This is a genomic window from Agarivorans albus (genome assembly GCF_019670105.1).
Lineage (GTDB): Bacteria > Pseudomonadota > Gammaproteobacteria > Enterobacterales > Celerinatantimonadaceae > Agarivorans > Agarivorans albus.
Genome location: NZ_AP023032.1, coordinates 2802031 through 2859701, shown reverse-complemented (window position 1 = coordinate 2859701; position 57671 = coordinate 2802031). Strand labels below are relative to the sequence as shown.

Annotated in this window: 51 protein-coding genes (1 of these 51 running past the window's edge); 28 read left to right on the top strand and 23 right to left on the bottom strand. The window is 44.0% G+C overall.

The genetic code is table 11. The features are described 5' to 3' along the window. Positions 1-17: 17 nt before the first annotated feature. Together K5620_RS12820 and K5620_RS12815 are read right to left on the bottom strand one after the other, a co-directional pair. On the bottom strand, positions 18-764 hold the full coding sequence (locus K5620_RS12820) for a DUF3379 domain-containing protein (protein ID WP_084681985.1): 747 nt from the start codon (positions 762-764) through the stop codon (positions 18-20). Further along, entirely contained in the window at positions 733-1299 is a 567-nt protein-coding gene (locus K5620_RS12815; RefSeq protein WP_016403442.1) for a sigma-70 family RNA polymerase sigma factor, read from the bottom strand. The genes K5620_RS12820 and K5620_RS12815 overlap by 32 nt, the downstream gene beginning before the upstream one ends. Positions 1300-1452: 153 nt before the next feature. Between K5620_RS12815 and K5620_RS12810 the strand changes: the two genes are divergently transcribed. Further along, complete coding sequence (locus K5620_RS12810; protein WP_016403441.1) at positions 1453-1737, top strand: YfcZ/YiiS family protein; 285 nt, start codon at positions 1453-1455, stop codon at positions 1735-1737. Positions 1738-1751: 14 nt separating this feature from the next. Here the strand turns inward: K5620_RS12810 and K5620_RS12805 are convergent, their stop codons facing one another. The 6 genes from K5620_RS12805 to K5620_RS12780 are packed head-to-tail and all read right to left on the bottom strand — an operon-like array spanning position 1752 to position 8470. Then, positions 1752-3341: a BatD family protein gene (locus K5620_RS12805; RefSeq protein WP_016403440.1), complete on the bottom strand. Its 1590-nt coding sequence runs from the start codon at positions 3339-3341 to the stop codon at positions 1752-1754. Continuing rightward, positions 3342-5072, bottom strand: a complete 1731-nt coding sequence (locus tag K5620_RS12800) for a VWA domain-containing protein (protein ID WP_016403439.1) — start codon at positions 5070-5072, stop codon at positions 3342-3344. Beyond that, positions 5065-6069 (bottom strand): VWA domain-containing protein, encoded by a 1005-nt coding sequence (locus K5620_RS12795; protein ID WP_016403438.1) that lies wholly within the window; start codon positions 6067-6069, stop codon positions 5065-5067. Before K5620_RS12795 ends, K5620_RS12800 begins: the two co-directional genes overlap by 8 nt. After that, the gene (locus K5620_RS12790; RefSeq protein ID WP_016403437.1) at positions 6062-6607 is read right to left on the bottom strand and encodes a DUF4381 domain-containing protein; all 546 of its coding nucleotides are present in this window, start codon (positions 6605-6607) and stop codon (positions 6062-6064) included. Before K5620_RS12790 ends, K5620_RS12795 begins: the two co-directional genes overlap by 8 nt. Beyond that, positions 6600-7514: a DUF58 domain-containing protein gene (locus K5620_RS12785; RefSeq protein ID WP_016403436.1), complete on the bottom strand. Its 915-nt coding sequence runs from the start codon at positions 7512-7514 to the stop codon at positions 6600-6602. The genes K5620_RS12790 and K5620_RS12785 overlap by 8 nt, the downstream gene beginning before the upstream one ends. Further along, positions 7514-8470 carry an AAA family ATPase gene (locus tag K5620_RS12780; RefSeq protein ID WP_016403435.1) on the bottom strand — a complete coding sequence of 319 codons (957 nt, stop codon included), beginning with the start codon at positions 8468-8470 and terminating at the stop codon, positions 7514-7516. The genes K5620_RS12785 and K5620_RS12780 overlap by 1 nt, the downstream gene beginning before the upstream one ends. Positions 8471-8650: 180 nt before the next feature. Between K5620_RS12780 and fadI the strand changes: the two genes are divergently transcribed. Both fadI and fadJ read left to right on the top strand, forming a co-directional pair. Next, positions 8651-9958 (top strand): acetyl-CoA C-acyltransferase FadI, encoded by a 1308-nt coding sequence (gene fadI / locus K5620_RS12775; RefSeq protein ID WP_016403434.1) that lies wholly within the window; start codon positions 8651-8653, stop codon positions 9956-9958. Then, positions 9958-12081, top strand: coding sequence for a fatty acid oxidation complex subunit alpha FadJ (gene fadJ, locus K5620_RS12770; protein ID WP_016403433.1), 2124 nt, complete (start codon positions 9958-9960; stop codon positions 12079-12081). The genes fadI and fadJ overlap by 1 nt, the downstream gene beginning before the upstream one ends. Before the next feature lie 341 nt (positions 12082-12422). On the opposite strand, the gene K5620_RS12765 is transcribed toward fadJ, so the two are convergent. Continuing rightward, complete coding sequence (locus K5620_RS12765) at positions 12423-15209, bottom strand: insulinase family protein (RefSeq protein WP_016403431.1); 2787 nt, start codon at positions 15207-15209, stop codon at positions 12423-12425. A gap of 159 nt (positions 15210-15368) precedes the next feature. Here K5620_RS12765 and sixA point away from each other — a divergent pair, with 159 nt between their 5' ends. Then, positions 15369-15833 (top strand): phosphohistidine phosphatase SixA, encoded by a 465-nt coding sequence (sixA, locus tag K5620_RS12760; protein ID WP_016403430.1) that lies wholly within the window; start codon positions 15369-15371, stop codon positions 15831-15833. Between the two features lie 185 nt (positions 15834-16018). Then, on the top strand, positions 16019-16228 hold the full coding sequence (locus K5620_RS12755) for a DUF1107 family protein (RefSeq protein ID WP_016403429.1): 210 nt from the start codon (positions 16019-16021) through the stop codon (positions 16226-16228). Between the two features lie 47 nt (positions 16229-16275). Here K5620_RS12755 and smrB read toward each other — a convergent pair whose 3' ends face one another. Continuing rightward, a complete protein-coding gene (smrB, locus tag K5620_RS12750; RefSeq protein ID WP_016403428.1) occupies positions 16276-16800 on the bottom strand; it encodes an endonuclease SmrB in 525 nt (174 codons plus the stop codon). 63 nt (positions 16801-16863) lie between these two features. Between smrB and prmB the strand changes: the two genes are divergently transcribed. The 5 genes from prmB (at position 16864) to K5620_RS12725 (ending at position 20895) form a co-directional block, all read left to right on the top strand. Further along, on the top strand, positions 16864-17787 hold the full coding sequence (prmB, locus tag K5620_RS12745; protein WP_016403427.1) for a 50S ribosomal protein L3 N(5)-glutamine methyltransferase: 924 nt from the start codon (positions 16864-16866) through the stop codon (positions 17785-17787). Positions 17788-17798: 11 nt separating this feature from the next. Continuing rightward, entirely contained in the window at positions 17799-18887 is a 1089-nt protein-coding gene (aroC, locus tag K5620_RS12740; RefSeq protein WP_016403426.1) for a chorismate synthase, read from the top strand. Between the two features lie 80 nt (positions 18888-18967). Continuing rightward, entirely contained in the window at positions 18968-19480 is a 513-nt protein-coding gene (locus tag K5620_RS12735) for an elongation factor P hydroxylase (RefSeq protein ID WP_016403425.1), read from the top strand. Continuing rightward, positions 19473-20648, top strand: coding sequence for an ATP-NAD kinase family protein (locus K5620_RS12730; RefSeq protein WP_016403424.1), 1176 nt, complete (start codon positions 19473-19475; stop codon positions 20646-20648). The genes K5620_RS12735 and K5620_RS12730 overlap by 8 nt, the downstream gene beginning before the upstream one ends. Further along, positions 20593-20895 (top strand): hypothetical protein, encoded by a 303-nt coding sequence (locus K5620_RS12725; protein ID WP_152781096.1) that lies wholly within the window; start codon positions 20593-20595, stop codon positions 20893-20895. The genes K5620_RS12730 and K5620_RS12725 overlap by 56 nt, the downstream gene beginning before the upstream one ends. A 66-nt stretch (positions 20896-20961) precedes the next feature. On the opposite strand, the gene K5620_RS12720 is transcribed toward K5620_RS12725, so the two are convergent. Both K5620_RS12720 and K5620_RS12715 read right to left on the bottom strand, forming a co-directional pair. Next, entirely contained in the window at positions 20962-21933 is a 972-nt protein-coding gene (locus tag K5620_RS12720; RefSeq protein WP_016403422.1) for a GGDEF domain-containing protein, read from the bottom strand. Next, positions 21930-22976 carry a response regulator gene (locus K5620_RS12715; protein WP_040307574.1) on the bottom strand — a complete coding sequence of 349 codons (1047 nt, stop codon included), beginning with the start codon at positions 22974-22976 and terminating at the stop codon, positions 21930-21932. The genes K5620_RS12720 and K5620_RS12715 overlap by 4 nt, the downstream gene beginning before the upstream one ends. Before the next feature lie 289 nt (positions 22977-23265). On the opposite strand from K5620_RS12715, the gene K5620_RS12710 reads away from it, so the two are divergent. Beyond that, positions 23266-23838 (top strand): DUF922 domain-containing protein, encoded by a 573-nt coding sequence (locus K5620_RS12710; protein WP_194164089.1) that lies wholly within the window; start codon positions 23266-23268, stop codon positions 23836-23838. Between the two features lie 66 nt (positions 23839-23904). On the opposite strand, the gene mnmC is transcribed toward K5620_RS12710, so the two are convergent. Further along, entirely contained in the window at positions 23905-25947 is a 2043-nt protein-coding gene (mnmC, locus tag K5620_RS12705) for a bifunctional tRNA (5-methylaminomethyl-2-thiouridine)(34)-methyltransferase MnmC2/FAD-dependent 5-carboxymethylaminomethyl-2-thiouridine(34) oxidoreductase MnmC1 (RefSeq protein WP_084681980.1), read from the bottom strand. Between the two features lie 114 nt (positions 25948-26061). Between mnmC and fabB the strand changes: the two genes are divergently transcribed. From fabB to purF, 10 genes are all read left to right on the top strand, one after another. Continuing rightward, complete coding sequence (gene fabB, locus K5620_RS12700) at positions 26062-27279, top strand: beta-ketoacyl-ACP synthase I (RefSeq protein WP_016403418.1); 1218 nt, start codon at positions 26062-26064, stop codon at positions 27277-27279. A gap of 112 nt (positions 27280-27391) precedes the next feature. Then, positions 27392-28516 carry a 4-phosphoerythronate dehydrogenase gene (locus K5620_RS12695; RefSeq protein WP_016403417.1) on the top strand — a complete coding sequence of 375 codons (1125 nt, stop codon included), beginning with the start codon at positions 27392-27394 and terminating at the stop codon, positions 28514-28516. Then, positions 28516-29541, top strand: a complete 1026-nt coding sequence (locus K5620_RS12690; protein WP_016403416.1) for an Asd/ArgC dimerization domain-containing protein — start codon at positions 28516-28518, stop codon at positions 29539-29541. Before K5620_RS12695 ends, K5620_RS12690 begins: the two co-directional genes overlap by 1 nt. Before the next feature lie 184 nt (positions 29542-29725). Beyond that, complete coding sequence (locus tag K5620_RS12685) at positions 29726-32065, top strand: FimV/HubP family polar landmark protein (protein WP_016403415.1); 2340 nt, start codon at positions 29726-29728, stop codon at positions 32063-32065. Between the two features lie 141 nt (positions 32066-32206). Then, a complete protein-coding gene (truA, locus tag K5620_RS12680) occupies positions 32207-32995 on the top strand; it encodes a tRNA pseudouridine(38-40) synthase TruA (protein ID WP_016403414.1) in 789 nt (262 codons plus the stop codon). Between the two features lie 134 nt (positions 32996-33129). Next, complete coding sequence (gene accD, locus K5620_RS12675; protein WP_016403413.1) at positions 33130-34062, top strand: acetyl-CoA carboxylase, carboxyltransferase subunit beta; 933 nt, start codon at positions 33130-33132, stop codon at positions 34060-34062. Position 34063: 1 nt separating this feature from the next. Beyond that, the gene (gene folC, locus K5620_RS12670; RefSeq protein WP_016403412.1) at positions 34064-35335 is read left to right on the top strand and encodes a bifunctional tetrahydrofolate synthase/dihydrofolate synthase; all 1272 of its coding nucleotides are present in this window, start codon (positions 34064-34066) and stop codon (positions 35333-35335) included. A gap of 2 nt (positions 35336-35337) precedes the next feature. Continuing rightward, on the top strand, positions 35338-35907 hold the full coding sequence (locus K5620_RS12665; RefSeq protein ID WP_016403411.1) for an SPOR domain-containing protein: 570 nt from the start codon (positions 35338-35340) through the stop codon (positions 35905-35907). Positions 35908-35984: 77 nt separating this feature from the next. Beyond that, positions 35985-36476, top strand: coding sequence for a CvpA family protein (locus K5620_RS12660; RefSeq protein ID WP_016403410.1), 492 nt, complete (start codon positions 35985-35987; stop codon positions 36474-36476). 14 nt (positions 36477-36490) lie between these two features. After that, the gene (purF, locus tag K5620_RS12655; RefSeq protein ID WP_016403409.1) at positions 36491-38014 is read left to right on the top strand and encodes an amidophosphoribosyltransferase; all 1524 of its coding nucleotides are present in this window, start codon (positions 36491-36493) and stop codon (positions 38012-38014) included. A 74-nt stretch (positions 38015-38088) separates the two neighbouring features. Here the strand turns inward: purF and K5620_RS12650 are convergent, their stop codons facing one another. From K5620_RS12650 to K5620_RS12630, 5 genes are all read right to left on the bottom strand, one after another. Further along, positions 38089-39045, bottom strand: coding sequence for an alpha-L-glutamate ligase-like protein (locus K5620_RS12650; protein ID WP_016403408.1), 957 nt, complete (start codon positions 39043-39045; stop codon positions 38089-38091). Beyond that, positions 39045-40568 (bottom strand): inactive transglutaminase family protein, encoded by a 1524-nt coding sequence (locus K5620_RS12645; RefSeq protein ID WP_040307570.1) that lies wholly within the window; start codon positions 40566-40568, stop codon positions 39045-39047. The genes K5620_RS12650 and K5620_RS12645 overlap by 1 nt, the downstream gene beginning before the upstream one ends. A gap of 5 nt (positions 40569-40573) precedes the next feature. Beyond that, a complete protein-coding gene (locus K5620_RS12640) occupies positions 40574-41287 on the bottom strand; it encodes an ATP-dependent zinc protease family protein (RefSeq protein WP_016403406.1) in 714 nt (237 codons plus the stop codon). Positions 41288-41359: 72 nt separating this feature from the next. Continuing rightward, positions 41360-42334: a tRNA 5-methoxyuridine(34)/uridine 5-oxyacetic acid(34) synthase CmoB gene (gene cmoB / locus K5620_RS12635; protein ID WP_016403405.1), complete on the bottom strand. Its 975-nt coding sequence runs from the start codon at positions 42332-42334 to the stop codon at positions 41360-41362. Positions 42335-42454: 120 nt separating this feature from the next. Continuing rightward, on the bottom strand, positions 42455-43177 hold the full coding sequence (locus K5620_RS12630) for a hypothetical protein (protein WP_215426479.1): 723 nt from the start codon (positions 43175-43177) through the stop codon (positions 42455-42457). 108 nt (positions 43178-43285) lie between these two features. On the opposite strand from K5620_RS12630, the gene K5620_RS12625 reads away from it, so the two are divergent. Next, positions 43286-45151: a methyl-accepting chemotaxis protein gene (locus tag K5620_RS12625; RefSeq protein ID WP_221077374.1), complete on the top strand. Its 1866-nt coding sequence runs from the start codon at positions 43286-43288 to the stop codon at positions 45149-45151. Positions 45152-45193: 42 nt separating this feature from the next. Here K5620_RS12625 and chrA read toward each other — a convergent pair whose 3' ends face one another. Then, positions 45194-46360: a chromate efflux transporter gene (gene chrA / locus K5620_RS12620; RefSeq protein ID WP_246612288.1), complete on the bottom strand. Its 1167-nt coding sequence runs from the start codon at positions 46358-46360 to the stop codon at positions 45194-45196. A gap of 146 nt (positions 46361-46506) precedes the next feature. On the opposite strand from chrA, the gene K5620_RS12615 reads away from it, so the two are divergent. Next, on the top strand, positions 46507-47946 hold the full coding sequence (locus tag K5620_RS12615; RefSeq protein ID WP_016402634.1) for a hypothetical protein: 1440 nt from the start codon (positions 46507-46509) through the stop codon (positions 47944-47946). Positions 47947-48004: 58 nt separating this feature from the next. Beyond that, the gene (locus K5620_RS12610; protein WP_016402633.1) at positions 48005-48424 is read left to right on the top strand and encodes an HIT family protein; all 420 of its coding nucleotides are present in this window, start codon (positions 48005-48007) and stop codon (positions 48422-48424) included. 59 nt (positions 48425-48483) lie between these two features. On the opposite strand, the gene cmoA is transcribed toward K5620_RS12610, so the two are convergent. Next, positions 48484-49212, bottom strand: coding sequence for a carboxy-S-adenosyl-L-methionine synthase CmoA (gene cmoA / locus K5620_RS12605; RefSeq protein WP_016402632.1), 729 nt, complete (start codon positions 49210-49212; stop codon positions 48484-48486). Positions 49213-49459: 247 nt separating this feature from the next. Here cmoA and aspS point away from each other — a divergent pair, with 247 nt between their 5' ends. After that, positions 49460-51220 (top strand): aspartate--tRNA ligase, encoded by a 1761-nt coding sequence (gene aspS / locus K5620_RS12600; protein WP_016402631.1) that lies wholly within the window; start codon positions 49460-49462, stop codon positions 51218-51220. Positions 51221-51289: 69 nt separating this feature from the next. On the opposite strand, the gene K5620_RS12595 is transcribed toward aspS, so the two are convergent. From K5620_RS12595 to K5620_RS12585, 3 genes are all read right to left on the bottom strand, one after another. After that, positions 51290-53764, bottom strand: coding sequence for a putative bifunctional diguanylate cyclase/phosphodiesterase (locus K5620_RS12595; protein WP_016402630.1), 2475 nt, complete (start codon positions 53762-53764; stop codon positions 51290-51292). Between the two features lie 75 nt (positions 53765-53839). Further along, positions 53840-55033: a hypothetical protein gene (locus tag K5620_RS12590; protein ID WP_016402629.1), complete on the bottom strand. Its 1194-nt coding sequence runs from the start codon at positions 55031-55033 to the stop codon at positions 53840-53842. Then, complete coding sequence (locus K5620_RS12585; RefSeq protein WP_016402628.1) at positions 55002-55466, bottom strand: type 2 periplasmic-binding domain-containing protein; 465 nt, start codon at positions 55464-55466, stop codon at positions 55002-55004. The genes K5620_RS12590 and K5620_RS12585 overlap by 32 nt, the downstream gene beginning before the upstream one ends. Positions 55467-55861: 395 nt before the next feature. On the opposite strand from K5620_RS12585, the gene K5620_RS12580 reads away from it, so the two are divergent. The 3 genes from K5620_RS12580 to lon form a co-directional block, all read left to right on the top strand. Further along, complete coding sequence (locus K5620_RS12580) at positions 55862-56605, top strand: YebC/PmpR family DNA-binding transcriptional regulator (protein WP_016402627.1); 744 nt, start codon at positions 55862-55864, stop codon at positions 56603-56605. 6 nt (positions 56606-56611) lie between these two features. Continuing rightward, the gene (gene ruvC, locus K5620_RS12575; protein ID WP_016402626.1) at positions 56612-57133 is read left to right on the top strand and encodes a crossover junction endodeoxyribonuclease RuvC; all 522 of its coding nucleotides are present in this window, start codon (positions 56612-56614) and stop codon (positions 57131-57133) included. A 125-nt stretch (positions 57134-57258) separates the two neighbouring features. Then, positions 57259-57671: the 5' end (the start) of an endopeptidase La gene (gene lon / locus K5620_RS12570; protein ID WP_016402625.1), read on the top strand. Its footprint extends 1936 nt past the window's final position; only the first 413 of its 2349 coding nucleotides appear in the window; the start codon lies at positions 57259-57261; the stop codon falls past the right edge of the window.

Sequence of the window (57671 nt, the reverse complement as noted above, 5' to 3'; positions counted from 1 at the left end):
ACTTTATTTTAATTAAATCAGATAGATTGATTTAAATCTGCGGTGAGCGTATCAAGTGCTTTTTCTATAGGTTCGTTACGTTCACCCACCACGACAAGGTTGGCATTAGATAGTTTAGAAACCATCCCGTGCATCTTTTTATCGGCAAAGCTTTCAACCGCTTGCAACTCGGTGGATTTAGGCACTACAAATACATTTATGTTTGAGCCCATTTTTCCTTTCATAATCATATGAAAAGCTGGCGCACCTGCATAAGCACAGTGGTTAACATACACAACCTCGCCAGGAAGTTGGTCAAAGCTTGCACCATAACGGGCTAACTTAGCATTAATTGTTTGCAGGCTTGGCTGTTCATCAACACCGCTGGTATAAGGCATTTCGTGATAAACATGTTCTAAAGCTACTTGGCCCATATTTACTTGCCCGGTAGGCAGTTGCCAATTAACTAAGCTAAAACTTAATCCCACTACAAAGGCAATGGATGCAGCCATAGCAATATGTACTCGGGTTTTACGGCGGTATTCCAGTTGTGAATCGTCGAAGCTTTGGCTCAGTATTAGTCGCTCTGCAAGTGCGTCTGGCACATCTACGTTTAGTGCTTGCTCTAACTTGCACTCAAACTGCTGCATCTCGTCATACAGTTTTTTATTTTTAGGTGTGCGCGTTGCTTCCTGTATAAGCGTATCGCTACGCTCTCGAGGATTGGTATACAACTGACGGCGAAATTCTAGCTCATCCATTGCTTTGTCCTCGTTCTTGGTCATTATCTAGGGCTTCTTTGAGCTGATTTCTTGCTCTAAAAAGCCGTGTCATTACAGTGTTTTTATTTAGCTCTAACATATCGGCAATCTCATCACCGCTAAATCCACCTATCACTTGGAGTAGCAGCGGTTCTTTATATTCAGGTGCCAGCTTATCTATTTGGCGGCGTAACCATTCATTTTCAATTTGTTGTTCGGTAGATGTAGCGTTTACATCGGCAACTGAATGATCCTCGATATCCACCAGGTTAAACTGTTTTCGCTCGAAGCGACGGGCGTTTTCTCGACGAAGAATGGTAATTAACCACGCTTTGGCTGCCTTTTCATCTTTAAGGCTGTCGAGCGAGCGCCAAGCTCTAAGAAAGGTCTCTTGAACTATGTCTTCGGCGATATGCTTATCCTTTACTAGCCAGTAGGCGTAACGGTAAACATCCTTATTGTAAGCCTGCACTAAGGCTTCATAACGTTTTTGTTTTGCTTCCATATCCGACATGACCGAGTCGGTTTGGTTTTTCTTTCGAAAAAAATCAACAACCATGTAATTTCCTAGATAAAACGTCGAAGGCTAATCTGTTATGATACGCATCAAAGAGACCTTGTTTGGTCTATGGTACACACTATACACCTGATTTCGCTTTGGTTTAGATTGAAGAGTTATAACTAAGGCCTGTTGTAAATGAAAGGAAAATAGATGAAAACTAAGTTAGAAGAATCTAAAACTTGTTGTTGTGTTGATGTTGGTGCGGTTATCGACGGCGAAGAATGTACAGCACAAGTTGAAGAAGTGTTTGCCGAGCAACAACAAGCCGAAGCCCGTTTAAACGCTTTAGTAGACAAAGCTCGTAAGGCAGAGTCTGATCCTTGTGAAATTAGCAGCGAAGTTACCGCTGTTGAAGGCGGGTTTAAACTGGCTGCTTCGTTTACTTTTTGCTGCCAAGCAGAAAGCCTAATCTTTCAATTAGGCTTAAATCGCTAAGCGGTATTTTTATATTAAGGATTGAGCGAGGAGAGCCCTTCTTCTCGCTCTTTTTTGCCTTGGCCTTGCTTCTTTAAGGCTTGGCATTGCTGGAAAAACGCGAGTAAATCAAAGTCTGTTTTATCATCGCTCGCCCAGTTCGCGGCGCTAATTTCTTTATGCAGTGCGGCAAAGCTACTAGTTAGCTGCTGTTTATTTATCCACTTAGCTAATGCTTGCTCAGCTTGCAGCTTTTGGCCCGCTTTACAGGCCGCAGCAAACTGTGACCAATAGTCATCATCTAAATCTACTGCGCTAGCATCTGGCGCTAGTTGAGCCTCTTGCTTGGCATTGCTTTTTTTACGTTTTATCACCCATACCAACAATGCTAGGGTAATTATCCATGCAAGGGCGAAAAACCAAGTCCACAATGAGGTGCTAGGTTTTTCTTGCACTTCTGGGAGAGCTTGTTGATTGCTCGGTAACGATTGCAGCTGCTGGTTGACCGGAGCTGCCACTACGGTAATGGTTCGCGGTGCTATATCGGCGCTGGCTTGTTGATCTTTGCTTAAATCCCACCAAGGTAGTGACCAGCCGGGGAGAGTCAGTTCGCCTTCGTTTACTGGAATCAGTGCCACATTTAAACTGCGCTGCGCAAACACTATTCCATCTTTAACTATGGTGCGGTCTTGGTACGCTTCTGGGTAAACCCGAAAATCTTCTCCATAATCAATATCAATTTCCGGCAGTTGATCTTCAGTTATTCCAGCTATGGTTAAGTTGATAATACGGGTGAAAGCTTGGCCTTGCTGATAGTCACTTTGCAGTGGTTGAATTTCTTCATATAGCAATAAGTCATTAGAGGGTAGCCACGTACCAGGAAAACTTGCCGGTGGTGCTTTTACTTCTAAAGACAAGGTTTGCGCGGCAATGTCTACCGGCCTGGCTCGGCGGTTGATGTCGTTGGCTAGGCCGCTTAAACGTGGCCCTTTTACTTCAAATTCACCGGCCTTTTCTGGGGTGACTAACCAGTGACGGGTAAGGGTGCGATAACGTTTGCCATCAATTATCTCTAAATCTTGCTTGTCGTCACCTAGCTTTTCTATTTTGGCGCCGAGCATGCTGGGCGCGATAATATTGGCTTGGTCTAGGCTATTTGCTACCCAAATCTTGGCGGTATAGGTTACAGGCTGGCCAATGTAAACCTGAGCATTATCCAAGCTTACTTCCATACGTACCTGGTCTTTACTTGGCTCTATGGCTGCAATGGTTTTGGCTTTAAGTTGAATTGGCGTTGTATTTTGCCCACCAATATTAAAACTAGGGATAAGGTAATTACCTTCTTCGCGCACCAATAGGGTAGTGGTCCAGCGAGTTTGGGTAGATGATTCACCATTAATGCTGGTGTGTTGGCGGCTAGTTGAAGTACTGCCGACTACAAACTTTTGCCTTAACAACACCGATGAGTCAAATTCACTGGCCGCCAAGGTATCGTCGGCCACAATTTCTAGCGTAAAGGCTTGTCCAACTGCTACAGGATTTTGACTAACCGAAGCGGTAACTTTAGTCGTGGCATAAGCATTAAAGCTAAGTAAAAGAATAAAAAATACACTAAGCGCTTTCACTTACCAGTTCTCCTGATTACTAGGCTGACGACGACGTTTTTGATATTCAAGATACATTTTATTGCGAAGCAACAAACTTGGGTCATTAGGCAGATCTTCGAGCCATTTCTGTAACTTTTCTTGGTCACTCGGTTCACCTTGCGAGTTATTGGCTTGCGCGCTTTGCTCAGGCTCTTGTTCTTCATTTGACTGTTCTTCGCTGGCTTGCGCCTGTTGTTGCTGTTCAGACTCTTGCTCGGATTGTTGCTCAGAAGGCGATTGTTGGTCTTGATTCTCTTCTGCTTGGGAATCGTCCTGCTGTTGGTCACCTTGTTGTTGAGACGAGTCCGACTCTGATTGCTCATCAGAATCGCTAGAATCTTGTTGCTCTGACTGTTGCTGGTTTTGTTGCTGTTGTTCTAACAGCTCTTCAACTAATTTCTTATTATGTTGGGCGGCAGGGAAGTCATTTTGTAATTCTAAGGCTTGCTCATAGGATTCTATAGCTTGTTGATAATCACCAAGTTGAGTATGAGCATTTCCTTGGTTAAACCATCCATTGGCACTGCTATCTTGAGCAAATAGCGCTTGCGCCTCTTGATAGTTACCAGCTTTGTATAGAGCCGAAGCTTTCCAACTTGGGTCGGTAAACTGCTCAGCAGCTTCGCCATAGCGTTCTTCTTCAAAAGCTTGTTGTGCTTGTTGAGCTTGATTTGTCCACACCGAGTTAGCCAGAGCGGGCTTTGGTAGGGCAAAAATACTAACACACAAACTAACTAGCAATAGCTCTGCGCGGCGCACGCTATTTAGTAGCATCAATAAAATAAAAGGCAGCAGATAAAAGCCAATATCTTTTCTCACCTGCGCTTGTTGGTTGCTTTGTTGTTCGCTATCAAAACTGCGGCTACGTAAGGAACTCAGTTTCTCAATATCGCTATTATCAGCACTAATCAGCTGGCAAATACCGCCGGTGTTTTGGCAAAGGGGCAGGAAGTTATCTGCTTCTAACTTAGCAATAACAATGCTGCCATATTGGTCTTTTAGCATGCTGCCATCTTCTATAGGAATGGGCGCTCCTTCTTCGGTGCCTAAGGCCAACATAGAAAAACGTAAATTATGTAGTTGCAAGCTACTTAAGCTTAACTGCATTTGCTGTTCTGTAAGTCCGTCTCCAATCACTACTACATCGCCTTGCGCGTAGCCTGCTTGTTTTATTAATTCGGCAGCTTGCTCAATGGCGAGGTTAAGGGCCGAACCGTGAGCGGGCATTAACTCTGGTTTTAGGTGGGGAACTAGGTTGGCAAGCGTATTGGTATCGCTACTTAAGGGGCTAAGTACAAATGCGTCGCCCGCATAGGCAATAAGTGCGGTTTCACCATCTTTCCATTGCTCGAGTAAATCTAGTGCTTTGTACTTCGCCAGTTCAACTCTATCAGGTTTTACATCTCGCGCTCGCATCGAGTAGGACATGTCCATGATTAACACGCGGGCAGAGCCTTCTCGGTAGAGTGGTACGTTGTCACTAATAATGCTTGGGCCACTTAAGGCTATTAGAATCAGAGCCAGTAAGCCGGCTAAAGACCATTGGGAGCTTTTGCTTTGTTTTGGAGAGTCCACCAAATATTTAGCAATGCCTGGGCTAAGTAGTTTGCTCCAAGCAGATTGCTCGCGCTGCTGCTTTTTAAACAACAGCAGTAATAAAAGTGGACTAAGCAATAGCCATTCTGGACGCAATAAGCTTATATCAAACATTGCTTGCCTCCTGATTAAAACGGCGCATTAGCATAGGGCTGGCTAAACTAGCCACTAATAGCAAGGTTGCTAACGCCAAGGGCCAATAATACAACTCGTATTGCGGACGGTAGAATTGCTGAGCCTCTGAGATTGGGTTTAAGGCATTTATCTCTTGGTAAATTTTCGAAAGATCTTCGGTGCTGCGTGCTCGATAATATTGACCACCAGTCATTTCAGCTATTTTTATCAACGCGCCTTCGTCGAGATCTTGCGACGGGTTTATCTTGCGTGCGCCAAATAAAGTTTGTTGGTAAAGCTCGTCGGCGCCCACACCAATGGTGTAAATTACTACTTGATTCTTGGCTGCCATCTCTGCCGCTTGCATTGGATCAACCGAGCCAGAAGTATTTTGACCATCGGTAAGTAGAATAAGGATCCGCTGCTCTGCGGGGTGGTTCATTAGCTGTTTAATACCTAGACCAATGCCTTCACCAATCGCGGTTCTGTCGCCAACTAAACCATGTACTAGCTCTTTTACTTGAATCAGTAAACTGTCTAAATCGAAGCTTAGTGGGCTGGCTAAATAGGCGTGGTCGGCAAACAAAATCATGCCTAAACGGTCGCCGCGGCGTTGTTCAATAAATTCACTGAGCAAAAACTTAAGGGCTGTTAGCCGGTCAACGGCTTCACCATCAAGTTGCATATCTTTGATTTGCATACTGCCTGACATATCAACCGATAATAATAAATCGCGGCCTTGCTCATTTAAGCCTTGGACTTCATCGTCTAGCCATACTGGACGCGCTAATGCAGTAATGCACAAAATCCAAACTAACCATTTAAGGCCAATTTTTAGTGGGCTATTGGCTTTTTCCAAAGCAGCTTGTTGTTGGGTAAAGGGCAAGCTGCTGTTTAACAATACTTCGCTTTGTTGTTGTTTGGCTTGGCTAAATTTTTCTACTAACCAATGTACAGGAACAAGCACAAATACGTAAGGCCAGACAAACTCAAACATCGCTGCCTCCCTTATTTTTGCCGTTCAAGTGTTGTTTGGTGTTTTGCTGATGCCTGCCAAAGCCAAATAAGCTGGCCATACTTAGCGGCGGTCTTAGCTGTTTAATCCACTGTTCGCCAAGTTGAATACATTGCTGGGCAGAATCCGATGGGGTAGCTGAGTACAAGGCTTGCTGCCAAGCATCTTGTAGCTCCGAGAATGCAGCTTGGTTTTTTCGAGAAGTACTATCTAAAAAGGCTAACCACGCCTGACCATTTAGCGAAGCGACTTGTTGGCGCGGGTAATAGCTCAAGGCCAAGCGCTTCATTAATACGTTGAGCTCTGCCAAGGTGGCTGGTTGTTGCTTGAGCTTAAGTAATGCTTCACGTCGAGGTTTATCTAAATACCAAAAACGCCAAGCTGCAAATAGCAGCAAGCTAAGTGAAAGTATGACCAGTACACCAAGTATCCACCAACCAATGGCGGGTAGGGCGGTTTCGTAACTTGTAGGTAAAATGATGTCTTTTAAATCAACTAGAGGATTAGTTTGCTCAGGCATAGTCCTGCCACTCTAAGGCTGTTGAAAAATGCTGATGAGGAATGCGAGCTTGTTGCAGCATTTGCTCAATCTGTTGTTGGCGCTGATTGGCCAAACGCTTAAATTGTTGCCTAAATGCTTTGTTATCTGGCTGCAAATATCCCTCGCTATTGCCATTGCTTACTTGCAGTTGCATTGCGGTATGCGCTTTGGGCAGCTGTTGCTCCAAAGGGTCGCTAATTTGCCAAGCAAACACTTGGTTATGGCTAGCTAAGCGCTGTAAATGCAAGGAGGCTGCTTTGTCGAAATGGTAAAAGTCGCTAATTAAATGTACTTGGTAGCCGGTTTTAACTAACTGACATAAAGTCTCTAGATTGTGAGTTGGCGACGAGTCCTGCAGTTGCTGCTCACTTAAGGCGGCAAATTGTTGATTGTGCACATCAACGATGCTTTGTAGCTGAGCTAACCAATGGGTTTTACTGGCTGCTGGTTTTTGGTTGTGTGCCTGCTCACCTAAGTGCAGAGTTAAGGCCACGCGCTCACCCAGTTGTTGAGCATTCCAACCTAAACAGGCCGCCAGCTCACTCGCGAAAACCGACTTAAGTTTGTCACCGCTGCCAAAATACATGGAGTGTGATAAATCAAGAAAGATAAACACTGGATGCTCGCGGTCTTCTCGAAACAACTTGGTATGGGTTTTACCGGTACGCGCAGTTACTCGCCAGTCGATGCAACGAATGTCATCTCCTGGTTGATAATGACGCACTTCGTCAAACTCCATGCCTCGTCCACGAACTTTGCTTAAGCGATTCCCATGACGGCTACTACTCACTTGGCGCCAGGGAGGCATATTTAAATGAATAGCACGCGCTTCAATCAACTGTTCAATCTGTAAACTTACCGGCGATTGGCGACTAATGGTATCCATTAGGCAAAGGCCACCAATTCAAGTAAACGTTGGATAACCGCATCGGCTTGAATCCCTTTGGCTTGTGCTTGGTAGCTAAGCAATAAGCGATGGCGTAATACTGGATAAGCTAATTGTTGAATATCTTCCGGGCTAACAAAATCTCGACCATCAAGCCAAGCTTTGGCGCGAGCGGCGCGGGCTAATGAAATGCTGGCGCGTGGGCTTGCACCAAACTCTAACCACTGACTAAATTCGTCGGTGTAGCGCTCTGGTTGGCGAGTAGCCACCACTAAATCAACAATGTATTGGTTAAGCTGAGGTGCGATGTGAACTTCCATAATCGCTCGGCGCAGTGCAAATAGCTTTTGTTGAGTGAGCGGTTCTGGCTGACGTAAGTGCACTTGCTTGGCTTCACGTTCAGTAAGTTGCAGAATTTTGAGTTCGTTTTCTGCATCAGGGTAGTTCAAACACAGCTTAAACATAAAGCGGTCTAGTTGCGCTTCTGGAAGTGGGTAAGTACCTTCTTGCTCTATCGGGTTTTGAGTGGCCATTACCATAAACAGTTTGGGCAGTTTATAGCTGTTGCTACCTACCGTGATTTGCTGCTCGGCCATGGCTTCAAGTAAGGCCGATTGCACTTTAGCAGGGGCACGGTTAATTTCGTCCGCCAATACTAAGTTGTGAAAAATAGGCCCTTTCTGAAAGCTAAAGCTGGCAGTCTCTGGGTGAAACACATCGGTACCGGTTAAATCTGCAGGCAATAAGTCTGGGGTGAACTGGACTCGATGAAAATCACCTTCTATACATTCCGATAGTGCTTTTACCGCTCGGGTCTTAGCAAGCCCTGGAGGACCCTCTACTAATATGTGCCCGTCGGCTAATAAAGCGATAAGTAATTGATTAATAAATTCAGTTTGGCCAACTATGCTTTGGTTAAGGTAATCTCTAATGGCCGATAGTGTGTTGTTACTCATTTGATCCTCTGAATTGTTCATCGCATGCGGATGATAAAACACTCTTCAGTTAGGCTCAAAAAATTTCCTTTAAATTTGACGGCTTACTACTAGTTTTAATCGCTTGTTTGAATTATGTGAAGAAATGGTTAATATAAAGCTTATGAGGTCTGACCTCTTAACTCGTTAAGGATAAATTGAATGCACCAACAACAATCTTTACAAACGGCGAATGGCGCACGCATAGCAGTAGTTGCGGGTTTGCGTACTCCATTTGCGCGTCAAGCCACAGCCTATCATGATGTTCCAGCCGTAGATCTTGGGAAAATGGTGGTTAATGAATTAATTAAGCGTGTAGATCTAGACGTGAAAGAAATTCAACAACTGGTATTTGGTCAAGTGGTACAAATGCCCGCAGCGCCAAACATTGCCCGTGAAATTGTTTTGGGGACTCCTTTAGATGTGTCTACTGACGCTTATAGTGTTTCTAGGGCTTGTGCGACTAGTTTTCAGGCAACGGTTAACGTGGTTGAGTCCATTATGGCTGGCACAATTGATTGTGGTATTGCTGGTGGTGCAGATTCATCTTCAGTGTTACCTATTGGAGTGAGTAAAAAGCTAGCTCGCAGTTTACTTGAGCTGTCTAAAGCTCGCAGCGCAGGGCAGCGTTGGAATATTATTAAAAAGCTAAGAATTAAAGACTTAGCGCCAGTTCCTCCTGCAGTTGCTGAGTATTCAACCGGTATTTCCATGGGGCAAACCGCTGAGCAAATGGCCAAAACGCATGGCATTAAACGCGCCGACCAAGACAAGTTAGCTGCACGTTCACATCGCTTAGCGCATCAGGCTTGGGAAGAAGGAAAGTTGGACGACGAAGTAATGACCGCTTACCCCGAGCCTTTTAAAACCTCTATTAGTCGTGATAACAATGTGCGCGGTGACTCAAGTGAAGAGAAGCTGGCCAAACTAAAACCAGTATTCGACCGCAAGCATGGGTCGGTAACTGCAGCTAACGCTACACCGCTTACCGATGGAGCCGCCGCGGTGTTACTTATGCGAGAAGACAAAGCCAAAGAGCAAGGTTTACCCATTCTTGGTTACATAAAGAGTTATGCCTTTGCTGGCATCGATGTATGGGAAGACATGTTAATGGGACCTTCTTACGCAACCCCAATTGCTTTAGACCGCGCAGGTATTGGTTTGCAAGATTTAGACTTAATTGAAATGCACGAAGCCTTTGCCGCTCAAACGCTAGCGAACGTTAAAATGTTTGCCAGTGACGAATTTGCTAAGTCTATTGGCCGAGATAAAGCCTTGGGCGAAATTGACATGGAGAAGTTTAACGTAATGGGTAGCTCAATTGCTTATGGTCACCCGTTTGCCGCCACTGGTGCGCGAATGATTACGCAAATGCTTAACGAACTTCGTCGTCGCGGTGGTGGTTTAGGGTTAACCACTGCCTGTGCGGCAGGTGGTTTGGGCGCAGCAATGGTTTTGGAGGTTGAATAATGGAACAGCAAACTTTCACCTTAACGATTGAAGAGAATATTGCGCTGCTAAAAATTGATGTGCATGGTGAAACCATGAACACCTTAAAAGCCGAATTTGGCCCCGAGCTGGATGCCATATTGGATGACCTAGCTTCTCAGTCTCAACTTACTGGTATGGTGGTGTACAGCGGAAAGGCTGATTCGTTTATCGCCGGCGCTGATATTGGCATGTTGGACAGCTGTGATACTGCCGCCGATGCGCAAAAGCTCTCACAAGACGGGCACAAAGTTTTCGCACGCTTAGCTAAGCTACCGTTTCCGGTTATTGCTGCTATTCATGGTCCGTGCTTAGGTGGCGGTTTAGAAGTCGCCTTAGCCTGTGATTATCGAGTATGTAGTAACGACGATAAAACCAGCCTAGGCTTGCCCGAAGTGCAGCTTGGTCTGTTACCCGGTGGCGGTGGTACTCAGCGCTTACCAAAGCTAGTTGGTATTCAAAAAGCCTTAGAGATGATGCTTACTGGGAAACAGTTACGCCCTAAGCAAGCCCTTAAAAGTGGCTTAGTGGATGAAATGGTACCAAACAGCGTGCTGCTAGATGTTGCCAAGAAGTATGCTGGTAAAGCTAAACGTAAACCAAAACCTAAACTAAGTACCATTTCAAAGTTGTTGGAAGGTAACCCGGTTGGTCGTAATGTGTTGTTTTCTCAGGTAACTAAGCAAACCATGAGCAAAACACGTGGCAATTACCCAGCGCCTAACGAGATTATTGCCTGTGTTAAAGCTGGGATTGAGAAAAATACCGAGGCCGCTTATCAAGAAGAAGCCAAGCGTTTTGCCAACTTAGTGAAAAGCCCTGAGTCAGCAGCGTTGCGCGGCTTGTTTTTTGCGTCGAATGAACTGAAAAAAGAAAGCTTGTTTGAAGGTGTGTCGCCACAAAGAATTAATCAAGTTGCTGTTTTAGGTGGTGGTTTAATGGGAGCGGGCATTGCTTTTGTGTCGGCGACCAAAGCTAAAGCACAAGTTCGTATTAAAGATATTAGCGAAAAAGGTGTGTTAGGCGGCCTAAATTACGCCTATAAGTTGTTAGATAAAAAGCGTAAACGCCGGTTTATCACTAATGCTCAGCTGCAGCAGCAAATGAACAACATTACCGGCGGAACAGATTTTGTTGGCATGCAAAATAGCCAAATTGTGGTGGAAGCAGTATTTGAAGATTTAGCGCTTAAGCAACAAATGGTGGCTGATATTGAAGCCAATTGTAATCAAAAAACGATTTTTGCCAGCAATACTTCTTCATTGCCTATTGGGCAAATAGCGGCTAAAGCCGAGCGTCCAGAGCAAGTGATTGGTCTGCATTACTTTAGTCCAGTAGAAAAAATGCCTTTGGCTGAAATTATTCCGCATGCTGGCACTAATGAGCAAACCATAGCCGATACGGTAGAGTTTGCTCGTAAGCAAGGTAAAACTGCAATTGTAGTGAAAGATGGTGCAGGCTTTTATGTAAACCGTATTCTTGCGCCTTACATGAATGAAGCCGCCATGTTGTTGCTAGAAGGGCAGAGCATTGAACATTTAGATAAAACGCTACTAGATTATGGCTTCCCGGTTGGCCCAATGACCTTGCTTGACGAAGTAGGCATTGATGTAGGTTCTAAAATTGCGCCGATTCTTGAAGCTGAGCTAGGTGAGCGTTTTAAAGCGCCAGATGCATTTGCCAAACTTATCGACGATAAGCGCTTAGGTAAGAAAAACGGTCGAGGTTTCTATCTCTACGGCAAAGGTAAAAAAGCCAAAGCCAAGCAAGTTGACGAAAAGGTGTACTCAGTTTTGGGAGTTAAACCCAAAACCTCGCTCGATACAGCTACCCTGTCTAAGCGTTGTGTTTACATGATGCTTAATGAAGCTGCGCGCTGTTTAGATGAAGGGGTTATACGCAGTGCTCGAGATGGTGATTTAGGTGCTATTTTCGGTATTGGTTTCCCACCTTTCTTAGGTGGACCATTCCGCGCTATGGATAGCATTGGTATTGCTAACTTGGTGAAAGAGCTTCAAGCGATGGAATCAAGCTACGGTGAACGTTTTAAACCTTGCGAAGCCTTGGTTGCAATGGCTGATAAAGGCCAAAGCTATTACCCTTAAATTGTAAAGCAAGCATAACAAAAGCCAAGGTGAATAATTCGCCTTGGCTTTAGTGTAATTAAGACATTTCTGTTAACATCTCCACCCTGTCTGTATTAGAGCGAGTAGTATGTTTTTCGTTTTGTTGTTGTCAGTCTGTTTTGGGCTATTTTTCTACGTGGAAGCTATTAAGTTTTCTTTGCCGCGATGGCGTTGGACATTGGTGGGCTTATTGTTTGGGCCACTGTGTATGCCACTGCTCTGGACGCATCAAAAGCTTAACGTAAAGCGCAGCCAAGGTTTTAACGATAGCCGAATGAAGGCTTAATTCAGCCTTCACTGTTTTTAGTTTCTCACCTCTTTTAGTTATAGCAATAAATTGCTGAATCACTCTGAAACTCACTACGGCTTTTAACTACTCGCACTGTCTCTAAATGGTGGGTATTTAAAGGCTCTGCTTGCTGCTCACTTGCTCCATGGTTGTATACGATAACCCGGTCACGCTGCTTGCTTTTTAAGCTCATCATAAATCTGACGAGGTCCACTCGCTCAAGCCGTTCAATGCATTCCGCTGCACGCTGGCGCTGGTTAAAGGTCAAATCTTTGTTGCCGATGCTTACCCAAAAACGCTGAGCACGGGTTCGCATATTACTTTCGCGCTCTAGTATTTGGGCAATTAGCCCTTGTTTACTTTGTTGCCATTGCGCGTCACTTAGCTCAAACATCAGCACCGGGAACTCATCCAAAAAGTCGTTAATGGCATCGAGTAGTGTTTGCGGTTGTCCATGTGGTGATTGCACATAGAAAATAATGCCGGGGTGGCGATTAAGCGGCAAGTTGCCCGTTCCCACAATGTAACCTAGCTGTTGCTTGGTGCGTAACTCATTAAAGAAGGTTGAGGTCATAATGTGGTTACTTAGGGTAAACAAGGCAATGCTCTCAGGGCTTAAGTCTCGGCTTTGGTAATAAATCATTAGCGCCGAGTCATTTTGCTGACAATTTATTTCGTATAACAAGCTTCCCTGATCTTTAATACTAATAAGCTTTCTTGGTGTTTCCTTTGAAGGGCTGGTATCTGGAGATATTTCTTGCTGAACAAACTCACCCAGCTCTTCAATTGTTGGTTCTGACCAATTGCCGTAAGCCAACATTTCTATATGAATGTTTTGATAAAGTTTGGCCACAAAGTCGGGCAGCTCTTCTAACTGAACGTCTTCTAGCTCTTCGAGTAAGGCGCTGGGTGGTGGGTTGTTAGGTTGTAGCAACGAGGTTAGCTCGCTAAACAGTTGAGAAATAGGCTTAACTTGCATCTGGTTTTGCCAGTGTTTTGCTAACTGCTGTTTAATTATTCCAAAGCGCTTACGCTCAAAATGACCGAATAAGCGGTTATTCATGATCATCTTGAGTAGCAAGATTTGTTTGTCACTAAATCCAGATAGGTGCAAGGTGTAGCCACCTTGATGGGCATAGAGCTGGTAAGACATACCTGCAATCTCGGCTTGGTAAGTCATCTCGCTAAGATGATCTAGCATTAACTCTACCATTAAGCGCGTGCAAACAATGTTGCGCACCGAAGCTACCGCATGTTTTGAATCTACAGACACATACAAATGCCCTTTAGGAACTCTAAATTCCGGTTCGTTGCTAAACCATAAGCGAAAGCCAGGTTTATCAAACAGTAATCTAGGTTCAGCTTCTTGTTCTTGTGGCTCAACCAAAGGCGATTGATTAAAAGATAAAAATGGATTGCTGGCTGGTAGTTGCAAACTTTCTAACTCACCGGGTGATTGCCAGCGTTTAATTCGCTCAGGTTCAATGCGTTTTACCGAATAGGGGGTGTGGTACCACTTAGCTATTTTATCTCCCTTAACATTGGGTGATACCAAAGTAATACGCATTCTCTCAGGGACAATTTGTTTTAAGCATTGCGAGATAAGAGCCTGGTCGTAGTTCTCCATGGCGTAATCGCCATAGATAACATCGTCTGCGGGGTAGTGCTGTAAGTTAATGGCTAAGTGAGAGACTAAGTCGATAGCCCGTGATTTTTCCTGATAAAGGAAGGCCCGTTCAAATACTTGCTGTTTTTCGCTGTAGCGCCAAGCTTGTAAACCATGTTGGCGAATCATTTCCAAGTAACTAAAGCTCGCGTCGATGATTGAGTCAATGCAGTTTAAACCTTCATCGGTTAAGGAGTAGCTAATGCAAAAATCCTTAAAATTGCTGCCACTGACTCCGCCACCCGCAGCCATAGAGTTAATTAAACCGGCATGGCGCAATAGAGCCACTAAGCTGCCGGGCCCTTCATAACCTAAAATATGCGCAATATAAGTGAGAGGCTTTTGTCGATAAAGTGAATCCATGTCGCCAAAGCCAAAAGATAAAGTGAGCTTTTTCAGGTCTTTAACCGGCTGAATATGGGTTTCTAATGCCAGGTTCTCCGGCAAATAAAAGGGGGCTATTTTAGGTTTATTTACAACAATCTTTGGAATTGCGGAAAACAGTTGCCGCACATGGGCTTCATTTTGGTCAAGCTCATGGGGGCTAAGCACCGCTAGCGACATTAAATCGGCCGAGTAATGCTGCTGATAAAAGGCGATTAGGTCGTCTCTAATCGATGTTTCACCATCACTAAGGGTATCTAAGCTACCTACAGAAAACTGACTAAAGGGATGATCGGGATTTACCGTTTCTTTATGTACTTGGTAAATGCGGCGTACGTCGTCTTTAATCTTTAGTTGGTATTCAGAGTTAACCGCTTGTCGTTCACGCTCAACCAGCTCTGGGTTAAAACACGGGCAGATGAAAAACTGGCTAAATCGGTCAAGCGCTTCGTCAAACCAGTCGTTATCAATATCAAAATAGTAATTGGTGTGTTCGGTGCCTGTCCACGCGTTATTGCTACCGCCATGGCGGTTTATAAAACTTTGGTATTCACCTGCTTTAGGATAAGAGTCAGTTCCCAAAAAAAGCATATGCTCTAAAAAGTGAGCCAAGCCTTCACGATTCTTGGGATCGTTAAAATGGCCAATATTTACTGCGAGAGAAGCAGCAGACTTTTGCGCTGTTTCATCTTGTACTAACAAGACCTTAAGACCATTGTCTAAAGTTATGTAACGATATTGTTTTGGATCGTTAGGGCTAGTGCGCAAGGCAACATTCCTTGTTTATGGCGATAGTATGATTATCAGTCGCTTAACTTGGTCTTGCAAACTCTGATGGATGTTTTGTGGCATATCAATTAAATTAGCAGCCAAAATTAGTAAGCTTAGACGTTTAACACGTCTCAATTAATTAAGAAGAGCCCTTTTATGCAAGTATTTATCATGCGTCATGGTGAAGCCGAAATGTTCGCTGCTAGCGATAGTGAGCGAGCACTAAACCAATCTGGCTTAAATGAAGTAGGTAAAATGGGGGCCTATCTAGCGGATAAACTAGCACAATTAGATTATGTATTAGTGAGCCCATATTTGCGTGCACAGCAAACGTGGCAGCGCTTGGCTCAAAGCTTACCGGAAGCGGTTAAAGTGATCGAATTAAACGAGCTAACGCCCTCTGGTGACGAAGTCGCCGTGGTGAGCTTAATTAACGAACTTGCTTTAGAGCAACCACAAGGTAATTTACTAGTGGTATCACATTTGCCGTTAGTGGGCTTTATTGTTGAAGGCCTAGTGGCTGAAGCCGGTGCTCCATTATTTAGTACTGCGGCTGTTGCTGAGTTGCAAGTAGGGCAAGAAAACAGCTTTATCTCACTGCAACACCCAATAAGCTTGTAGTAAAACAAACTTATCAACCGGTTAGCTGTTTACTGTTGGTGTATTGCTCTAAATCTCAAAGGTTCCCAGTTTTTTGTGCTTTTGAGATCTTCTTCGCGGAACAGTGAATTGCTACCGATTTCCTTAGAATTCGCCAATATCTCCTAGTAGTATTCGTTTTGTCAAAACAGCAGTGGACATAATGAATGAAAATATTTTCCCGTTATTCTCCAGTTAAAATTGCCCGTTACGTTAAAGCGTTTTTTAAAGGACGCTTGTATATTCAAGGACGAGGGGCATACGAGTTTAAAAATGGTAAATTAGAAACTTTGGCAAATCACAAAACCACTAAGCACCGGCAAACAGTGGCAGAAGTGAACCAACACATCGACGAATTTAAGAATAAAGCCGCTTAACAATAGGCTTTGTTTAGAAAGTAGAAACCACTCTTCGGAGTGGTTTTTTAGTTTGGAGAACTAATTAATACTAGCAGCGCACTAGAGCCGCCGTGTATTTTGGGAGCCTGATGAAAGGCGAGTACTTCTGGGTGTTGAGCCAGCCACTGAGGTACTTTAGTTTTGAGAATTTGTTGACCATGACCATGCATTATGGAGGCAACGTGGTAGTGCTGTTGCTTGCACTCAATGATTAACGCGGCGATTTCTTGTTTTGCTTGGAGCTGAGTAAGGCCGTGTAAGTCGAGTAGAATCTCTGGGGAATAATCTCCACGACGGAGCTTTTTTAGCTCATAGGGATCGCATTCATCACTTTGCCAACGCATTGGCCCTTCGTCTGGTAGCAAAGGGTGATACTCATCAGAAAAGAAGAATTGGCTATTATTTAAGGCCGCACGTTGCTGTTTTTCCCTTTGTTGGCTTTTTTGCTTGATTCGAGTGGGCTCAAGACTTATTTTATCTTGTTTTATCTGGCGAACGCCTTTGAGCGCTTCTTTGAAAGCAGCGAAATCTTCGTCAGTTGGTTTTTTCATCTTTTATTATCAGTTGTGCCTGAAGCCATATAGTGGGTGATTGTACTTAATCTGGAGGCCAAATTGGAAAAGATATTTATCGAAGAAGCAATCGATGAGTTACATACTATTCAAGATATGATCCGCTGGGCGGTGAGTCGATTTAATGCTTCTGGCGTTTTCTATGGTCATGGAACTGACAACGCTTGGGACGAAGCGGTGCAACTAATTTTGCCTAGTCTTCATTTACCATTGGATGTTGATCCAGAAGTAAGGCATGCGCGTTTAACTCGTCAAGAACGTAGTTTATTGGTTGAGCTGGTGGTTAAGCGTGTTCAAGAGCGCTTACCTGTGGCTTACTTAACCAATAAAGCATGGTTTGCTGGTTTAGAGTTTTACGTGGACGAAAGAGTGCTTGTGCCTCGTTCTCCTTTTGCTGAACTTATTGAAACCCAATTCTCGCCGTGGTTGCTAGAAGAGCCCAAGCGGATACTAGATTTATGCACGGGCAGCGCTTGTATAGCTATTGGTTGCGCTTATGCTTTCCCCGAAGCAGAAGTAGATGCGGTTGATATTTCGGAAGACGCCCTAGCAGTAGCCGAGATTAATATTCAAGGGCATGGCTTAGAGCAACAAGTTACGCCTATTTTGTCTGATGGCTTAAATGAGTTGAAAGGGCATACTTATGATCTAATTGTCAGCAATCCACCCTATGTTGATGCTGAAGACATGAGTAACTTGCCAGATGAGTTTATGCATGAGCCTGAGTTAGGCTTGGCATCGGGTTTTGATGGCTTAGAGTTAACTAAAAAGATTTTGGCTGATGCCGCAGATCACTTAACCCCAAATGGTTTGTTAATTGTAGAAATTGGCAATAGCCAAGTGCATATGCAGCAACAGTTTCCCGATGTTCCGTTTACATGGATAGAGTTTACCAACGGCGGGCACGGAGTATTTATTATTAGCCGCGAGCAATTGCTTGCTTGCCGCTCGCAATTTGAACAGTAAGGATAGAATTAATGGCAGGAAACAGCATTGGCCAGCTCTTTCGCGTAACAACCTTTGGTGAAAGCCACGGTGTTGCACTGGGTTGTATTATTGATGGGTGTCCACCGGGACTAGAAATTAACGAAGCAATGATCCAAAAAGATTTGGATCGTCGTAGACCGGGCACGTCACGCTATACCACCCAGCGTCGTGAACCTGACCAAGTTAAAATTCTTGCAGGTGTATTTGAAGGAAAGACTACCGGTACCTCGATTGGCTTAATGATTGAGAACACCGATCAGCGTTCTAAAGATTACTCCAATATTAAAGATATGTTCCGCCCTGGCCATGCAGACTACACCTATCATCAAAAGTACGGTACCCGAGATTACCGTGGTGGTGGTCGCTCTTCTGCTCGTGAAACCGCTATGCGGGTAGCTGCGGGTGTAATCGCTAAAGAATATTTGAAGCAACACCACGGTGTAGAGATCCACGGTTACTTGAGTGAACTCGGCCCAGTAAAAGCTGAGAATATCGACTTTTCTCAAATTGAGCAGAACCCGTTTTTCTTTCCTGACGAAAGCAAGTTGGAAGAGCTTGATGAGTTTATGCGAGCGCTGAAAAAAGAAGGTGATTCAATTGGCGCGCGTTTAAGTATTGTTGCTAAGCAAGTTCCAGTTGGCTTAGGTGAGCCAGTATTTGATCGTTTAGATGCTGACATTGCGCATGCACTAATGGGCATTAATGCAGTTAAAGCGGTAGAAATTGGTGACGGCTTTGCGGTCGTTAACCAACGTGGTAGTGAGCATCGCGATGAAATGATGCCTGAGGGCTTTAGTTCTAACCATGCCGGTGGTGTGTTGGGGGGCATTTCGTCTGGTCAAGATGTGGTTGCACATATTGCCTTAAAACCCACTTCAAGTATTACCGTACCCGGGCAAACTATTGATAAATATGGCAAGCCGGTAGAAGTTGTGACCAAAGGGCGCCACGATCCATGTGTTGGTATTCGCGCGGTACCGATTGCTGAAGCAATGTTAGCGATTGTGTTAATGGATCATTGTTTACGCCAGCGCGGCCAAAACGGCGCTGTTGCGACAGAAACGCCTATCCTGCGTTAAGCATATAGCCTTTAACAGTAAGCCCTTAAATGTTGCATTTAGGGGCTTTTTTGTAGCATAGCGAGAACGAGAGAATAGCGATGCTGGATGACGTAAAGCAGCTTATTTTACTGTTTAATGAAACCTTTGCTGATTTTAATACTGAGCTAGTTGCTGGAGAAGATGAGCCGATTTATCTACCAGCAGGAGAAGGCAGGGTTAAGCACCAAATAGTGTTTGCTCATGGTTTTTATGCCAGTGCCTTACACGAGATTGCTCATTGGTGCATTGCCGGTGAGCAGCGCCGACAGCTAGAAGATTATGGTTATTGGTATAAGGCCGATGGGCGAAACCAGCAGCAGCAATTGGACTTTGAAAAAGTGGAATATAAGCCACAAGCCGTGGAGTGTGGCTTAGCGCGCGCTGCAGGACGTACTTTTCAAGTGAGTGTTGATAACTTATCTGGCTTTCAAAGTGACCGCCATGCGTTTGCTGCTGCGGTTGAAGAGCAGTATCAGCTATATTTGCAGCAAGGCTTCCCGGCAAGGGCTCAAAAATTCATGACGGTGTTAAACAAGGCAAAGCAAGCATTGGTTGAGGTTGCAAATGATTAAACTGGGTTTGATTGTAAATCCTATTGCTGGTGTTGGTGGTAGCGTTGCGCTAAAAGGCTCTGACGGTGTGAGTGACCAGGCACTTGCTAAGGGTGCAACAAAAAAAGCCAACTTGCGCGCCGAACAAGCTTTGCAGGCGCTAAGCCAAGTTCAACAAGCGTTTATTGTTTACACCGCGTCTGGCGAAATGGGTGAAGACTTGTGTCAAAAGCTATCCTTGCCTCATGAAGTGATTTATCAAGCTAATCAACCCTCAGATGCGCTTGATACTCAACAAGCCGCGCAGCAGCTGGCTAAGCTTGGTTTAGAGCTACTCATTTTTGCGGGCGGAGATGGTACCGCTCGAGACGTGCTTAGTGCTGTGGGTGAGGGGACTAAGTGTTTAGGTATTCCAGCTGGTTGTAAGATTCATTCTGGCGTTTATGGCGTTACGCCTGCCGCTAGTGGCATTGTTATTGAGAAGCTAGTTAAAGGCGAAATGCTAAGCCTTAAAAGCGCCGATGTAATGGATATTGATGAGCAAGCTTTTCGCCAAGGAAGAGTGCGTGCTAAGTGTTTTGGCGAGATGCTTGTGCCAGATGAATTGCGTTATGTTCAGTCGGTTAAGCAAAGTGGTATTGAATCTGAAGAGCTGGTTTTACAAGATATTGCCGCCGAAGTGATAGAGTTGTTAGAAGATGAGCAGTTTATCGCAGGATCAGGCTCCACTGTAGCCGCTATTATGCAGGAGTTATCACTGCCTAATACTCTTCTAGGAGTAGATTTGGTTAAAGATCACCAAATCGTCCAAGAGGATTTGACCGAAGCTGAGCTGATTAATAGAATAAGCAACGTAAAAACTAAGCTATTGATTACACCCATTGGTGGTCAGGGACATTTATTTGGCCGTGGCAATCAACAACTAAGCCCTGCGGTTATTCGCAAGCTTGGCCGGGAAAACATTGTAGTTGTAGCAACAAAAACTAAACTTAAATCTTTGCATGGACGCCCGTTGATTGTTGATACTGGCGATACAGAACTAGATAAGAATTTATCTGGAAGCATCAAGGTAATTACTGGTTACCGAGATTATATTATGTATCGAGTATCGAACCCTGAAAATGAGGTTACCGATGCTCAAGAATTATGTCACCCTGCTGCAGACTTACCTGAACAGCCACGACACTAATCTAAATGCTCCACCAAAAAATGTTATTCAATACCTAAGTGATCATCTTGGGGTTGTTGCAACACTAACTGAATTAAGTGGTCGCCCAATGGTGCATTGCTTAAAATCACAAATGCATATTGCCTTGTTGGATGCTCACTTTGACGGTGAAACAGACGAAACTATGCAATCGCAGGTAGAGGCTTTATGGCGCGATGCTATTTCGTTTGCTGATAGTCAACAGCAAGTTGTTTCTGCTGTAGCCTAAGTGATTAAGTAAAGAATCAAAAAAGCAAAGCTTCGGCTTTGCTTTTTTAGTTTGTTTCCCTGAGTATTAATCAGGTGTTTTATGAGCAAACAGACTGGTTTGGTTTCGACCGTTGTGTTTACTTTGATATAAGGCTTGGTCGGTATTAGCTAACCAGTCTTTAGCACTGGCAGTTTGATCATCTAGCTCTGCCACTCCCAAACTCACAGTAAATGGAATTTCCACTCCATCTACTACTGGTTTTAAGGCCTCAATCGCGGTTCGTAAGCGTTCACAAAAGATTTTGGCATGTTCTGAATCTGTATCGGTTAAAATAACGCCAAATTCTTCGCCGCCATAACGCCCTGCAATATCGGTTTTACGCATAACCTTGCGTAATGTATCACCCACTAAAGTAATAATTTTATCGCCAGCCGGATGACCGTAGGTATCGTTCACTTGTTTAAAGTGGTCAATATCAAACATCACTAGAGAGCTAGGTGCGGTGTTTCGTACAAAGCGATTAAACTCTTGTTCTAATCTATCTTGCCAGTACCCTCGGTTGTATAACTGAGTAAGCTTGTCGGTACGGCTTAGTATTTTTAGCTCTTCATTGACCTTTTGCGCTTCAAGTTTATTCACCGCGTTATCGGTAACATCATAAATAATTAAACTAATATGAGTAACGATACCGGTTAATGACGTAAGCGGAATGATGGTGATGTTTTGGTACATAAAATCTACCGTACCGGTGATTGGGCGATAGTTTTTAAAGGGGAATACGTGCGGTCGCTGTTCCCAGGTGGTAAATGCGCGGTTTTTTAGAAAAAACACCGAATCAATTTTGTGGCGCAGCCAATCTTCTGGAAGCTGAGGAAATAGCGAGAACAGCTTTTTACCTTGGGCTTGGTCGGGACGCAAGCCACTGTGGGTTTCCATGAAGTTGTTCCACACTTGTACTTGGTAGTCTTTATCGAGCACCACTAGTCCGACATCGATAGTTTGTATCATGTCCAGCATCCAGTGGAACTCGTTCATTTCATTTTGATGTTGGCTCATTGGTGCTCAAATAAGTAAGAAATTTTGTTATTTAGAGTTGGCAGCGAATCTTCAGTAATCAGCAATAATAAGTCACATTGAATGTTGTGCTTTTCAATAGTGTAGTTGATTTCAATTGCCAAAGTTTTTTGCCAGCGTTGGGTATTACTGTTTATCAAGTCGCCGATATTACAATGTTGTCCCAATACCACGGGGTGGCCTTGTGAAAAGCCAACATCTAGTTGGTCGGATACACCTTTCAGGCAAGCACCGATAAGAATGTTGGCAATGTCCATTAGCACTTCTAGTTGCCCATTGTCATCTAATTCGCCTTGATAATTCATAAGCTTAGACATATCAGCGAAACTAGAATCATGGAACAAAAGCAGCGCTTCTCCGGCGATACCAGAGCCAATAAAGCCTTGGCAAACCGCCGACATCGCTTCGTTTTCTTCAACCGAAGTCAGCGCCATATGCAATTCACTAGTTTCAAGAATATTAACGTTAGGGATAGGTAAAACGATAAATGCATCGAGTAAGCGCGCTAGTAAGTCGGCTGCTCGTCCCATCGCTACGTTGGCAATCTCTTGGTAGTGGTCCCTAAAATCGACAATTTTTGGTGAAAGCGTATCGTTGACCGGTGCCGGCATTTTATCTAAAGCGGCTAAGTCGTTTTCAAGCTCAAGCAGTTGCTGCGATTCAACAATGCCGTAGGCAACCAAGATTTCACCAATTTTAGCTTTGTTAGTGGGCTTTTTAATGAAATCGAGGGCTCCAAGTTGTTTAACTCGGGTATAGGCTTCGGGTTGAACATCGCCAGACACCACAATAATCAGTGCCGGTAAATCGTTCTTCTGCACTTCTTCCAGTACTTCATATCCGTCCATTACTGGCATGTTGAGATCGAGGAAAACCACGTCTCCTTTACCTTGACGGATCAAGTCAACCCCTTCTTGGCCATGTTTGGCGAAGCTTATCTCTACATCCCAGCCTGGTGGAAGGCTGCGGGCCATTTGCTTTCTTGCGAGGTTGGAGTCATCGCATATGAGAATTGGTAACGACATAATTTACTATTAACTCTCCTTGTATGCTGACAGTATGAAGCTAAATGCCAACCTTGCTAAGTCTCAATTGATAAAAAACAGAGATTTGTATGCCGCGCTTTGAGGTGATTCACAAAAACTGTTCTGTAGTTCGGTGTAAAGATAAGTTTAGTCGAGAAGTTATTGATTATTAGTTAAAGTTTCAAACTTGTGCTGACTGTCTGTTATGCTGCAGGGTCAAAATATAAAAATAAATCTATTAATTAGCGTTAAAGCTAATAAACGGAAGTGGACTTTTAGAGGAACTAAAGTGAAACCAGCAAGATGGATCAGGCAAGGAGTAGTGGCCGTTTGTATACTGTTTTCTGTATGCGCACAGTCTGCCTCGGTGCAAAGTAGTATAGAGTATTATGATGTTAGCGCTCATGATTTAAACCAATTACGTAATCAGCTGAAAGCGCAAGGTCCCCAAAAACAAGGAAATCGTTACAGTATTGCTGCGCAATATAGAATGAATTGGACACCTAAGGTGCAAATTCGTAACGACCGTTGTGAGGCCCTTCAACCGGAGTTACAGCTAAGTGCTGATTTAGTGATGCCTCGTTGGATAAGCCAAAGTAATGCAGATTTTGCAGCCCAGCAATCTTGGATTGGCTATATTGCAGCTGCTCAGCAGTACCACCAAAAAATCACCCGTTTAATAGAACAAAGTGTCGACCGCTTTATTCAGCAAACTCAAGGCTTAAGTGCAACAGAGTGCGACAAACTAGAAGCGCTAATCAATGCCAAAGGCAGAGCGGCTTTAGCTAGCGCACAACAAAAGGTTCGTACGTATCAGCGTCAAACACGTCATGGCGAGTCTTTAGGTTTAACAATACCTTAAGTTATCAGCAATTTTGGCCAAGACTATTTCGTTAGCTTGGCCAATTAGAACGCTGATTCAACACGCTTATCTATTTTTGAATTCACGATAATTTAAGGCTAACGGGCGATTTTTTACTAAACGTCTGTTCCAAAAACGATGTGGATGAACGCAATTTAAAGTACTTTGCTTAAGTGGTATCGGTTCGTTACATAGTTGGGCGGCTAACAACTCCGTAGCAAATGGTGCGCTGCATATTCCTCTTGAACCAAAACCAATAGCAACAAATACTCCACCATAACTTGGAGGGTTCACCTCTTGCCATTGCTGTTGGTATTGCTCACTAAATAATTGTTCCAAATTTGGCAATTGGCCTATCAATGGGAAGTGGTCGCGCACTGCGCAGCGGGTTGCTGCTCGGCCTGGTATATTTGCCAGCTTTAGTTGCTCATTCCACGGTTGGGGCTGACACTTTCTAATTGCCTTTAAGTTGCTCTTTGCTTCGTTGGCTTTTAGCTCAAGGCTTAAATCATTGCGAATGTAACTGGCACCAATGCAATGCTGCTGTTGATTGGCAGGTGTTAAGTAACCTTCGTAACACAATACTTTACTGAGCTTACTTAATTGCGGCGTTGTTTCGATATGGCTGACTTGCCCACGCACAGGGGTGATGGGAAGCTGCTCCGCTTGGGGCAAATTCAATAGATGGTGAGACTGACAGAAAACTATATTGTTGTGTTGTTTTACTTGTGAGCCCAAATGTAGTCTACAGCCTTTGTTCTCCAGTTCAAATTCGCTTAACTCATGCTCGTAGTGCACACTTAACAGACCAGATTGCTCCGCTGCTTTTAGAATGGTTTGCACACATTGTTTTGCATTCACCCAGCCTGCGTGAGGATAAAATAAAGCTTCATCATCTAAACTCACGCCAGCAAGCTCGCTGGCGGTAGCCTTATCTACCGGGTAAACCAAGTTTTTAGGGTAGCCAGCTTGTGCAATATTGAGATTTTTTGCTTGAGACTTTTCGTTGTAAGCCAATTGCAATAAGCCGCAGTAATCGTGTTCAACTTCTAATTGCTGTTGTGCCAATTGCGCCAACACTTGATGATGATAATTAAAGGCATGCTGAAAAAACTCACTAACATGAGGTTGGTTAGGGCTAAGTAAAGGATACACTGCGCCTTGTCGATTGCCGGAGGCCTCTAAAGCCGCAGCGCTATTTTTTTCATATAAACTAACGTTTATTCCACGTTTAACTAAAGCATAGGCGAGGCTAACACCAGCAATGCCCGCGCCAATAATTGCGATGTCTTCTCCCGCTCTAATCCCTTTGCGGCTGTATAGTCGGGAGTTTAGGCTTTGAGGCGCTGTTTGCTGTTTAAAACGGCCCACTAACATGTCACGCTTTCGGCCAAAACCTTTTGCTTTTTGCGTATCAAAGCCTACTTCAATCAAACCTCTTCTCACAAAGCCTGCTGCGGTAAAGGTGGCTAAGGAAGCATCTTCAGCCGAAAGTACAGCCATGCCCTCAAATAATTTTTGTGTCCACATATCAGGATTTTTGCTGGGAGCGAAGCCATCTAAAAACCAAGAGTTAACCAAGCCTCCGCTGATGTTCGGGACTTCTGGCAGGTTGTGGTGCACATCGCCGATCCAAATGTCTAAGGTAATGGGGACCGGGTGGTGAAAGGCAATTCGATGACATCCTGGCGTCATAATCTGAGGGTAGAATGCAATTAGCTGGTCACCGAACTCTTTAAGTTCAGGCCATTGTTTTAGGGCTTGGCTTAGATCGTTTAGTGATAAAGGGTGCTTTTCAAAGCTAATAAAATGTAGTCGAGTTAACGCCGTATCGGGGTTTGTTTCGAGAAATTGCTGGTAATGCTGCCATGCCGCCAAAAAGTTTAAGCCAGTGCCAAAGCCTGTCTCGGCGATAACGTAGCTAGCGGTTTGATGGTTTTGCCAGCGCTCAGTGAGTTGATTTTGTTCAATAAAAACGTAACGGCTTTCGGCCAAACCATTGTCTACAGAAAAATAGACATCGTCGTAATCGGTAGCCACAGGGGTACCTTCTGGATTCCAATGAATCGTGGCTGTTGTGGTGTTATTCACATTATCCGATGAAGACAAAACTTTACCTCGAGTTTTACTAGAAAATTTAAGCGTACACGTGTACTCTCATCCGACCAGATTAGGCTGCAAAATCGGTAACATAGCAGCAAATACAACCCGTGAGACCATCTGATGAAAAGAGCAGTTATCACCGGGCTAGGCATTATATCTAGTATCGGTAACAATAAAGAAGAAGTATTAGCATCCTTACAAGCAGGTAAATCGGGAATTACCCATTCACCTGAGTTTGCCGAGCAAAACTTACGTAGCCAAGTATGGGGTGATTTAAAAATTAACCCAGCTGAGCATGTTGATCGCAAAACCATGCGCTTCATGGGCGACGCTGCAGCATTTTCTTACCTTTCAATGCAACAAGCTATTGAAGATGCCAAGCTAGCCGAAGACTTAGTATCAAACGAGCGCACAGGTTTAGTTGTTGGCTCTGGCGGTGCGTCGTCTAAAAACCAAGTAGAAGCGGCTGATATTTTACGTGCCAAAGGCGTACGTCGTGTTGGCCCTTACATGGTACCTAGAACCATGTCGAGCACCACCTCTGCTTGCTTAGCGACACCGTTCAAAATCAAGGGGGTAAACTATTCCATTAGCAGCGCTTGTGCAACCAGTGCTCACTGTATTGGCCATGCTTTAGAGCTTATTCAATTAGGCAAGCAAGACGTTGTTTTTGCTGGTGGCGGTGAAGAGCTTCACTGGACCCTAGCCATGGAATTTGATGCTATGGGCGCATTGTCGACTAAATACAACGACAACCCAGAACTTGCCTCGCGTACTTATGATGCAGACCGCGATGGTTTTGTTATCTCTGGCGGCGGCGGCATGGTTGTGGTTGAAGAGCTTGAGCATGCGCTTGCACGTGGTGCCAAAATCTACGGTGAAGTAGTGGGTTATGGTGCAACGTCTGATGGTTACGATATGGTTGCGCCATCTGGTGAGGGCGCAGTGCGTTGTATGCGTCAAGCTATGCAAGGGCTAGAAGGTGACATTGATTATGTAAATACCCACGGTACTTCAACGCCGGTAGGCGATGTGAAAGAGTTGGGTGCAATTCAAGAAGTGTTTGGTGGCAACAGCCCATTAATTAGCGCAACTAAAGCGATGACTGGTCACGCATTAGGCGCGGCAGGGGTTCACGAAGCAATTTACTCTTTGCTTATGATGGAAAATGACTTCGTTGCACCAAGCATTAACATCAATACCTTGGATGAAAAAGCCGAAGGTTTGAACATTGTGGCTAATGAAGCCAAGAGCGCGAAGTTAAATCGCGTAATGTCTAACAGCTTTGGTTTTGGTGGTACTAACGCCACGCTTGTAATCGAACGTTTCCAAGACTAAATCAATTTTGTTTGAAAAAAGCTGCCTTTAGGCAGCTTTTTTTTTATGGAATTTATAACGCGTGGTAAGATTGCCCACCTCAAAATTTAGGTAGCCTCCAATAGCATACGCAATGAAGATAGTTGTCGACGAAAATATCCCCTTTGCTCAACAAATTTTAAGCCAACACGGTGAAGTTGTGGCCGTAGATGGCCGAACTATGCAGCCGCAGCAGTTAGTTGATGTTGACGCTTTATTAGTTCGCTCAGTGACCAAGGTAAATCAGCAGCTCCTTGCTCAAGCTAACAAATTAAAGTTTGTTGGTACCGCCACCATTGGCACCGAACATGTAGAGCAAAACTACTTAGCTGAGCGAGGCATTGCTTTTGCTAGCGCGCCAGGCTGCAATGCGATTGCCGTAGGAGAGTATGTAGCAACTGCTTTGTTAGCTGCCACTGAGTATCGTTATCAATCATTAGTTGGAAAAACCATTGCGATTGTTGGTGCCGGAAATACGGGGTCACAAGTGGCAAAGCGTGCTGCAGCTTTAGGTATGCAAGTAATGCTTTATGATCCACCGGCTGCCGAGCAAGGAACTCTCGCTAATTCGGTAAGCTTTGAGCAGGTACTTGATGCAGACGTTATTAGTTTACATGTACCATCAACTAAAAATGGTAAGCACCCCACATATCATCTGTTTAATCAACAGGTACTTAGCAAACTCACACCAGAGCAGATTTTGGTTAATGCTTGTCGTGGGGAGGTCATAGATAACCAAGCCTTGCTAGAATTTGCAGCGCAAGGGAAATCACCGTTGTTGGTATTGGACGTATGGGAAGGTGAACCCACTATACTTGAGCCGCTAGTGAAGTATGCCTTTATTGCCACTCCGCATATTGCTGGTTATAGCTTAGAGGGGAAAATGCGTGGCACCAGTATGGTGTACCAAGCCATGTGCCAAGCATTAAAGATTGAAGCTAACGATTTAAGTGAGCAGTTGTTACCTGTGCCTGAGTTTTCGCAGATCACCCTCAAAGGGGAGTTAACTGATTCTCAGCTAACAAAATTGACCCAACTGGTTTACAACATTTTTGCTGACGATCGCCGTTTTCGCCAGCATGGAGCAAGCCCTTCAGGGTTTGATAAGCTCCGCAAATTTTATCCGCAACGCAGAGAGTTTTCTGCGCTGCAGGTGGTTAATCAACATAAGCAAGCAAACCTAGGTGCGCTTGGCTTTAACATTCAAGAGAACAAGTAATGCAACAGTTTCATAATGTCGCAATTATCGGCGCAGAAAGTGAGCAAAGTCAGCAGTTGCTAAGCCTACTAGAGCAAAGAGAGTTTCCTGCTGCGCAGATTTTTCCTTTAAACATCGACGTAGCAGAAGAGCTCGACGAAGAAGAGCAGGAAAGTCGCTTAAAGTGGCAAGGTCAAAGCCTTGAAATTGCTGAGGCACCGTTAGTTAACTGGTCGGAAGTGAGTGTAGCTTGGTTGCTCTCTAGTGAAGAAGCAGCCGTTGATATGGCTGAACAGGCCCGCCAACTTGGTTGTGTAATTATCGACATGGCGCATGCCAACCAAGAAGCTTATTCATGGGTGCATGCCGCGGTTAACCCTGAACAAGTGGCTGAAGGTTTGTCTGAGCGTTGGTTAAATTGCCCAAGTAGTTTAGCCGGACAATTAGCCTTGCTACTGCACATAATCCAACAAGATGTTGAGTTAGAACGAGTAGAAGTAAATGCCATGCTGAGCGCGGCGAATAAAGGCAAGCTAGGTGTTGATGAACTAGCAGGTCAAACAGCGCGTTTGCTAAACGGTTTGCCGGTTGAGCCTAAACTGTTTGCTCAACAACTTGCGTTTAACCTATTGCCAGAGCAGGGCGAGGAAGCGTTACTGGGTGCTAGCCAATTTGAGGCTGAGTTAAGTGAGCAGTGTCGAGCTATGTTGCAGTCTCCTGAGCTTAACATCAATGTCAGTGCGCAACATGTTCCGGTATTCTACGGCGATACTTTGTCACTGCATTTGTACGGAACCTATTCCTTAGATTTGCTAAGCATTAAAGAATGGTTAACGAACCACCAAGCCTTTGAACTAGTAGAAGATGAACTGGTTACGCCGGTAAGTAACATTGCAAACAGCGAATCGATAGTTCTAAGCCGTTTACGCCAAAATCCAAATACAGAAAATGGTGTTAACTTAACTTTAATGGCCAATAACCCGCAATCAGGTGTGGTAGCGAACGCCGCTTTAATCGCAGAAACTTTAATAAAACAATATATTTAAGCGATTTATGTTTAGATAATTGTCAATGCGCCGATAACTCTAGTTGAGGAAAAGCGTAGTAAAATGCGATCTAGGCGTAAACTGTTAGTTGTTTCGCTAGATCGCTGATTGTTAGCTGGTTATATTAAAGCAATAACAAAGGATTGAAGCGATTCAGTCTCCAGGAAGAAAACAAGGAAAAACTATGGGGCGGAAGATTTCCCTCGTTGCATTGTCGGCTGTTTTATCATTTTCAACTCTCAGTACAGCCATCGCACAAGAAACGGGTACCTTTTATGTTGAGTTAGTGGGGCCAGACGAAGTTGTTGGTGAACCTGAACAACAAACATATGGGCCGGTGCGCAGCAATGACACTTTATGGGCTATTGCGAGTTTAAATCGTCCTTCCCGTTCAATCAGCGTGTATCAAATGATGTTCGCAATATTGAACAAAAACCCACAAGCCTTTAATAACGGCAATATCAACTCAATTATCAACGGTAGCTATCTTTCGCTTCCTACGCTGGAAGAAGCGCAAGCGGTTAACCATCAAGCTGCAGTAAGAGCCTTAGCGCCGAAGAAAACCACTAAAGTGGTTGTAAATAAGCCGGCGGCACAAACAACTACCACCACGACTACGCCAGTTGCTACGCCTAAAGCGGTTACTCCCGCTCGCCCAATGGCAGATGCAGGAGCCTTAGAAAAAACCCAAAAAGATTTAGACTCCTTACGTGATCGCCTAGAAACGAGAATTGACGAGCTAGAGCAGTTAAAACGTCAAGAATTTGATGTACTAAAACAGCAAATGGATGAATCTAGCCAGCAGATGGTAGGTTTGGCTGAAGTAAACCATCGCATGAAAATGCGTATTCAAGAGCTAAGCGATGAGCTGGCCAGTATTCGTGAAGAGTTAAACGAAAACCGTCGCAATCAAACTCAAATATTGCAACTGCTAGAAAAACCAAAAATTGACGCCAGTGAGATGGACAAAGAAAGCAGCTCGGGCTTCTTTTCTTCACCATTAAATATTGGCTTAGTGATTTTTATTCCAATTCTGCTTATTGCACTAGTGATTACCTTGCTGTTTAGACGTAAGGCCAAAAAAGAGCTAGAAGAGCAAGATAAGGAAATGGCTGAATCAACCATCAATATGATGGATGATGAAAATGATGAATTTTCACAGCTATTTAGCGATAACTTAGAACCTGAAGATGAGCAAACTGAGGACTTAAACAGTCAGTTTGAAGAAGATGAGCCAGACCTAAGTGTTGATGAAACGATCCCAGAGCCTGAATCGTTTGAAGATGATACCGATGATTTAGAGCCCGAAATTGAAGAAGCTAGCTTTGAAGACTTTGCTGCTGCGCAAGAAGAAGCTGACCCGATTAGTGAGATTTCTTTAGACGACAGTGAAATGGCGGCTTTAGATGCCTTTGAATCTGACGACCTTGTTCCCTCTCTAGATGATGCACTTGAGGAAGAAAGTCCAGCGGAAGAAGATCCAGATGCGGTAATTAGCGCCGATGACCTTGCCGCTGCCTTAGCCATGGACGACGAGGAAGACTTGTTTGAAGTGAGCGAAGAAGGTCCGGCTGATGACGATGAGCTTTCATTTGAAGATGCACTTAAACAGCAGCAAGAAATGGAAGCTGAGTTATCGGAAGTTAGTGAGCAAGAAAAGGTCGATTTAGACAACATTGATTTATCAGCAGAACTAGATGAAGACGAGTTAACTACGCTTGAAGACCCAACTGCTAGCCTAGAAGATGAGTTTGAGAATTTAGAGGGTGGATCAGGAACGCTTGAAGATGCCGCCGCTGACTTAGCAGCATTAAGTGCTTCCGAAGAAGTAAGTGAAGCTACAGAGTCTGAGAGTTCTGCTGGCGAAGAACCAGAAGCTTTTGACTTAGATGATGATTTTGTTGATTTAACCGAACTGGAACTTGAAGATCCATCTATTGAGGCTGCGGAGGAAGCTGCTGAAGCCGTTACCGATAACGTTACCGATATCGGTGATTTTGAAAGCGAGCTTGAAGACCTAGCGCTCGAGCCTCTGGCTGAGGAAGAGACGCCTGAGCTGTCCACAGATTCACTTAGTGACGATACGAAAGATAAAGAAGATGAAGTTTCTGACGATGACATTGATAGCATGTTTGCCAGTTTTGGTTCAGATGCTTTCAATGAAAACGCTGAAGCCACTGAGCAAGATGAACTTCCTTCTCGTAGCGACATCGAAGAGCGAGAGTTTGTCGACATCGATATGCTTTTAAATGATGCAGACGAAGACAGTACTGACGAAGCCGATCCTTATGACAGCCCAAGCCTGGACGTAGAGCTTGATTCGTTCCCTGATGTACTACCGCAAGAGCAACCTGCCGTTGATGTTGACGCAAATGCCGAAATGGCTTCCAAGCTTGATTTAGCGAGAGCCTATTTGGAGATCGACGATCAAGACGGCGCTAAGAAAATTCTTCAAGAAGTACTAATTAGCGAAGATAAAAGTTTGAAGAAAGAAGCCGAGGAGTTACTTTCTCGCTTTAGCTAAAACTTAGTTATACGGAAAAAGGCAGTGATCTTATCACTGCCTTTTTTGTATCTGCTATTCAACAGAGGGTGCTGATAAAGCGGTGACTTTGTGCTGTCATTTTTTTATCATAGCCGCCAAAGATACAATCAGTGGTAATTTATGCGCATCGCTTTAGGCATCGAATATGATGGTGCCGGATATTTTGGTTGGCAACGCCAACGAGACGTTCAATCAATCCAGCAAGAATTAGAATCTAGCCTATCTATCGTGGCTAATAGCCCGATCGAGGTGCAATGTGCAGGTAGAACCGATGCCGGCGTTCATGCAACCGGACAAGTGGTACATTTTGATTCACCCGTTGAGCGCAAAATGGCGGCTTGGACTTTAGGCGTAAATGCTAACATGCCAAAAAATGTTGCCGTGCGCTGGGCTAAACCGGTTAGCGACCAATTTCATGCGCGTTTTAGCGCTACTGCCCGTCGCTATCGCTACGTTATCTATAACAGCCGATTTCGCCCAGCAATCCTTAATCAAGGCTTGAGCTTTTATCATCAGCCGCTAGATATAGAGTTGATGGAACAAGCAGGGCAAGCGCTGCTAGGGGAACAAGACTTCACCTCTTTTCGTGCTGTGCAGTGTCAAAGCCGCAGTCCATTCCGCCGAGTTGAACATCTAAAAGTGAGCCGCTACAACGATTATGTAGTGGTGGACATTAAAGCCAATGCTTTTGTGCATCACATGGTTAGAAATATTGTTGGTAGTTTATTGAAAGTAGGCCAGCAAGAGCGACCAGTAGAATGGATTGCTGAGTTATTGGCAGTAAAAGATCGCGCTCAAGCTGCAGCCACTGCCAAAGCGGCTGGTTTGTATTTAGTTCAAGTTGATTATCCTGAAGAATTTGAATTACCAAATTTGCCCATCGGACCGTTGTTTTTGCCAGCAAGTTAAAAAAAACTGTACGATAATGAAGGGTTAGACCAGTTTTATGTAAAATATTTTGGCCAATTGTGGTTTAATTGCCGCCATTCAATGCATTCTGTTATCACGGCGATTTTATCGCCTATTGAGAAGTAAGGTTCCCGATGAGTTGGTTAGAGAAAATTCTTCCGAAAAGTAAAAGTGCTTCTGGTAAGCGACGCAATATTCCAGAAGGTGTATGGACCAAGTGTGCTTCCTGTGAGCAAACTTTATACCGTGCAGAGGTAGAACGTAACCACAATGTTTGTCCCAAGTGTGACCACCATATGCGGATTGGTGCTCGTGACCGCTTAGAAGCCTTCTTAGACCAAGATGGTCGTGAAGAATTAGCGGCAGAGCTAGAGCCTCGCGATAAGCTTAAGTTTAAAGACAGCAAAAAATACAAAGACCGTATTGCTAGCGCTCAGCGCAATACTGGTGAAAAAGACGCATTAGTAGTAATGAAAGGTGAGCTGAAGGGTTTGCCTGTAGTGGCTTGTGCCTTTGAGTTTGCCTATATGGGTGGCTCTATGGGCTCGGTAGTGGGAGCACGCTTTGTAGCCGCAGTAGATAAGTGCCTATCAGAAAACCGCGCTTTGATTTGTTTTTCTGCCAGCGGTGGTGCACGCATGCAAGAAGCCTTGTTCTCGCTAATGCAAATGGCGAAAACCTCGGCGGCGTTGGCTAAAATGCGTGAAAAAGGTTTACCTTATTTCTCAGTGCTTACGGATCCGACGATGGGTGGTGTATCTGCCAGCTTTGCAATGCTGGGTGATATTAATATTGCCGAGCCAAAAGCGTTAATTGGTTTTGCTGGTCCTCGCGTTATTGAACAAACCGTTCGCGAGAAACTACCTGAAGGATTCCAGCGCAGTGAGTTTTTGCTTGAGAAAGGCGCTATCGACATCATTATTGACCGCCGTAACATGCGTGACCGCATTGCTGGAATGGCTTCAAAAATGATGGGCATTGTAAGCACAGATACCGAGGTGTTGGTTGAGCCTATCGATGCTGATGAAGACTTAGGGCCGACTATTTCTGCCAACGAAAAAGAATAATATGTCGTCTAAGAAAGAAGCTCAAAGCCGGTCTCTTGCAGACTGGCTTTGTTATTTAGAAGCCCAGCATCATAGCGCGATTGATTTAGGTTTAGAGCGGGTTGCCAAAGTGGCTGAGCACGCAGAACTACGTCATTTAGATGCTACGGTGATTACCGTGGCCGGCACTAATGGTAAAGGGTCTACCTGCGCGCTACTTGAACAGATTTTGGTTGCGCAAGGGTATCAAGTTGGTGTTTATAGCTCACCACATATCCTTGATTATCGAGAGCGAGTCAGAATAAACGGTCAGCTGCCCGAAGCCGAAGCATTTTGCCAGTCATTTTCTGCCATTGAAGAACTTCGCCAAGAAACCAGTTTAAGTTATTTTGAGTTTGGTACGCTTGCTGCCGTTTGGATGTTTGCCCAGCAGCCTTTGGATTACGTCATTTTAGAAGTCGGCTTAGGCGGACGTTTAGATGCTACCAATATTGTTGAGCCTGATGTGAGTGTGGTTACAACCGTTGCCGTTGACCATGTAGATTGGTTAGGTGACGACATACAGCAAATTGGTCGCGAGAAAGCCGGTATATTTCGTGAAAACGGTAACGTGGTAGTAGGGGACAGTAATATAGTTGCCAGCGTATTGGAATGTTCGGCACAACTCAACTGTAATCAACTAGCCGCTGGGAAAGAATATCAGCTGGAAAAAGAGGCGGATAGCTGGGCTTATCGTGGCGTAAAGCTGACTTACCAAGGTCTGCCTTATCCTCGTTTGCCTGTAGTGAATGCAGGCGCCGCTATTGCTACCTTAGAACACCTTGGGCTTGAAATACCTAGCGCCGATTTGTCGAAAGCAATCAAAGAGTGGCAACTGGCTGGTCGCTTGCAAGTCATTTCACACAAGCCTTTGGTCGTGGTAGATGTGGCGCATAATCCGCAGTCTGCTAATTACTTAGCCTCTCAATTACCCTCGCTAGCTAATGGCCGTAAAATTATTGCGCTGTGCGCGATGCTGGGTGATAAAGATATGCAACAGTCGGTACAACCTTTAGTTGGCATGGTAGAGCAGTGGCATATTAGCGGTTTAGCTGGACCTCGTGGTGACGATGGTAGTGCATTGGCGAGTTGCTTAGCCTCTCAAGCAAGCTTAACTCGTTACCCGCAGTTGGCTCAGGCTTATTCTGCTGCCCTCAAACTATTAGACGATAACGCCATGTTAATTGTGTTTGGTTCTTTTTTTACCGTGGCCGAGATATTAGAATTGTCTTCTTCAGCAACAGCAGAGAGTTAACATTGACTGCACAGTTTAAAAACCGCTTAGTGGGCACCATCTTTTTGGTCGCGTTGGGAGTAATTATTATTCCCGATATTCTTGATGGTAAAAAAACGCGAGTTGAAGAAGAGTTCAATGCGATCCCTTTTGCGCCTAAAGTTGATTCACTCCCCCCTCTGCTTATCGACTTGCCTAATGAACAAGAGTTAGTTACTGAGGTTGCAGGTGATGAAAATAGCCCTGAGCAAACAGCTAATTCGGAACAGGCAACGAGCACTTCGACAGTTAGTGAAACAAAGCCAGCCACTGAGCCAGTGGATGCACCACAGCTTGAATTTGCTAAGCCGGCCTATATTGTTCAACTGGGCACGTTTAAAAACTCTCAAAATGTTACGCGTTTGGTTGCAAAGCTAAGAGAAGCCGGTTTTCAAGCTCACTCATATCCAGAGCCTGCTGTAGAAGGGGAGCTAAACAGGGTGTTTGTGGGGCCAAACGTATCTAAAAAAACATTAGAACAGCAACAAAGTAAATTGAAGGAACTCACAGGCTTAAGCGGAAAAATTCGCGAGTTTGATCCTTTGTTTAAGTAAGTATGAAAAAATACAAGCACGCATTTTATTTTTGTTTCTGGTAGAATTCGCAGCGTTTTTCAACAAGTAGAAAATTTATGGCTTGGGTAGACTACGTCATCATCGGCGTAATAGTATTGTCGGCATTAATTAGCTTGGTTCGCGGCTTCGTTAAAGAGGCCCTGTCGCTGGTCTCTTGGGTAGCGGCTTTTTTCATCGCATCGCAGTTTTATCACGATCTATCCAGTTACTTCACTCTCATTGAAAATCCCTATTATCGCAGTGGCGTAGCCATTGTTTTGCTGTTTATAGCCACCCTTGTACTTGGTGCGCTGGTTAATTACTTATTTAGTCACTTGGTCAACTCAACGGGTTTAACCGGTACCGATAGGGTACTGGGGATCTGTTTTGGGGCTATCCGAGGGGCATTAGTGGTAAGCGCTTTGCTGTTTGTATTGTCGTTTACCGGTTTTCCAGAATCCTCATGGTGGAAAGGGTCGTTATTGATTCCCGAATTCACCGTGATTGTTCAATGGTTTTTTGAGTTTTTAAAAGATTCTTCTAGTTTTTTACATAACTACCAATCTTAATAAGGAAAAGCTTCATGTGTGGTATTGTCGGCATTGTCGGTGCTAGTCCCGTTAACCAAGCGATTTATGATGCGCTAACAGTTTTACAGCATCGTGGTCAGGATGCTGCGGGTATCGTTACTATTACCGAAGGTATGTTTAAACAACGCAAAGCCAACGGATTGGTAAGAGATGTGTTTGAAGTTAAACACATGCAGCGTTTACGTGGTAATTTGGGTATTGGTCACGTGCGTTATCCAACCGCAGGTAGCTCTAGTGCAGCAGAAGCTCAGCCTTTTTATGTTAACTCTCCTTTTGGTTTAGCCTTGGCACACAATGGCAACTTAACCAATGCTAAAGAGTTACGCGAAGAGATGGCTAAGCGCGCTCGACGTCACATCAACACCACCTCTGATTCAGAAGTGCTGCTTAATGTACTAGCCCATGAGCTAGATAGCATTGTGGAAGATGAGTTATGCGAAAAACAAGTGTTCACAGCGGTTAGCCGTGTACACAAGAAAATTCGTGGTGCTTACGCTGTAGCTGCGTTAATCATTGGCCAAGGTATGGTGGCATTCCGTGACCCTAACGGTATTCGTCCTTTGGTACTGGGTAAGAAAACCAGCGATGAAAATCCAGAGAAAATGGAATACATGGTGGCATCAGAAAGTGTTGCACTTGATGCCGTTGGTTTTGAGTTTGTGCGCAGCGTAGCGCCAGGTGAAGCTGTGTACGTAACTGAAGATGGTCAGTTATTCACTCAGCAATGTGCCGAAAATGCGGCTCACAACCCATGTATTTTTGAGTATGTATATTTTGCTCGCCCTGATTCAATCATCGATAAAATTTCGGTATATGGCGCTCGTGTTAACATGGGCACCAAGTTAGGCGAGAAGATTGCACGCGAATGGGATGATTTAGATATTGATGTTGTAATCCCAATTCCTGAGACATCATGTGACACGGCTCTGCAAATTGCCATGCATCTTGATTTACCGTATCGCCAAGGTTTCGTTAAAAACCGCTATATTGGCCGTACCTTTATTATGCCGGGTCAAACCCAGCGTCGTAAATCGGTTCGCCGTAAGTTGAACGCGATTGATGTAGAGTTTAAAGGTAAAAACGTACTGTTAGTTGACGACTCGATTGTTCGTGGTACTACTTCAGAGCAGATTATTGAAATGGCTCGTGAAGCAGGTGCAAACAAAGTTTACTTTGCTTCAGCGTCTCCTGAAATCCGTTTCCCGAACGTATATGGTATTGATATGCCTTCGGCTAACGAGTTGGTTGCCCATGGTCGCGAAGTTGACGAAATTTGCCAGTTAATTGGCGCTGACGGTCTTATTTTCCAAGACTTAGAAGACCTAATTGTGGCTTGTCGTGAAAGTAATCCTGAGATCCAAACTTTTGAAACCTCAGTATTCAATGGGAAATATGTAACTAACGATATTGACCAAGACTACTTGAACTATTTGGATCAGCTACGCAACAATGATGCAAAGGCTGTTCAGGCTCACGAAGAAGTAGCAAACCTAGAGTTGCATAACGAAGGTAGCTAATACTTTTGATATTGCTCTAGAATAAAAAAGCACCCATTATGGGTGCTTTTTTGTTTTTGGCCTTAAGTGAAAATCTACCTAGAAAATTCAGTTTTACTAAATTCAACTCGCTCAAGCGGATTGCGTTCAATACCTTCGGCAATGATCTTTTCTACAAGTTTAAGACGAGGCAAAATACCTTCGCCATTGGCTATTTGGATAGCCAGGCCTGGTCGGGCATTAAGTTCTAACAGCATTGGGCCATTCGATTTATCCAGTACCATGTCGGTACCTAAATAACCCATTCCCGACATCTCATAACAACTAGATGCCAGTTCAAGCAAACGCTGCCAATGAGGAACCACTAATTCTTTAAGTGGTCGGTCTGTATCAGGGTGTTTTTCTATCGGCCTATCAAATTGAACTGCATGTAAAGCTCGCCCAGAACCGATATCGATACCAACACCTACAGCGCCTTGGTGTAGGTTAGCCTTACCGTCTGAAGCTGCTGTAGACAGACGCATCATCGCCATCACCGGGTAACCTTGAAAAACGATTACTCGAACATCTGGCACACCTTCAAAGCTAAACCCATCAAAACATGAGTCAAACTCAATTAGTGCTTCAATTACTGCAACATCGGGGCTGCCGCCAAGTGAGAACAAACCGGCTAAGATGTTAGAGCAATGACGCTTCACATCTTCTTCATGAGCGGGTGCTCCACTGGGTTTAAAAAACACCCCAGACTCTTGCTTAGTAATCACCAATATACCTTTACCACCAGAGCCTTTAGCTGGCTTTATCACAAAGCCAGGGTGTTTGTGCAGTAAGGGAATGATTGATTGAATATCGTGTTGAGTGCGCACTACGCCAATAAGTGCTGGTATGGTGACATCATCTCGCTGAGCAATAATCTTGGTTTTAAGTTTATTGTCGACTAGTGGATAAAGTTTACGCGGGTTGTACCGGGCGATATAGCCAGTGTTGCGTTGGTTCATCCCCATGATGCCCTTGCGGGCAAGTTTAAAAGGGCTAGTGAATTGACTAAGCATTAGCCCTCCTTATCCGCGAGAGGCTTAAAGCGACGTAGTTCTAATAGGCGGTATCCAGTGTAGTTACCAAGAATCAAAATAATACCTAGTACAATGAATTGAATGCCCATGAAGTTAAAGGTTAAGTGGCGAACGTATTCGTTGTTCATCGCTAGGAAAGCGAGAACGGCTACTAGTAAACTACCGCCACCCTGCATAACTACTTCTTTAGGGCCTTCTTCTTCCCACAGTACCGACATCCGTTCGATGGTCCAGGAAAGAATAATCATTGGGAAGAAGGTGATTTTCAAACCTTCCGTTAAGCCTACTTTAAAACTCATTACGCTGAAGATAGAGATAATACCGATCACCGTAATAATCACCGCGGATATTCGCGATACCAGCAGCAAATTCAGATGGGAGAGGTAGCCACGAATCACTAGGCCTGTTCCAACTACCAGTAGGAATCCGATTAAACCAGTCATTAGTGAGGTTTGCATAAATGCCATGGCGATTAGCACTGGCATAAAGGTACCCGAGGTTTTAAGGCCAACAAGTACACGTAGCAAAACCACCATTAATACGCCAATTGGAATAAGCAAAATGCCTTTAAATAGCGCTTGCTCTTCTAAAGGTAAGCTATCAATTGAGAAGTTAAGAAAATCAGCTTCGCTGATTTTAGGGGCAACGGCTGACTGGGCACTTTGCTCAACCAGTAACATTGAGAAAGTCACTTGTGAATCTTTACCGCCAACAACTTCTAGCAAGCTATTGCCATTGTATTCCCACAATAGGGTGTTGTCTGGCCGGCCTTGAGTTCCGGTTGCTAAGTCAAAAATCTGCCAGTCATTTTCGTCTTTAAAAACCTGAATGTATTCAGTAATGCCTTGACGGCGGCGGCCATCTTCTAGCTGTAAGCCTCGAACAATACGTGCAGGCACATCGGCATTATTTAGTAGGTCTACCACTAAACGGTTTTTAGGTTTGTAATCTAAAATTAAACCGGTATTTTGGCTTTTACTGGCAGTTTCACCGGTCAGAGCTTTAATTAACTCGCGAGTAAAGCTATAGGCATCAGCTGAAACTTCTTCGGCTTGCTTCGCTAAGTGATTAGCAGCGGTGAAGTAGGGTTCTGGATATTCGGTAAATGGTGTATCAGGCATCTTCGGCTGATAAATATCTGCCGCTTTAGGGTCTACCAAGAAGTCTACTTTATAGTACATCTCTTGATGGCCGTCGGCTGTGCGCTTAGTCCAGATGGCGCGAGGGTTATCTTGGTCGTTTACAAAAGATAAGCCATAAGCTAATGACGCTGTTGATTCATGAATACGTGTATAGCCACGTTGGGTTAAAGGTAAAGCAAGCACTGCTTCAACGCTTTCGCCTTTGGCGTCAAATTCTACCTTGGCTTCGATTGACCAAATCTGGCGCTTTTCGCCAGGAAACCAAGGCACTTCAAATTGAACATGGCGGTAGAGTGTCATGCTTATTCCTATCAGCATGCACAGGGTGACAATAAAGTAAAATATGTTGCGAGAACTCATGGGCATTAATCCTTAAATGTCGGCTTCGCTTGGGTAAACTTTTGGCTTATATCTACCACACTTATATCTTTTAGAAAGCTACGTCCTAGTAGCACTGGGTAACTAAGGTGGTTGCGGTCGGTTAGGGTAAATTGGGTCTTTTCTGAAATTGGACCTAACTTAACTAACATCGAAACAACTGGGCGTTTATCTACTTTGTTGGTTGATGATTGAGTAACTTCTGCTGTGCGCACTACAGGGCGCTCTACAATAATATCGCTATCAAGCGTATTGTGGCGCATGTTAAAGCGTACCCAGTTCTTACCATCTCGTTCAAATTTCACAATGTCGGTTGCGTTAAGTGATGATGTTGCCGCACCAGTATCAATACGTGCTTGGAAGGCATTTTTTTGCCCTTCTAAACTTACCCATTCAGATTCACCTAACACGGTTTTGTTGCCAAGCTTGTAGCTTGTTTGCTTGCTGCAGCTCTGCGGGGTTGATTTGGAGGTTGCAACTGGCACTGGGGCTATTGCCACCACTTTATCTTCAAGTTGATCAAAACGTTGCTGTTGAGCTTCTAGTTGCTCAGAAATTGACTCGCATTGGCTTAACACTGAAGCCTGCTGAGCCGAAAGCGCTGATAATTGTTCCAGAGTTTGGTCGTTAGATTGAGAGGCTTGTTGGCTCGCACAAGCGGTAAGTGCAAGAGACAATGAAATTATCGAAAGCTTTTTCATAGTTCAAATCCATTAGGCAAAAGTAAAAACTGCGGTTTAAGTGTTTGTTTTAGCATAGCGTATGAAAACTGTTTAGTCTGGATTAATTGCAATTAAAACAGCACGTTTGGGAGCCGGTAGCCCTTCTACAGTTTTCGAATTATCATTTGGGTCTAAGTAGTCTTCGAGTGACTCGTGAGTCATCCATGAGGTACTTCTTTGTTCTTTGGTTGAGGTAACGTCAATATCGACAATTCGTACATCAACAAAGCCGACTTTTTCTAGCCATAATTTTAAGGCTGCGGTACTTGGCAAAAACCAAACATTGGGCATTTTGCCGTACCGGCCAGCAGGCACGAGCACTTGGTTTTCGTCGCCATCTACAACCAAGGTTTCAAGTACTAATTCTCCGCCTTTGTGTAGTTGTTCTTTTAATTGAATAAGGTGGTCCATTGGCGAGCGGCGATGATAAAGCACTCCCATCGAAAATACCGTATCAAAGGCGCGCAGTTTAGGGAGCTCTTGAATACCTAAAGGCAATAAGTGAACGCGTTGGTCATTGTTGGCAAAATTGCGAATGGCTTCAAATTGCATGAGGAATAGGGTGGAAGGGTCGATGCCTACTACAAACTCTGCATCATCTCCTAGCATTCGCCACATGTGATAACCGCTACCACAACCTACGTCTAATACATAGCGATGTTTAAGTGGAGAGATATGATTACGGATGCGCTCCCACTTCCAATCGGAACGCCATTCTGTGTCGATATTAATCCCATAAACATCAAATGGGCCTTTACGCCAAGGGTGTAAGTGGCGCAGCAAACTCTCAATTTTTTTTCGCTCACCTTCAGGCATTTCTTCAGCTTTACCAATACTGACTTTATCTTTAAGTTCTATGTGAGCAGTTGTTTGTTGAGGAAATTTATTAAGTACACGCTGCCAGCGTGGGAAGTCGCCATGAGCATGTTCTTTTTGCCAGTCTCCTAATTGTGCGGGTAGTGTATAAAGCCAATGCTTAAGGCGGTTTTTGGCAATTATTTGGTAAAAGTCAGAGAAGTCTATCATTGGTTACAAGAGCTTGATATTACGTAGGTATATGCGGCTAATTGTAGCAAGCTTTAGCGCTTATTGGTGATAAAGCGCTAAAGATACTTGGCTAAAATGGGCATTTGTTCACTAATTGTTCTAATTCACCTTGTCGATTTTTATCCAATTTATACTTTGCCCGTTTTCATCTCTCCAGTTACCGCTATCACAGGCATCTATAGCTTTGCTTGCGATGATGAGTTGATCTTTAAAGTGAAGGCGCATGCCCAGCTGGTGAAATGCGTTGATAGCGGAGTTATTTAGCGGCTCGTTCGTTCTAACAAATAAAACTAAAGGGCTGCGTTGAGCGATGAAGTCATCACGTAAAGCGCTAAGTAGCTCCTGGTTATCATTGCTACTGATACTTGCTAGTGCCAATGTTTGTCCCTGATATCGGGCAAGTGCTAAGTAGGGGGCCGGTTTTAGCTGGCTTTGGTTAGAATTATAAGCGCTAAACCATTCAAAATTTTGTTCTTGCCAAGCGTAAGATATGGGGAAGTGAGCACTTTTACTTGAGTTGAAGTTTATCTTTTTGTTGTTAGGTGAATAAGTTCTATAGTTTTGTTGCTGTGCGTCGATATTTAAAGAGGGAAGAGTAGCCACCAAGATACTATCATTAATTGTAGAGCGCGCTTCAGCTGAAAGCGTCTCAAGCTGAGTCATCACAGATGACTGAGTAGCGCTGATGGTGACAGCAGACTGAGAACAATCATTGATGAGCAGTGAGTCATAATCCAGTTGCTCCACTTGCACAGTGGCCTGAACTTGAACGCTAAAGCTAAGTAACGCAACTGAGGCTAAAACTCTTTCTATAAAAATCATAATTAAATACATAGGGTTAGTGTGAACACAATGATGCTAGCACAAATTCTAAGTAACAAGACAAATGGTCAACAATAAATGCAGCAGGAAGCTGGCAAGGGGTAATTGATGGGTAATTTATCGATTAAACAACGTTTAATCTTAACAATCTTAATCCTGTTAGCGGTGTTAAGTGGTGTGCAAGCTTGGTTCCAAGCAAGAACCTTATCTCAAGAAACACGTTTAGATATTGCGGGAGATGCAAAGCAGTTAGCTCAAGCCGCTACCGACCAAGTAAGCCTGTGGTTCGACTCTAAACTTGCGATTGCAAGAGGAATGTCGTCGGACCCAAATTCATCAAGCTTTGTATCTGATTTAGTGCAAGCCAAGCAAAGTGGCGATTTCATTTATTTCTACTTTGGCAGTAGCCAAGGTGAAATGACCATGCATGACCCGAACGAAACCCTGCCAGACGGATACGATCCAAGAACCCGGCCTTGGTATAAGGGGGCGCAGGCTAATGGTTCGTTTGTCTCGGACCCTTATGTTGATGCCACCTCTGGGCAAATGGTTATATCGGTGGCGCAAAGAGTCAGTGGCGGCGTTTACGCTGGTGATTTAGGTTTAGATGTTGTGACTCAACGCGTGTTAAACCTAGCCAGCGAACAAGTTTATCCGGTAATTGTTGACCAGCAAGGTTTAGTGGTGATTCATGGTGATAACAACATGGTGCTTAAGAAAGCCACAGAGTTGTCTCCTGAACTTAGTGCGAGTTTTATTGAGCAAGTTGCCCGCACAGCCGAATTGAGTGAATTACAGGTTAGCGGCAAAGATAGCTTTGTAAGTATAAGCCCAATTGAAGGTACCGAATGGTACTTGATGTTTGTTTATGACAAGAAATTGGCATTGGCACCCGTTCAGGCGATGGTGCAAAGTTCGGTGATTTTTGCGGTCATTCTTTTTGTCATCATTGCTGTGGTTATGCTTAAAGTGATATCTGCGATGCTGAAGCCAATCGAAGTGTTAGGCGAGGCGATTAGTGAGCTCTCATCAGGTGACGGCGATTTAACCAAGCGAATTAACATGCAGCGTAATGATGAGATAGGCGCGCTAGCAGATGGCGTTGACCGTTTTATCGGTCAATTACATGATCTGATGAAAGATATCGCCCAAGACGCAGATCGATTGCAGCAAGCGGCGGCGCTTACTAATAATTCAACCAGTGAATCTAACTTGCAGATTGAACGCCAGCAAGCTGAAGTGACTCAAGTAGCAACCGCTGTTAATGAGATGGCTGCTACAGCCAATGAAGTAGCAAACAATGCTGAACAAACAGCTGAAGCGGCACGTGAATCTGCAGATTCTTGTGAACAAGGTAAAGTATTAATTGGACGAAACCAACAGCAAGTGAATAGTTTGGCAGGTCAGCTAGATGGTGCGGCTGAAACCGTGCAAGAGCTAGAGCGAAATACCCAGGAAATTAGCGACATTTTATCGACGATTCAGGGTATTGCTGAACAAACCAACTTATTGGCGTTAAATGCTGCTATTGAGGCTGCACGCGCCGGCGAGCAAGGGCGCGGATTTGCCGTTGTTGCTGATGAGGTACGTAATTTGTCGCAACGTACACAAAGTTCAACTGAAGAAATTAAAGCGATGTTAGAGCGTTTGCAGGGCAATACCCATAGCACTGTTCAAACCATGGACGAAAGTCAGCAGTTAGTAAAAATAAGCGTTGAAGAAGCTACTAAAGCTGCAGAAATGCTGGAGAATATTACTAACTCAATTACCCACATTAGTGATATGGCCACGCAGATCTCTAGTGCTGCTGAGGAACAAAGAGCGGTCACCGAAGAGGTTGGGCGCAATACTCAAGGTATTCAAGATGCATCTTTAGAGCTCGCTGAACAAGCTGCTGGTAGCTCGCAGCGGGCGACCGAACTAGATGAAATCGCTGACAAGTTACATAAAGAAGTGGGCGCGTTTAAAATATAGGTGTTTCATTATAAAAGGCCTGCGAAAGCAGGCCTTTTTGGTTTAACTCAAAAATACTAACCCTGCGCCGCCAAGGCAAATTAACATTACATACAGCGGCAATTTAAACACTCGCAACAAGCAAAAACCTAACAGGGCTAATACTACTTCTAAGTTAGAGTGGATAGCGCTGGTGAAAATAGGTTGATATAGCGCCGCAACAAGTAACCCAACCACTGCCGCGTTCACCATTTGCATTGCAGCAGAGAACTTAGCCTGATTGGCTAGGGCTTGCCAGGCATCAACAAAGGCCAAAACCAAAAGAAAACCAGGTAGAAAAATTGCTATTGTGGCAACTAAGGCATAAATCATAGGACTTTGTTCACCAACTATTGCCCCAAGGTAACTCGCAATGGTGAACATCGGGCCTGGCACCGCTTGGGCTGCAGCATAGGCGGTTAAAAACTGTTCTTGATTTACTTCGTTAACCAAGGTTTGTTGTAGCAATGGCAGAACAACATGACCACCACCAAATACCCAACTGCCTGCTTGATAAAATTGACTAAAGCTGGCCGCTAGCTGTGGCAGGTCTAAAAAGGCCAGTAAAAGCAAAGCACAAAATGCCACTAAGTAAGCCAGTTTAATGGAGCCGGATGATTTATTTTGTTTGGGTTCTAAGGGCTTAAGCGCGAGTAGTTTCTTGTGTAAGAACAAACCGGCAATTGCCGCAATAGCCAAACACAGTAATTGAGTACTCAAGTTTGGAAGCAGTAACAAAACAGAAGCAGTGATAAAACAAGCACAACTTAAATATAAATTACTACAAAACTGACCGTACATTTGGCGCACAGCATCCACTACAACAACCAAAGCAGCAATCTTTAAACCAGCGATTAGCCCCAACACTAAAGGATTATTATTGCTATAGTTTGCCGCTAGAGCCAAGGCTGTCATGAGGACTGCTGAGGGCAGGGTAAAGCCAATAAAAGCCGCTATTGCACCTAGCTTTCCGGCTCGGCGCAAACCTATAGCAAAACCCACTTGCGAAGAGCCTGGGCCGGGTAGGAACTGGCTTAAAGCAACCAAGTTTGCATATTCTTGCTGACTCATCCAGTTTCGGTTATCAACAAACTCTTGTTTAAAAAAGCCAATATGCGCAGCTGGGCCACCAAAACTGACCAAACCCAAGCGAAGAAAGGTGATAAATACTTCTATTATTGCTGTCATCATTCTTAATGTAATAAGCAAAAATCGAATTTTATGAAGCTTTTGTTACAGGAATATTTCCTCTAGCAAATTGTTTAGCATGTACTTAGTTGCTGCAGTGAAATAAGCTTAATTGGCATTGAACGAAATAAAGGAATAGGTCGTTTTTCATGAATGCTAATAATAGTGCCTTAAAGCATTGGCTATTAATTTTCGGTATCTTGCTGATGCAAGCCTGTAGTACTAAGCCTGAGTGGTATTCTTGTGAAGGGGCCTTAACTGACTTAGACCACTTGCTTAGTAGCGAGGTTGGAACGCTCAATGCCAAGCGTATACCCAAGCATCCTGGTTTGCGCTACGACCGGTTTATTTACAGCTTTATTAATGAGCGAGATAGTAGCTTAAATATTGGCCAGCAAGATCTTATCAGCTATATGAGCGATGCCGCTAAAATGGGTTTATTGCTAGAGTGGCAGAACCTAACTAGTCAACAAATGGGTGAATGGAAGCAACGTTATCCAGAGTATTCACAAAATACTTTTATTGAAAGCTGTGTGGCAAAAGCTAAACAGCAATATTTAGCTCAATCAGCTCAAAGCGCAGAGCTGCTTAATCGCTTATTACCAGATGATGATTACTCAGATACCGCAAAATTTTTTGGCATTTATCCTATTAGCTCCAAAGTATTTTCTAGCGCCGTTACAAAAGAGCAGCAGAGCTTAAAAGAGCATTGGCAGCAAGCGTCACTAAAAGCCCATTCTGGGTTTAAGCAAGAACAAGCTGTCCTATATATCCCTAAACCGCTTAAACATGGCTTGGCAACGCCATTAAGCCTTAATCACTTAGGACAGTTAAGCAATGAGCAGCAAGCTCAGCACTTGCTGAATAAGTTTGCGCCACAGTGGCTAATTGAAAATTCGAGTCAAGACAACCTGCCCGGTAAGCCAGCTTGGCAGGGCGAACAGTTGCAAGTAGATACCGATATAGCCACTAGTTTTTCACTTATTAGCTATGGCAGATACCAGCAGCAAACCACCATTCAACTCAATTATGTTATGTGGTTTAAGCAGCGCCCTAAACTTAGCGCTGTTGATTGGGTGGCAGGGCAGCACGATGCAGTTATTTTTCGTATTCACTTAACACCTCAGTTAGACATAGTGGCTTACGATAGTATTCATCTTTGTGGCTGCTGGTATACCCTCATGCTGCCAAATGGCCAACCCTATCAAGCTTTTCAAGATAGTGCCCAAGAGCCAGTATTGATGCATAGGGTGGATGCTCAAACTAAAATGCGCATTAGCATTAGTGCCGATACGCATCAAATTGTGGGATTAGCTCCGGCGGAAGAAAATACTGAGCTGAAAACCATTGAATACCAGTCTTTAGCTTGGCAACAGTTAAATTTATTGGCTAAAGCTGAACTGACAAAAAGCGTATTTGATAGGCAGGGCTATGTTTATGGCTCGCAGCGCTTGGAGCGTTGGTTTTTTTGGCCAATGGGAGTAAAGCAACCGGGCAGTTTGCGTCGCTTTGGTGACCATGCAATAAGCTTTGTTGGCGAACGGTATTTTGACCAAGCTTACTTGTTAGAAGATTTAGGTGTGCAATAATGCCTTACACTTCCTTTAGTACCTTGCTAACTATATAAAATATTTAGGAATAAAGACTATGAGTTACGATAACAACAATATCTTCGCCAAAATCTTACGTGGTGAAATGAGCTGCTTAAAAGTTTATGAAGATGAACACACCTTGGCGTTTATGGATATTATGCCGCAAGCAGATGGCCACACCTTAGTTATTCCTAAAGAAGCTGCTGAGACCTTACTCGAGCTGTCTGATGACGCCGCTGCTGCCACCATTAAAACGGTGAAAAAAGTGGCTAAAGCGGTTAAGCAGGCCATGGGTGCTGAAGGTGTGAGTTTAGTGCAATTTAATGGTGCCGCTGCAGGGCAAACGGTTCCTCATATTCATTTCCATATTGTTCCTGGCTCTTTAGCCGAAGCGCGCAGCCATGCTAGAAACATGGTGGACAATGAAAGCCTGCAACCTTTTGCAGATAAAATCTCAGCCTTGTTGGCAAGTTAACGACATGATAGCTAGAGCCTGCCTTTATTTAAGAGCAGGCTTGGCTAACTAGAACCAAGTTATTTAATGGCTACCAATGAGCCAAAATTAAAACATTGAAACCAAAGTTCACTGGCCGAAAAACCTGCGTCGGCAAAACGTTGTTTATGTTGCTCTATGGTATCTGGTACCAATACATTGTCTAAAGAGCTGCGTTTTTGGCTGATTTCTAATTCGCTGTAGCCATTGGCTCGCTTGAAATCTAGATGAAGTTCGCTAATTAAGCCTTGAATACTTGCTTGGCTAAAGTGAAATTTTTCACTCACAATCAATATTCCGCCAGCCTTCATACCTTTGTAGATTTTTTTCAGCAACGTTAAACGTTGCTCTTGGGCAACAAACTGCAAAGTGAAGTTAAGTACGACTACAGACGCCTCGCTTATTTCAATATCGCAAATATCCTCGCAGATAACGGCGACTGGCACAGAGCCACGAAAAGCATCTAAATGCTTTTGGCAGCGCTCAACCATGGCAGGGGAGTTATCTACGGCAACAATCTCTACGTTTTCTTGTTTTACCGCACGGCGCATCGCAAGTGTGGCTGCGCCTAAAGAACAGCCTAAATCATACAGCTTGCTATTAGGCTGGTGGAATTGTTCAGTTAAGTGTCCAATGGTGGAAATGATGTTGCTGTAACCAGGCACAGAACGTTGAATCATGTCGGGGAATACTTCCGCAACTTGATCATCAAATTTAAATTCGCCCAGCTGAGTAATGGGTTGAGAGAAAAGTTTATCTTTGCCTTGCATGGCGGAGTCTCGTAGAAAACGTGTGTGAATTAAGCGCTAATAATCGTAAAGCGAGCTATTGTAACCAGCAAATTCCTGCTTGTCTTTGGCAAATTTAAGTCCTTCGCTAGATTTATTGCTCTATCACTATTCTTATTTGTAGTCGCTTTCCTTTATACTATCGCCCTTTCACTGAACAAAGCTAACAAGTGCTTTGCTCAAGATGATTATTCGCTGAAATTTTAAAACGTAAAACGGGAAAGGCCAAATGCGCACTGTTTACTGTGGACAAGTAACCAAAGAGCTAGTTGATCAAGAAATAAATTTAGTGGGTTGGATAAATCGACGCCGTGATTTGGGCGGTGTAATCTTCATCGATTTACGTGACCGTGAAGGCATTGTGCAAGTGGTGTTTGATCCCGATCGTGAAGACGTATTTAGCACAGCAAATAGCTTGCGTAATGAGTTTTGTGTTCGACTAAAAGGTCGTGTGCGTGCTCGTCCAGATAGCCAGATAAATAGCGATATGCGTACTGGTGAAGTTGAGTTGTTAGGTTTAGAGCTTGAGATTTTAAACCGCTCAGCACCATTGCCATTAGATAGCAATCAAGATAACTCGGAAGAGCAGCGCTTAAAATACCGCTACTTAGATTTACGTCGCCCTGAAATGAGCGAGCGTATGGTGTTTCGCGCCAAAGTAACCGGCTTTGTTCGTCGTTTTATGGAAGACAATGGCTTCTTAGATATTGAGACGCCAATTCTTACTAAAGCTACGCCAGAAGGTGCGCGTGATTACTTGGTGCCAAGCCGTACTCACAAAGGCCAGTTTTTTGCCTTGCCTCAGTCACCGCAAATCTTTAAGCAATTGCTAATGATGTCGGGCATGGATCGTTACTACCAAATTGTAAAATGTTTCCGTGATGAAGACTTACGTGCTGATCGCCAACCTGAATTTACGCAGATTGATATTGAAACTTCATTCATGAGCTCAGACGAAGTAATGGCTGTTACCGAGCAAATGGTTCGTGAGCTGTTTGTTTCGATGTTAGACATAGATCTTGGTGAGTTCCCGCAAATGACTTACGCAGAAGCAATGCGTTTGTACGGTTCAGACAAGCCTGATTTACGAAACCCTATGCAGTTGGTAGACGTTGCTGACTTACTTAAAGATGTTGAGTTTAAAGTATTTTCAGGCCCTGCAAATGACGAAAAAGGCCGTGTAGCGGTATTACGTGTACCGGGTGGCGCAACTCTTTCTCGTAAGCAAATTGATGATTACGGCAAATATGTTGGGATTTATGGGGCTAAAGGTCTTGCCTGGATGAAGGTGAATGACTTAGCTGCAGGTGTTGAGGGCTTACAATCTCCTATTCTTAAGTTCTTAAACGAAGAGGTTGCCAAAGGCATTGTTGAGCGCAGTGGTGCGCAAGATGGTGATTTAATTTTGTTTGGCGCAGATAAAGCTAACGTTGTATGTGAAGCGATGGGCGCACTTCGTTTGAAAGTGGGTGAAGACTTAGGCTTAGTATCTGATGAGTGGAAGCCGCTTTGGGTTGTAGATTTCCCAATGTTTGAAGAGGTGGATGGTCAATTCCACGCGATTCACCACCCATTCACCGCTCCAGTAGCTGGTGTATCGGCCGAGCAATTGGCCGCGTCTCCAGCAGGTGTATTATCTAATGCCTATGATATGGTGCTAAATGGCTGTGAGCTTGGTGGTGGTAGTGTGCGTATTCACAAACAAGATATGCAAGCTGCGGCCTTTAAAGTGCTAGGTATTAGTGATGAGGAAGCACAAGAGAAGTTTGGTTTCTTGTTAGAAGCTCTACAATACGGTGCTCCACCTCACGCAGGTTTAGCTTTTGGTTTAGACCGCTTAGTGATGTTAATGACTGGTGCAAGCTCAATTCGCGACGTGATGGCTTTCCCTAAAACTGCCACTGCGGCTTGTCCGCTAACTAGTGCACCTAGTGCAGCTAACCCGGTAGCTCTCGAAGAGTTAGCATTAAATGTAAAACTGCCTGAATAGTTTTAAGCAAAGTAAAAAAGGTGAGCATTTAGCTCGCCTTTTTTGTATCGATTAACCCTTAAAAACCAGTTAACTACTGTGACTAGAGTGACTCGGCGTTTGAGGGATTTTGAACAAGGGATGCAAGTGCAAAACATTGCCATCTTTATCCAATAATGCGCCTTTCTCGTTACATTGTTGATAAAAGGCCAAGGCTTCTTGCTTAGTTTGCGGTCGACCAAAGAAGTAACCTTGTACTTTGTCAAAGCCATTTTTCTTTAGCCAATTGGCATGCTCTAGAGTCTCCACTCCCTCTACCAGTATTTCGTAATCGAGAGTGTCCATTAGCGTACGCATACTTAATACAATATTTTGGGTAGACACAGAGGTAATGGCGTTATGACCAAACTCACGGTCAAACTTAATTTTGTCACAGGCTAGGTTGCTTAAGTAGCTGAGTGAAGTAAAGCCTTTACCAAAGTCATCAAAGGCTACGCGAATACCTGCGGCTCTAATTTCATTGAGTTGGGATTTAACTTGCTGATAGCTTTGTACTGCAACACTTTCGGTAATTTCAAGTTCTAGGTAATTACTACCTACGTTTACGGTTTTAAATTTGCTGATGAGTTTTTGAGCGAAGTGTTTATCTTCAAATTGTCGGCCGCTGATATTGAAGGCAATGGTTAACTCTTCGTAGCCCTTGCTGGTAAGCTCTTCAAGCAAGGCTAATGATTTGTCGATTACCCAGTAACCCAACGGCAGTATGTGTCGGCCGGATTCAACGGTATCGAGGAACTGGCCGGGATTCATCAGACCTTGAGTAGGATGATTCCAGCGGAGTAGTAATTCAAAGCCGGTGACTCGCTGGTGTTGCATAGACACTTGTGGTTGCAAGTATAGCTCTAGTTCATTGTTACTCATGGCATTTTGAAATTGGTTCTCGATGGTGAACACCATGTCGTTCTGACGAGCTAATTCAATATCAAAATGGGTGCAGCAGTTCCTACCTTTACGTTTTGAAGAATACATGGCTAAGTCAGCATATTTTACTAACAGTTGCGGCTCGTATTCGGCTTGCTTGGCGGTGGCAATACCAATACTTAGAGTCACTTTCATCGAAATACCGGAAATAGTAATGTCGCGAGATATCTCTTGAGCCAGGCTATAAGCAAAGCCCAATACACTGTCTTTGTCTTTTTGATTGATAAGTAGAGTGAACTCATCGCCGCCAAGTCGGAACGTACTTGAAGCGAATTGACTGAGTCGCATAATGCGCTTGGCCACTTGTACTAATAGTAAATCACCAAAGTCATGGCCTAAGGTATCGTTAATGGTTTTGAAGTTGTCGAGATCAATGTAAATCAGGCTGAGCTCTTCGCCTTGCTTAGCGGCTTCTTCTAATGCTTCACTAAGTTGCTTCAAAAAAGCCGTTCGATTAGGCAACTCTGTGAGTGGATCTTCCATGGCCATTTTCTCAAGAACTTTGGTATTAGCCGCGATGCTTGAGCGCATTTCTGAAAAGCTGTTGGCAAGCTCAATAGATATGTGGTCTAGGGAATCAAATTCATCATTAAATAGGTGTAACTTGTTTTGTGGCTTGTAGCTTTCGTTCTCTAAAATAGTCGGTAAACTGGCGGTATGGTAGCGCAGGTTACTCAGTGGGCGGCGCATCAGCAAAAGGCCAATCGCAATGGCCAGGGCCATGGTAAACAATAGCAGCATAGTTAGCTGGTTTTCGAAGCGAGTTTGTAAGAAAACTTGTTCGCTCCAATCCTTAAGAATCACCAACTTAAGGGTACTATTTGAACTGTCTTTAATGAGGTAGAGCTTACCAACAATGGTTTTATCTTCTACTTTAAACTCCATATTGTCGTGATGCCGATACTCTATGGCGCTGTCGAACCATTGCTGGCTTAATACCTGAGTATTGGTGGCTAACAATATGCTTTTGTATAAGGGGCGGTCTAAATCGACTATCGCCAGCTCAATATCATCACGCTGGGTTACGTTAATTAAGGCATCTGCTAATTCAAGTTGAAAGGCTAAAACCCCTTGCTCCGCGTTGCGGGTTCTAATTGGCAGGGAAATCCATAAATGACATACTTCGAAACATTCGATGAGGCGCATTGGTTTAGAGCGCAAGGTGACTTGTTCAAGTAGCTCTTTGGGAGGAGGAGAGTCAAGTACGCTACAGGCATAATTATCTATGGCAAATACCGTACAACCGTTAGCAATTGGCATTAACCATTGTAAATCTGGTAACTGCCTATTTAGGTAACGTTCCAGGTCTTGCATGCTTTCTGCTTGGCTCAGAAGGGTTTGAGCTTCAAAAATGTATGTGATGCTATCGCTTAAGCGTTCTATTTGGTCGTTGAATTCTAAAGCGTAGTTATCTAAATAGCTTAATTTTAATTGGGCTTGTTGTTTTTGATAGTGCTCCATTGCGGTTAAACCAAAAATAGAGACAACAATGCCCGCCGCGAGAATGAGCACCAAAGTGAGTTTTAGTCGCACGCTAACGTAGCGATTTTTTAGATCCACCAAGGGGAACTTGCTTAACTTCATTGGCTATTCCATTGATTTAGCATAAGGCAATAAGTGACTAATTAATTGCTTACTTACTAAGCATAGAGTGAAATATCAAAAGCGGTAACTTAGTTGCATTGCAAACAAGCGCCAATACCGTTCAGGATTATTAGTTCGAGTGGGGTTTAGGTCTCGAACAGGGGGAAGCATTGAGGTTCCTACAAACCAATGATGTTCCAGTTTTAGCTGAAAATTGCGATGGAAATTCCACGTTGCTCCAATGGTAAAATCTTCGAGATCGCGTAAGTTGGTTTCAATGTCATCATCAATAAAATGGCTGTTATCGTAGCGAGCGAGCAAATTCCACTGCTGATTTACAATGAAAATACCTTGCAGATAATAGGCATTCATATCGATGCTGCCATCAAAAATTGGCGCTAAGGGTTTAGCAGCATCGTTTTTTCCTTCAGCATAAGTACCGCCACGTCGCATGGTAAATTCACCCGTTAGCTCGTAGCGCTGTTGCGAATACTGTAGCGAGGCAATGTACTGATCGGTATCAATAGTGAAATCGAAAGGTAAACGCACCGGACTTGCCGGTGGTGCCAAATCTATCGAGTCTTTTAAGTGCATTTTTAAACGACGATACTCTAGGCCCAAGTACCAATTGGCGTTGGGGCGAGCTGAAAAGTGTATTGAACTATTCCACTCACTTTCAAAAGTGCCACCTTGGTCTTGTCCAAAAAAGCGCCGACTAAAGCTTTCATCAAAGGCTTCTTTACCAATGGATGCCGCGAATGTGTATTGTTGGCCACTTAGGGTGAAATAGTCTAAATCTAGTCTTACGCCATCGGCCCTTAAACTCTGTTCTTTAAGGATGTGCGGGTAAACCGATAGCGGCAGTACAATACTGGGGCGAGTAAAAGGCACGTCTCGGGTTTCACCATAAATCCCGTTGGAAATTTTGAAACGGCCAAACTTAAAGCCAACTTCCCAGTCTTCGTTTGTAGGAACTTTGTAGTTAAGGCTTAAATAATCTACATCTAAACCAGATTCGAACCAATCGCCGCTTTCTTGGGCAATCACTAGTCCTGAAACAGACCAATTTGGGTTGATATACCAAAAGCCTCGAAGACCTGCTTCGAACAATGGGCCACTATCACCGGAGTTATAACCGTAATAATTGTTTGCGTTTACGTCGATATAACTGGCAGACACAAAGCCGCCCCAAGAGAGTTTACCTTTAGCCTGAGCGGGAAAAATGACAACGCTCAAGCTAGTCAACAACAGTAGAATGAAGTTCTTCATTGCTCACCTCTTGGCTGGTGTATCCAATAGCGTTGGGATTATTTTTTATGGTGTCTAACATTTCTTGTTCAGAGTTCACGATGGTTGGAGCAATAGCGGTACCCGTGTAAATTTGGCGTTCCCAAATTCGGGTTAGCTGATAGGGAAACAATTTGAGTGCGTCTAAACAAAACTGTTTATGTAACTCGTTGTTGTCATCCATAACGACCAGTTCGATGATTTGACCATCAGGCCAGTTTTTTTGTCTTAGTGAGAAAATGGCACGGATCTGCTTAGCACTTAGCTCAGCCTGTTGGCTTGAGTGAGTAAGTAGCCACACCTCGGCATGAATGGGTATGCTAATACTGACTAAAGAGAATAACGCAACAATTTTTACAGCAATCGCCCGCCGTTTTAAAAACTGAGATAATTTGCGCCAATAAATTACAATCATAGCCTTCCGTGGTTAGCTCATAACTATTGTGTTAAAGATTATGTCTTTAAATATAGGCTAATTTTTTCAATAAGTTAAGCTAAATGATTTTTTGTTTAGCATTGTTTAAATATCCAACAGGAAGTCTTGGCTTGTTAATGTTTTTATTAGAATTATCAATAGAAAGGGTGCTTCTTAAGTTAAATGTTATCTCATAATTATGTAATATATTTGAATGGCATTACACTTTATGTGGTTAGTGCTTTCAGCTAAAATTGCCGATTAGTTTGTTTCATGTCTATGCCTTCAGTCTTAAAGCTCTTTATCGAGCTAGATCATTGTTCAATTAATTAATCCTAGGCTTGTCATATTCTTAGCGTTTATCATCTTGGCTAAACCAAGCTTAGGGGAATTCGATGGCGGGTCACAGTAAATGGGCCAATATAAAACACCGTAAAGCTGCTCAAGATGCTAAACGCGGTAAAGTGTTTACTAAGTTTATTAGAGAGTTAACAGTAGCTGCTAGAGAGGGAGGCTCTGATCCCGATGCTAACCCTAGACTTCGTGCAGCTATTGATAAGTCTTTGTCGAACAATATGACGCGCGACACCATTAATCGTGCAGTACAACGAGGTGCTGGTGAACTCGACGGACAACAGTTGGAAACTGTTATCTACGAAGGCTATGGGCCTGGAGGGACAGCGGTTTTAGTAGAAACAATGACTGATAATCGCAATCGCACCGTATCAAGTGTTCGACATGCTTTTTCTAAAAGTGGTGGCAACCTTGGCACCGATGGTAGCGTTTCATACCTTTTTGAAAAGAAAGGGGTGATATCCTACCCAGCAGGCAGTGACGAAGACGCAATTATGGAGGTGGCTTTGGAAGCTGGTGCCGATGACGTACTCAGCCATGATGATGGAAGCGTTGATGTGTATACGAGCCCAGAGGAGTTTGGTGGAGTTAAGGATGCGCTAGATGCCACTGGTATCGTGGCTATTAACTCTGAGGTTACCATGGTTGCATCAACACAGGCCGAGCTAGACGCAAACACCGCACCTAAGCTGCTGCGGCTAATAGACATGCTAGAAGATGATGACGATGTTCAAGAGGTCTATCACAACGGCGAGATATCCGATGATGTTGCAGCGCAGCTTTAATTAACCGTGAGCATTATTTTAGGCATTGATCCCGGCTCGCGGATCACCGGATACGGACTTGTTAAACAAGCCCATGGACGAATAGAGTATTTGGGTAGTGGTTGTATTCGCACCAATGAAAAAGCCTTACCGCTAAGGTTAAAACAAATCCACGCTGGAGTAAGTGAAATTATCACTCAATTCTCGCCCGACGAGTTTGCCATAGAACAGGTTTTTATGGCCAAGAATGCTGATTCAGCGTTAAAGCTTGGTCAAGCTCGTGGCGCGGCGATTGTATCCGCGGTAAGCCAAGACTTGCCTGTGGCAGAGTACTCGGCACGGCAAATAAAACAAGCAGTGGTAGGAACCGGAGCTGCAGATAAATCACAAGTTCAACACATGGTGACCCAACTTCTAAACTTGTCGGCAAGCCCACAAGCAGACGCTGCTGATGCCCTTGCTGTCGCTTTATGTCATTGCCATACCAGACAAAGCTTAATTGGTATGGCGGGCAAAGTTCGAGGTACAGTGAGGCGTCGACTACGTTAATTTATTGTATGAAAAAACAACAGTCAGAAGTTTTTTTTGAATTATTCTGCGTAACTAATTGAAACCACCAAGTTTGACCCAATATATTGCTGATAGAGATTATTAGCTAAGGTAAAGAGGACGACATGACCTTAGAGCGTTCAGAACGTTTCGAAATTCCCGTATTACCGCTGCGCGACGTGGTGGTGTATCCGCACATGGTTATTCCATTGTTTGTTGGTCGTGAAAAATCTATCCGTTGCTTAGAAAGTGCAATGAGCCAAGACAAGCAAGTATTGCTAGTGGCTCAAAAGGACGCAAGCAATGACGACCCGCAGGTTGACGACCTATACACAGTAGGTACCGTTGCTAATATTCTTCAATTACTTAAGCTGCCTGATGGTACCGTTAAAGTACTGGTTGAAGGCAGTCAGCGCGCTAAGCTCGAGCAAATTGTTCAAGAAGAAGAGTACTATGTAGCTGCCGCTGAGTATGTAGTATCTGCACAGCCCGATGAAAAAGAGCAAGAAGTGATGGTGCGCTCTGCCATTAGCCAGTT

Bases quoted from the DNA above. Each gene is read 5' to 3' on its own strand.
- K5620_RS12820 (WP_084681985.1), bottom strand. From the start codon at position 764: ATGACCAAGAACGAGGACAAAGCAATGGATGAGCTAGAATTTCGCCGT.
- K5620_RS12815 (WP_016403442.1), bottom strand. From the start codon at position 1,299: ATGGTTGTTGATTTTTTTCGAAAGAAAAACCAAACCGACTCGGTCATG.
- K5620_RS12810 (WP_016403441.1), top strand. From the start codon at position 1,453: ATGAAAACTAAGTTAGAAGAATCTAAAACTTGTTGTTGTGTTGATGTT.
- K5620_RS12800 (WP_016403439.1), bottom strand. From the start codon at position 5,072: ATGTTTGATATAAGCTTATTGCGTCCAGAATGGCTATTGCTTAGTCCA.
- K5620_RS12795 (WP_016403438.1), bottom strand. From the start codon at position 6,069: ATGTTTGAGTTTGTCTGGCCTTACGTATTTGTGCTTGTTCCTGTACAT.
- K5620_RS12790 (WP_016403437.1), bottom strand. From the start codon at position 6,607: ATGCCTGAGCAAACTAATCCTCTAGTTGATTTAAAAGACATCATTTTA.
- K5620_RS12785 (WP_016403436.1), bottom strand. From the start codon at position 7,514: ATGGATACCATTAGTCGCCAATCGCCGGTAAGTTTACAGATTGAACAG.
- K5620_RS12780 (WP_016403435.1), bottom strand. From the start codon at position 8,470: ATGAGTAACAACACACTATCGGCCATTAGAGATTACCTTAACCAAAGC.
- fadI (WP_016403434.1), top strand. From the start codon at position 8,651: ATGCACCAACAACAATCTTTACAAACGGCGAATGGCGCACGCATAGCA.
- fadJ (WP_016403433.1), top strand. From the start codon at position 9,958: ATGGAACAGCAAACTTTCACCTTAACGATTGAAGAGAATATTGCGCTG.
- sixA (WP_016403430.1), top strand. From the start codon at position 15,369: ATGCAAGTATTTATCATGCGTCATGGTGAAGCCGAAATGTTCGCTGCT.
- K5620_RS12755 (WP_016403429.1), top strand. From the start codon at position 16,019: ATGAAAATATTTTCCCGTTATTCTCCAGTTAAAATTGCCCGTTACGTT.
- smrB (WP_016403428.1), bottom strand. From the start codon at position 16,800: ATGAAAAAACCAACTGACGAAGATTTCGCTGCTTTCAAAGAAGCGCTC.
- aroC (WP_016403426.1), top strand. From the start codon at position 17,799: ATGGCAGGAAACAGCATTGGCCAGCTCTTTCGCGTAACAACCTTTGGT.
- K5620_RS12735 (WP_016403425.1), top strand. From the start codon at position 18,968: ATGCTGGATGACGTAAAGCAGCTTATTTTACTGTTTAATGAAACCTTT.
- K5620_RS12730 (WP_016403424.1), top strand. From the start codon at position 19,473: ATGATTAAACTGGGTTTGATTGTAAATCCTATTGCTGGTGTTGGTGGT.
- K5620_RS12725 (WP_152781096.1), top strand. From the start codon at position 20,593: ATGCTCAAGAATTATGTCACCCTGCTGCAGACTTACCTGAACAGCCAC.
- K5620_RS12720 (WP_016403422.1), bottom strand. From the start codon at position 21,933: ATGAGCCAACATCAAAATGAAATGAACGAGTTCCACTGGATGCTGGAC.
- K5620_RS12715 (WP_040307574.1), bottom strand. From the start codon at position 22,976: ATGTCGTTACCAATTCTCATATGCGATGACTCCAACCTCGCAAGAAAG.
- fabB (WP_016403418.1), top strand. From the start codon at position 26,062: ATGAAAAGAGCAGTTATCACCGGGCTAGGCATTATATCTAGTATCGGT.
- K5620_RS12695 (WP_016403417.1), top strand. From the start codon at position 27,392: ATGAAGATAGTTGTCGACGAAAATATCCCCTTTGCTCAACAAATTTTA.
- K5620_RS12690 (WP_016403416.1), top strand. From the start codon at position 28,516: ATGCAACAGTTTCATAATGTCGCAATTATCGGCGCAGAAAGTGAGCAA.
- K5620_RS12685 (WP_016403415.1), top strand. From the start codon at position 29,726: ATGGGGCGGAAGATTTCCCTCGTTGCATTGTCGGCTGTTTTATCATTT.
- truA (WP_016403414.1), top strand. From the start codon at position 32,207: ATGCGCATCGCTTTAGGCATCGAATATGATGGTGCCGGATATTTTGGT.
- accD (WP_016403413.1), top strand. From the start codon at position 33,130: ATGAGTTGGTTAGAGAAAATTCTTCCGAAAAGTAAAAGTGCTTCTGGT.
- folC (WP_016403412.1), top strand. From the start codon at position 34,064: ATGTCGTCTAAGAAAGAAGCTCAAAGCCGGTCTCTTGCAGACTGGCTT.
- K5620_RS12660 (WP_016403410.1), top strand. From the start codon at position 35,985: ATGGCTTGGGTAGACTACGTCATCATCGGCGTAATAGTATTGTCGGCA.
- purF (WP_016403409.1), top strand. From the start codon at position 36,491: ATGTGTGGTATTGTCGGCATTGTCGGTGCTAGTCCCGTTAACCAAGCG.
- K5620_RS12650 (WP_016403408.1), bottom strand. From the start codon at position 39,045: ATGCTTAGTCAATTCACTAGCCCTTTTAAACTTGCCCGCAAGGGCATC.
- K5620_RS12645 (WP_040307570.1), bottom strand. From the start codon at position 40,568: ATGAGTTCTCGCAACATATTTTACTTTATTGTCACCCTGTGCATGCTG.
- K5620_RS12640 (WP_016403406.1), bottom strand. From the start codon at position 41,287: ATGAAAAAGCTTTCGATAATTTCATTGTCTCTTGCACTTACCGCTTGT.
- cmoB (WP_016403405.1), bottom strand. From the start codon at position 42,334: ATGATAGACTTCTCTGACTTTTACCAAATAATTGCCAAAAACCGCCTT.
- K5620_RS12630 (WP_215426479.1), bottom strand. From the start codon at position 43,177: ATGATTTTTATAGAAAGAGTTTTAGCCTCAGTTGCGTTACTTAGCTTT.
- K5620_RS12625 (WP_221077374.1), top strand. From the start codon at position 43,286: ATGGGTAATTTATCGATTAAACAACGTTTAATCTTAACAATCTTAATC.
- chrA (WP_246612288.1), bottom strand. From the start codon at position 46,360: ATGATGACAGCAATAATAGAAGTATTTATCACCTTTCTTCGCTTGGGT.
- K5620_RS12615 (WP_016402634.1), top strand. From the start codon at position 46,507: ATGAATGCTAATAATAGTGCCTTAAAGCATTGGCTATTAATTTTCGGT.
- K5620_RS12610 (WP_016402633.1), top strand. From the start codon at position 48,005: ATGAGTTACGATAACAACAATATCTTCGCCAAAATCTTACGTGGTGAA.
- cmoA (WP_016402632.1), bottom strand. From the start codon at position 49,212: ATGCAAGGCAAAGATAAACTTTTCTCTCAACCCATTACTCAGCTGGGC.
- aspS (WP_016402631.1), top strand. From the start codon at position 49,460: ATGCGCACTGTTTACTGTGGACAAGTAACCAAAGAGCTAGTTGATCAA.
- K5620_RS12595 (WP_016402630.1), bottom strand. From the start codon at position 53,764: ATGAAGTTAAGCAAGTTCCCCTTGGTGGATCTAAAAAATCGCTACGTT.
- K5620_RS12590 (WP_016402629.1), bottom strand. From the start codon at position 55,033: ATGAAGAACTTCATTCTACTGTTGTTGACTAGCTTGAGCGTTGTCATT.
- K5620_RS12585 (WP_016402628.1), bottom strand. From the start codon at position 55,466: ATGATTGTAATTTATTGGCGCAAATTATCTCAGTTTTTAAAACGGCGG.
- K5620_RS12580 (WP_016402627.1), top strand. From the start codon at position 55,862: ATGGCGGGTCACAGTAAATGGGCCAATATAAAACACCGTAAAGCTGCT.